This is a genomic window from Rhodoferax sp. WC2427 (assembly GCF_040822085.1).
In the GTDB taxonomy this organism is placed as follows: Bacteria; Pseudomonadota; Gammaproteobacteria; order Burkholderiales; family Burkholderiaceae_C; genus Rhodoferax_B.
The window spans coordinates 2,874,158-2,930,794 of sequence record NZ_CP162006.1; the positions used below are offsets into that span (position 1 = coordinate 2,874,158).

54 protein-coding genes (2 of these 54 only partly in view) are annotated in these 56,637 nt (G+C 65.4%); 29 read left to right on the top strand and 25 right to left on the bottom strand.

The features are described from left to right. Positions 1–263, bottom strand: the start of a protein-coding gene (locus tag AB3G31_RS13605) for a Bug family tripartite tricarboxylate transporter substrate binding protein (protein WP_367846617.1). It extends 697 nt beyond the left edge of the window; the window shows 263 of its 960 coding nt (coding positions 1–263); it begins with the start codon at positions 261–263; its stop codon lies off the left edge, out of view. A gap of 99 nt (positions 264–362) precedes the next feature. On the opposite strand from AB3G31_RS13605, the gene AB3G31_RS13610 reads away from it, so the two are divergent. Genes AB3G31_RS13610 through AB3G31_RS13625 form a run of 4 tightly spaced genes read left to right on the top strand, consistent with a single transcriptional unit; the run spans position 363 to position 3,516 of the window. Continuing rightward, positions 363–1,055, top strand: a complete 693-nt coding sequence (locus AB3G31_RS13610; RefSeq protein WP_367846618.1) for a response regulator — start codon at positions 363–365, stop codon at positions 1,053–1,055. Continuing rightward, the gene (locus AB3G31_RS13615) at positions 1,055–2,470 is read left to right on the top strand and encodes a sensor histidine kinase (protein ID WP_367850350.1); all 1,416 of its coding nucleotides are present in this window, start codon (positions 1,055–1,057) and stop codon (positions 2,468–2,470) included. Before AB3G31_RS13610 ends, AB3G31_RS13615 begins: the two co-directional genes overlap by 1 nt. Before the next feature lie 2 nt (positions 2,471–2,472). Then, on the top strand, positions 2,473–2,886 hold the full coding sequence (locus AB3G31_RS13620; RefSeq protein ID WP_367846619.1) for an RNA-binding S4 domain-containing protein: 414 nt from the start codon (positions 2,473–2,475) through the stop codon (positions 2,884–2,886). Positions 2,887–2,925: 39 nt separating this feature from the next. Further along, positions 2,926–3,516, top strand: coding sequence for a hypothetical protein (locus tag AB3G31_RS13625; RefSeq protein WP_367846620.1), 591 nt, complete (start codon positions 2,926–2,928; stop codon positions 3,514–3,516). Positions 3,517–3,615: 99 nt separating this feature from the next. Here the strand turns inward: AB3G31_RS13625 and AB3G31_RS13630 are convergent, their stop codons facing one another. After that, positions 3,616–4,578 carry a Bug family tripartite tricarboxylate transporter substrate binding protein gene (locus tag AB3G31_RS13630; RefSeq protein WP_367846621.1) on the bottom strand — a complete coding sequence of 321 codons (963 nt, stop codon included), beginning with the start codon at positions 4,576–4,578 and terminating at the stop codon, positions 3,616–3,618. Positions 4,579–4,741: 163 nt separating this feature from the next. Here AB3G31_RS13630 and AB3G31_RS13635 point away from each other — a divergent pair, with 163 nt between their 5' ends. Next, the gene (locus AB3G31_RS13635) at positions 4,742–5,740 is read left to right on the top strand and encodes an LLM class flavin-dependent oxidoreductase (RefSeq protein WP_367846622.1); all 999 of its coding nucleotides are present in this window, start codon (positions 4,742–4,744) and stop codon (positions 5,738–5,740) included. On the opposite strand, the gene AB3G31_RS13640 is transcribed toward AB3G31_RS13635, so the two are convergent. Then, positions 5,730–5,945: a DUF3820 family protein gene (locus AB3G31_RS13640; RefSeq protein WP_367846623.1), complete on the bottom strand. Its 216-nt coding sequence runs from the start codon at positions 5,943–5,945 to the stop codon at positions 5,730–5,732. The genes AB3G31_RS13635 and AB3G31_RS13640 overlap by 11 nt on opposite strands. 23 nt (positions 5,946–5,968) lie before the next feature. On the opposite strand from AB3G31_RS13640, the gene AB3G31_RS13645 reads away from it, so the two are divergent. Further along, the gene (locus AB3G31_RS13645; RefSeq protein ID WP_367846624.1) at positions 5,969–6,955 is read left to right on the top strand and encodes a Gfo/Idh/MocA family protein; all 987 of its coding nucleotides are present in this window, start codon (positions 5,969–5,971) and stop codon (positions 6,953–6,955) included. Here AB3G31_RS13645 and AB3G31_RS13650 read toward each other — a convergent pair. Beyond that, complete coding sequence (locus AB3G31_RS13650; protein WP_367846625.1) at positions 6,936–7,295, bottom strand: translation initiation factor Sui1; 360 nt, start codon at positions 7,293–7,295, stop codon at positions 6,936–6,938. The genes AB3G31_RS13645 and AB3G31_RS13650 overlap by 20 nt on opposite strands. A 128-nt stretch (positions 7,296–7,423) precedes the next feature. After that, the gene (gene ppa / locus AB3G31_RS13655; protein ID WP_348006026.1) at positions 7,424–7,960 is read right to left on the bottom strand and encodes an inorganic diphosphatase; all 537 of its coding nucleotides are present in this window, start codon (positions 7,958–7,960) and stop codon (positions 7,424–7,426) included. Between the two features lie 273 nt (positions 7,961–8,233). Between ppa and AB3G31_RS13660 the strand changes: the two genes are divergently transcribed. The 3 genes from AB3G31_RS13660 (at position 8,234) to AB3G31_RS13670 (ending at position 11,877) form a co-directional block, all read left to right on the top strand. Further along, entirely contained in the window at positions 8,234–10,684 is a 2,451-nt protein-coding gene (locus tag AB3G31_RS13660; RefSeq protein ID WP_367846626.1) for a sodium-translocating pyrophosphatase, read from the top strand. Between the two features lie 153 nt (positions 10,685–10,837). Further along, positions 10,838–11,383, top strand: a complete 546-nt coding sequence (locus AB3G31_RS13665; RefSeq protein ID WP_367846627.1) for a hypothetical protein — start codon at positions 10,838–10,840, stop codon at positions 11,381–11,383. Beyond that, the gene (locus AB3G31_RS13670; protein WP_367846628.1) at positions 11,380–11,877 is read left to right on the top strand and encodes a hypothetical protein; all 498 of its coding nucleotides are present in this window, start codon (positions 11,380–11,382) and stop codon (positions 11,875–11,877) included. Before AB3G31_RS13665 ends, AB3G31_RS13670 begins: the two co-directional genes overlap by 4 nt. An 80-nt stretch (positions 11,878–11,957) precedes the next feature. Here the strand turns inward: AB3G31_RS13670 and AB3G31_RS13675 are convergent, their stop codons facing one another. Next, the gene (locus AB3G31_RS13675) at positions 11,958–12,446 is read right to left on the bottom strand and encodes an OmpA family protein (RefSeq protein WP_367846629.1); all 489 of its coding nucleotides are present in this window, start codon (positions 12,444–12,446) and stop codon (positions 11,958–11,960) included. Positions 12,447–12,728: 282 nt separating this feature from the next. Then, positions 12,729–13,775 carry a tRNA 2-selenouridine(34) synthase MnmH gene (gene mnmH / locus AB3G31_RS13680; protein WP_367846630.1) on the bottom strand — a complete coding sequence of 349 codons (1,047 nt, stop codon included), beginning with the start codon at positions 13,773–13,775 and terminating at the stop codon, positions 12,729–12,731. A 33-nt stretch (positions 13,776–13,808) separates the two neighbouring features. Between mnmH and selD the strand changes: the two genes are divergently transcribed. Genes selD through mobA form a run of 3 tightly spaced genes read left to right on the top strand, consistent with a single transcriptional unit; the run spans position 13,809 to position 16,567 of the window. Next, positions 13,809–14,864, top strand: coding sequence for a selenide, water dikinase SelD (gene selD, locus AB3G31_RS13685; protein ID WP_367846631.1), 1,056 nt, complete (start codon positions 13,809–13,811; stop codon positions 14,862–14,864). Between the two features lie 4 nt (positions 14,865–14,868). After that, complete coding sequence (moaA, locus tag AB3G31_RS13690) at positions 14,869–15,978, top strand: GTP 3',8-cyclase MoaA (RefSeq protein ID WP_367846632.1); 1,110 nt, start codon at positions 14,869–14,871, stop codon at positions 15,976–15,978. Beyond that, entirely contained in the window at positions 15,971–16,567 is a 597-nt protein-coding gene (gene mobA / locus AB3G31_RS13695) for a molybdenum cofactor guanylyltransferase MobA (protein WP_367846633.1), read from the top strand. Before moaA ends, mobA begins: the two co-directional genes overlap by 8 nt. 45 nt (positions 16,568–16,612) lie before the next feature. Here the strand turns inward: mobA and AB3G31_RS13700 are convergent, their stop codons facing one another. Further along, entirely contained in the window at positions 16,613–19,132 is a 2,520-nt protein-coding gene (locus tag AB3G31_RS13700; protein WP_367846634.1) for a hypothetical protein, read from the bottom strand. 146 nt (positions 19,133–19,278) lie between these two features. Between AB3G31_RS13700 and AB3G31_RS13705 the strand changes: the two genes are divergently transcribed. Continuing rightward, entirely contained in the window at positions 19,279–19,953 is a 675-nt protein-coding gene (locus AB3G31_RS13705) for a DUF1345 domain-containing protein (RefSeq protein WP_367846635.1), read from the top strand. An 8-nt stretch (positions 19,954–19,961) separates the two neighbouring features. Then, positions 19,962–21,446, top strand: a complete 1,485-nt coding sequence (locus tag AB3G31_RS13710; RefSeq protein ID WP_367846636.1) for an ArnT family glycosyltransferase — start codon at positions 19,962–19,964, stop codon at positions 21,444–21,446. 65 nt (positions 21,447–21,511) lie between these two features. On the opposite strand, the gene AB3G31_RS13715 is transcribed toward AB3G31_RS13710, so the two are convergent. Together AB3G31_RS13715 and AB3G31_RS13720 are read right to left on the bottom strand one after the other, a co-directional pair. Continuing rightward, the gene (locus tag AB3G31_RS13715) at positions 21,512–22,327 is read right to left on the bottom strand and encodes a ChbG/HpnK family deacetylase (protein WP_367846637.1); all 816 of its coding nucleotides are present in this window, start codon (positions 22,325–22,327) and stop codon (positions 21,512–21,514) included. Beyond that, on the bottom strand, positions 22,324–23,325 hold the full coding sequence (locus tag AB3G31_RS13720) for a glycosyltransferase family 2 protein (RefSeq protein WP_367846638.1): 1,002 nt from the start codon (positions 23,323–23,325) through the stop codon (positions 22,324–22,326). Before AB3G31_RS13720 ends, AB3G31_RS13715 begins: the two co-directional genes overlap by 4 nt. A 145-nt stretch (positions 23,326–23,470) precedes the next feature. Here AB3G31_RS13720 and AB3G31_RS13725 point away from each other — a divergent pair, with 145 nt between their 5' ends. From AB3G31_RS13725 to AB3G31_RS13745, 5 genes are all read left to right on the top strand, one after another. After that, a complete protein-coding gene (locus tag AB3G31_RS13725) occupies positions 23,471–24,598 on the top strand; it encodes an enoyl-CoA hydratase/isomerase family protein (RefSeq protein ID WP_367846639.1) in 1,128 nt (375 codons plus the stop codon). 196 nt (positions 24,599–24,794) lie between these two features. Next, a complete protein-coding gene (locus tag AB3G31_RS13730; RefSeq protein ID WP_367846640.1) occupies positions 24,795–26,192 on the top strand; it encodes a polyhydroxyalkanoate depolymerase in 1,398 nt (465 codons plus the stop codon). A gap of 5 nt (positions 26,193–26,197) precedes the next feature. Next, entirely contained in the window at positions 26,198–26,839 is a 642-nt protein-coding gene (locus AB3G31_RS13735; protein WP_367846641.1) for an RnfABCDGE type electron transport complex subunit B, read from the top strand. Positions 26,840–26,988: 149 nt separating this feature from the next. Next, a complete protein-coding gene (locus AB3G31_RS13740; RefSeq protein WP_367846642.1) occupies positions 26,989–27,459 on the top strand; it encodes a molybdopterin-dependent oxidoreductase in 471 nt (156 codons plus the stop codon). Between the two features lie 40 nt (positions 27,460–27,499). Further along, positions 27,500–28,678 carry a two-component system response regulator gene (locus tag AB3G31_RS13745; protein ID WP_367846643.1) on the top strand — a complete coding sequence of 393 codons (1,179 nt, stop codon included), beginning with the start codon at positions 27,500–27,502 and terminating at the stop codon, positions 28,676–28,678. 66 nt (positions 28,679–28,744) lie between these two features. On the opposite strand, the gene AB3G31_RS13750 is transcribed toward AB3G31_RS13745, so the two are convergent. From AB3G31_RS13750 to scpA, 6 genes are all read right to left on the bottom strand, one after another. Next, a complete protein-coding gene (locus AB3G31_RS13750) occupies positions 28,745–29,218 on the bottom strand; it encodes a VOC family protein (protein ID WP_367846644.1) in 474 nt (157 codons plus the stop codon). Continuing rightward, on the bottom strand, positions 29,215–30,249 hold the full coding sequence (bioB, locus tag AB3G31_RS13755; protein ID WP_367846645.1) for a biotin synthase BioB: 1,035 nt from the start codon (positions 30,247–30,249) through the stop codon (positions 29,215–29,217). The genes AB3G31_RS13750 and bioB overlap by 4 nt, the downstream gene beginning before the upstream one ends. A gap of 10 nt (positions 30,250–30,259) precedes the next feature. Then, positions 30,260–32,320, bottom strand: coding sequence for an acetyl-CoA carboxylase biotin carboxylase subunit (locus tag AB3G31_RS13760; protein ID WP_367846646.1), 2,061 nt, complete (start codon positions 32,318–32,320; stop codon positions 30,260–30,262). Between the two features lie 298 nt (positions 32,321–32,618). Beyond that, positions 32,619–34,151: an acyl-CoA carboxylase subunit beta gene (locus AB3G31_RS13765; protein WP_367846647.1), complete on the bottom strand. Its 1,533-nt coding sequence runs from the start codon at positions 34,149–34,151 to the stop codon at positions 32,619–32,621. Between the two features lie 35 nt (positions 34,152–34,186). Continuing rightward, the gene (meaB, locus tag AB3G31_RS13770) at positions 34,187–35,179 is read right to left on the bottom strand and encodes a methylmalonyl Co-A mutase-associated GTPase MeaB (protein ID WP_367846648.1); all 993 of its coding nucleotides are present in this window, start codon (positions 35,177–35,179) and stop codon (positions 34,187–34,189) included. Beyond that, positions 35,176–37,332 (bottom strand): methylmalonyl-CoA mutase, encoded by a 2,157-nt coding sequence (gene scpA, locus AB3G31_RS13775; protein ID WP_367846649.1) that lies wholly within the window; start codon positions 37,330–37,332, stop codon positions 35,176–35,178. The genes meaB and scpA overlap by 4 nt, the downstream gene beginning before the upstream one ends. A gap of 119 nt (positions 37,333–37,451) precedes the next feature. Here scpA and AB3G31_RS13780 point away from each other — a divergent pair, with 119 nt between their 5' ends. Next, positions 37,452–38,087 (top strand): GntR family transcriptional regulator, encoded by a 636-nt coding sequence (locus AB3G31_RS13780; protein ID WP_367846650.1) that lies wholly within the window; start codon positions 37,452–37,454, stop codon positions 38,085–38,087. 4 nt (positions 38,088–38,091) lie between these two features. Here AB3G31_RS13780 and AB3G31_RS13785 read toward each other — a convergent pair whose 3' ends face one another. The 4 genes from AB3G31_RS13785 to AB3G31_RS13800 form a co-directional block, all read right to left on the bottom strand. Then, positions 38,092–38,430, bottom strand: a complete 339-nt coding sequence (locus tag AB3G31_RS13785; RefSeq protein WP_367846651.1) for a ribbon-helix-helix domain-containing protein — start codon at positions 38,428–38,430, stop codon at positions 38,092–38,094. A gap of 61 nt (positions 38,431–38,491) precedes the next feature. Further along, a complete protein-coding gene (locus AB3G31_RS13790) occupies positions 38,492–40,060 on the bottom strand; it encodes a GMC family oxidoreductase (protein ID WP_367846652.1) in 1,569 nt (522 codons plus the stop codon). Positions 40,061–40,099: 39 nt separating this feature from the next. Continuing rightward, on the bottom strand, positions 40,100–40,720 hold the full coding sequence (locus tag AB3G31_RS13795; RefSeq protein ID WP_367846653.1) for a tat (twin-arginine translocation) pathway signal sequence: 621 nt from the start codon (positions 40,718–40,720) through the stop codon (positions 40,100–40,102). An 81-nt stretch (positions 40,721–40,801) separates the two neighbouring features. Next, entirely contained in the window at positions 40,802–41,200 is a 399-nt protein-coding gene (locus AB3G31_RS13800) for a VOC family protein (RefSeq protein ID WP_367846654.1), read from the bottom strand. Positions 41,201–41,769: 569 nt separating this feature from the next. On the opposite strand from AB3G31_RS13800, the gene AB3G31_RS13805 reads away from it, so the two are divergent. Then, on the top strand, positions 41,770–45,600 hold the full coding sequence (locus AB3G31_RS13805) for a response regulator (protein WP_367846655.1): 3,831 nt from the start codon (positions 41,770–41,772) through the stop codon (positions 45,598–45,600). Between the two features lie 67 nt (positions 45,601–45,667). Here AB3G31_RS13805 and AB3G31_RS13810 read toward each other — a convergent pair whose 3' ends face one another. The 3 genes from AB3G31_RS13810 to AB3G31_RS13820 form a co-directional block, all read right to left on the bottom strand. Beyond that, positions 45,668–46,216: a cytochrome b gene (locus tag AB3G31_RS13810; RefSeq protein ID WP_367846656.1), complete on the bottom strand. Its 549-nt coding sequence runs from the start codon at positions 46,214–46,216 to the stop codon at positions 45,668–45,670. A 75-nt stretch (positions 46,217–46,291) separates the two neighbouring features. Then, positions 46,292–47,374, bottom strand: coding sequence for a PA0069 family radical SAM protein (locus AB3G31_RS13815; protein WP_367850351.1), 1,083 nt, complete (start codon positions 47,372–47,374; stop codon positions 46,292–46,294). Between the two features lie 139 nt (positions 47,375–47,513). Then, positions 47,514–49,412: a propionate--CoA ligase gene (locus tag AB3G31_RS13820; protein WP_367846657.1), complete on the bottom strand. Its 1,899-nt coding sequence runs from the start codon at positions 49,410–49,412 to the stop codon at positions 47,514–47,516. Positions 49,413–49,538: 126 nt separating this feature from the next. Between AB3G31_RS13820 and bktB the strand changes: the two genes are divergently transcribed. The 7 genes from bktB (at position 49,539) to AB3G31_RS13855 (ending at position 54,155) form a co-directional block, all read left to right on the top strand. Continuing rightward, positions 49,539–50,723: a beta-ketothiolase BktB gene (gene bktB, locus AB3G31_RS13825; RefSeq protein WP_367846658.1), complete on the top strand. Its 1,185-nt coding sequence runs from the start codon at positions 49,539–49,541 to the stop codon at positions 50,721–50,723. Positions 50,724–50,737: 14 nt separating this feature from the next. Beyond that, a complete protein-coding gene (locus AB3G31_RS13830) occupies positions 50,738–51,301 on the top strand; it encodes an MOSC domain-containing protein (protein WP_367846659.1) in 564 nt (187 codons plus the stop codon). Between the two features lie 153 nt (positions 51,302–51,454). Beyond that, positions 51,455–52,420: a GGDEF domain-containing protein gene (locus AB3G31_RS13835; protein WP_367846660.1), complete on the top strand. Its 966-nt coding sequence runs from the start codon at positions 51,455–51,457 to the stop codon at positions 52,418–52,420. Further along, positions 52,417–52,842, top strand: a complete 426-nt coding sequence (locus AB3G31_RS13840) for a BLUF domain-containing protein (RefSeq protein ID WP_367846661.1) — start codon at positions 52,417–52,419, stop codon at positions 52,840–52,842. Before AB3G31_RS13835 ends, AB3G31_RS13840 begins: the two co-directional genes overlap by 4 nt. Positions 52,843–52,857: 15 nt before the next feature. Next, positions 52,858–53,556 carry an aspartate/glutamate racemase family protein gene (locus AB3G31_RS13845; RefSeq protein WP_367846662.1) on the top strand — a complete coding sequence of 233 codons (699 nt, stop codon included), beginning with the start codon at positions 52,858–52,860 and terminating at the stop codon, positions 53,554–53,556. 61 nt (positions 53,557–53,617) lie between these two features. Then, the gene (locus tag AB3G31_RS13850; protein ID WP_367846663.1) at positions 53,618–53,848 is read left to right on the top strand and encodes an addiction module antitoxin; all 231 of its coding nucleotides are present in this window, start codon (positions 53,618–53,620) and stop codon (positions 53,846–53,848) included. After that, complete coding sequence (locus AB3G31_RS13855) at positions 53,835–54,155, top strand: type II toxin-antitoxin system PemK/MazF family toxin (RefSeq protein WP_367846664.1); 321 nt, start codon at positions 53,835–53,837, stop codon at positions 54,153–54,155. The genes AB3G31_RS13850 and AB3G31_RS13855 overlap by 14 nt, the downstream gene beginning before the upstream one ends. Positions 54,156–54,230: 75 nt before the next feature. Here the strand turns inward: AB3G31_RS13855 and dut are convergent, their stop codons facing one another. Both dut and coaBC read right to left on the bottom strand, forming a co-directional pair. Beyond that, positions 54,231–54,677: a dUTP diphosphatase gene (dut, locus tag AB3G31_RS13860; RefSeq protein WP_367846665.1), complete on the bottom strand. Its 447-nt coding sequence runs from the start codon at positions 54,675–54,677 to the stop codon at positions 54,231–54,233. Positions 54,678–54,686: 9 nt separating this feature from the next. Then, positions 54,687–55,937, bottom strand: coding sequence for a bifunctional phosphopantothenoylcysteine decarboxylase/phosphopantothenate--cysteine ligase CoaBC (gene coaBC, locus AB3G31_RS13865; RefSeq protein WP_367846666.1), 1,251 nt, complete (start codon positions 55,935–55,937; stop codon positions 54,687–54,689). Between the two features lie 112 nt (positions 55,938–56,049). Between coaBC and AB3G31_RS13870 the strand changes: the two genes are divergently transcribed. Then, positions 56,050–56,637, top strand: the 5' portion of a protein-coding gene (locus AB3G31_RS13870) for a CTP synthase (RefSeq protein WP_367846667.1). Its footprint extends 1,080 nt past the window's final position; 588 of the gene's 1,668 nt are visible here — the first part of the coding sequence; the start codon lies at positions 56,050–56,052; the stop codon falls past the right edge of the window.

Here is a 56,637-nt window from a genome sequence, read left to right on the forward strand (position 1 = left end):
GCGTTCGGGTCGGCCTTGCTGCCGTTGACAAACTGGGCCAGGCCCAGCGCACCGGCAGCACCGCCCTTGTTGTCAAAGCTGACCGAGTCGGCCGCCTGCGAATCCGTCAGCGCCTTGCCCAGGGCGCGGCCTGTGGTGTCCCAGCCGCCACCGGGGTTGGCCGGAATCATCATCTTGATATTGGCCGCCGCGCGGGCCGCAAAAGGCAGGGTTCCGGCAGCCGCCAGCACAGCCAAGGACTTCAAAAAAGCATCACGACGCATCGCAGTCTCCTCATTAAATGGACGAACCTACCGATCATGCATGCCATATCTGTCAGTTGGCCGTCGGAAATGCCTAGGGAAAATGCTAATGTCGGAGGCATGAAGCTGCTCCTAGTTGAAGACGATCCCGCCATGCAAACCACCCTGGTGCGGGCCCTGGGTCGGCGCAACATGCGCATCCAGGCCTGCAGCGATGGCATTGAGGCCCTGGCCCTGTGGCTGGCCGCGCCGCCCGACGTGGTGCTGCTGGACCTGAGCCTGCCCGGCATGGACGGCCTGCAGGTGCTGGCCGCCGCCCGCAAGGCCGGGCTGCGCACGCCCGTGCTGATCCTCACCGCCCGCGGCACGGTGGGCGACCGGGTGCTGGGCCTGAACGCCGGGGCCGACGACTACCTGCCCAAGCCGTTCGACCTGGAAGAGCTGGAAGCCCGCCTGCGCGCCCTGGCCCGGCGCAGTGCCGACACGGCCGGGGACTTTGAAGACAAATCAGCCCCCAGCGCCATCACCGTGGGCACACTGCGCTATGAAAAAGAGAGTGGCGCGGTGTACCACCACGACCAGCCCATGGAACTCAGCCCGCGCGAACTGGCCCTGCTGCGCCCCCTGCTGGCCCAGCCCGGCCATGCGGTCACCAAAGAGCGGCTGTTCGAGCTGGTATTCCCCGGCGCGCAGGAGGTGCAGTTCGAGGCGATTGAAGTGATTGCCTACCGGCTGCGCAAAAAGCTGGCCAGCACCGGCGTGCGGCTGATGACGCTGCGCGGACTGGGCTATTTGCTCAAGGTAGAAGCGTGATGGAGCCTGCAGGCCAGGTCCGTTCGCTGCGCCGCACCCTGCTGATCGGAATCTTGCTGCCGGTCATTGCCGTGGTGGCGCTGAACACCGTCAGCCTGTACCGGCAGGCGCTGGCTGCCATTACCACCGCCTACGACCGCACCCTGCTGGCCTCGGCCAAGTCCATCGGCGAGCTGCTGGATGTGGACGGCTATGACGAAGCCGCCGTGCTGCACGCCACCGTGCCGTATTCAGCCCTGGAAGCCTTCGAGGCCGACAACAAAAGCAACATCTACTACCGCGTCTCCAGCCTGCAAGGCGAAATGGTCTCGGGCTACGCGGTGCTGCCGTTCTGGCGCGGCACCATCCCGGCCAAACCGGCCTACGCCGCACTGGTGGATTTCTACGACGACCATGTCAATGGCGAACCGGTGCGCGTGGCCGTGCTGCTGCAGCCCGTGGCCACCGACGACGGGCGCGGCATGGCGGTGATCCAGGTGGCCGAAACGCTGGAGCTGCGCCACACCCTGGCAAGGCAAATCCTGCTCGATACCCTGTGGCGGCAGGCCGCTCTGGTGGCCTTCATCGCCCTGGTGGTGGTGCTGGTGGTGCAGCGCGCCACCCACCCGGTGCGCCGCCTGAGCCAGACCCTGCAAGCCCGCCTGGAAAACGACCTGACCCCCATCACCGCCCCCGACGCCCCGCGCGAGCTGCGCCCCCTGGTCGATGCCACCAACCACGTGATGACCCGCCTGCAGCACCTGCTGGACCACCAGAAACGTTTTGTGCGCGACACCGCCCACCAGCTGCGCACGCCGCTGGCGGTGCTGAAAACCCAGGTCCAGTCGGCCCTGCGCAACGATATAGAGCCGCGCCAGGCCCTGCTGGAGATCAACGCCACCGTCGACCGCGCCGCCGTACTGGCCAACCAGATGCTGGCCCTGGCCAAGGTGGAGCAGCTGCGCCAGCAGGCCAATGCCGAGGTGCTGGACTGGTCGGCCGTGCTGCGCGCCGTGGCCATCGACCTGTCGCCCCTGCTGGCCGACAAAGACATCGACTTCGCCATCCACACCACCCCCACCCCGGTGCGCGCCCACGACTGGATGCTGCGCGAACTGGCCCGCAACCTGCTGCACAACGCCATCAAGCAAACCCCGGTGGGCAGCGCGTTGCAGGTGGACCTGGTGGCCGACGGCACACAGGCCCACCTGTGCATTGCCGACAGTGGCCCCGGCATCAGCCCCGACCTGGCCCGGCGCCTGTACCAGCCGTTTTCTGCGGGCGACGTGCAGCACGGCTCCGGCCTGGGCCTGGCCATCTGCTTTGAAATCGTGCAGGCCCTGGGTGGCAGCATCGCGCTGGTGAACCGGGTGCAGCAAGGCGTACACCAGGGCCTGGATGCCACCGTGCGGCTACCGTTGGTTCAAAATACCTAGCTATGGACAAACTTCGCATTGATAAGTGGCTGTGGGCCGCGCGCTTCTACAAAACCCGCAGCCTGGCCACCGAAGAGGTCAACAAGGGCCGGGTACAGATCGGCGGGCAGGACGTGAAGCCCGCACGCGAGGTCAAGCCCGGCGACCTGATCACCCTGCGCCAGGGACCGGTGGTGCGCACCATCGAAGTGGTGGGCATCAGCCAGGCCCGGGGTCCGGCCCCGGTAGCCCAGGCCCTGTACGCCGAAACCGCCGACAGCCTGCAGGCCCGCACCGCCGCCGCCGAACAGCGCCGCCTGGCCCCCGAACCCGCCCACAGCCTGGACCATGGCCGCCCCACCAAGCGCCAGCGCAGGGATCTGGACCAGGCAGGCCAGGGCTGGGGTGACCGCTGGAGCGCGTCGGTAGACGATTAATCCACCCGGGGCGGTCCGTCTTACGCCATAATTTTTTAAATGGACGAAGACCCCAAATCCAAAAGCTGGTGGAACACCTTGCCCGGTGTGCTCACCGCAGTGTCGGCGGTGATTGCCGCCGTCACCGCGCTGGTGTCTACCCTGCACCAGACCGGCTGGATCGGTGCCAAGGCCTCCACCAGCCCGCCTTCTTCCACGCAGCCCCCACCATCGTCCCCGTCCCCGTCCCCGGCACCGGCCCCCACGGCAGCCCCTGCGTCCGTCTCGGCACCAGGCGGCATCGGGCTGCCCGCCCAGACCACCTTCAGCTACGGCAAGCTGTCGTACCAGCTGCTGGCCGCCCGCGTGGGCCACCCCACGCCCGACACGCTGTCGCTGCAATTCACCGTACGCATGACCAGCGACGACCAGTACGAGGCCAACTTCTGGGACGCGTCGTTTCGCCTGCGCGTCAACGGCGTGCTGCAGGCCCCGGTGAGCAACCTCAACAAGGTGGTGGCGGGCAACAGCTCGACCGACGGCGTGGTGGAGTTCCTCGTGCCCCGCGGCACCGCCCAGGTGGAGCTGCAGATGGGCGAGGTGGGCAACGGCAAGCCCGCCATGGCCATCCACTTGCCTGCGGGGGCGTGAAAAAGCGGCCCGCCAGCGGCCCATGGGGTTTGCATTAAAAACAGGCCGCCCACGCCCGTCCAATCAGCACAAGCAGCTATCAAAAATAGAGCAAACGGCCTATTCCAGCCGGATCCCCCGCGCCGCAATCAGCCCGCGCATCCGGCCCATTTCTTCCTGCACCCGGCTCTTCAACCCTTCGGGCGCACTGCCCACCGCCTGCCAGCCCTGGTGGAACAGCTTGCTGCGCACTTCGGGGTCGCGGTAGATGCGGGCGATCTCGGTGCCCAGCCGGGCCTGCGCCGCGTGGGACAGGCGGGCCGGGCCGACCAGCGCCGTCCACACCTCCAGGTTCACCCCGCGCACCCCGGCCTCGGCCAGCGCGGGCACGTCGGGCACCAGGGCGCTGCGGCTGCCGGCCAGTCCGATGGCCCGCAGCTTGCCGGATGCCACGTGCGGCATGGCCAGGCCCGGCGGCACCAGCGCCATTTGGATCTGCCCGCCCAGCAGCCCGGTGACCACTTGCGGATTGCCCTGGAACGGGATGTGGACCGGGGCCATGCCGGGCAGTTGGGACACCAGCCACTCCATGCCCAGGTGCGCCAGGGTGCCGGTGCCGGGCGAGCCGTAGTTCCAGCGGTTGCCGCCTTGGCGCGCCGCGTCGAAAAAGGCTTTGCCGCCCGGCAGGTGGGCTGGGGCCAGCAGCACCAGCGGCGCGGTGGTCAGCAGCGACAGGTAGCTGAAATCGTGGGCCGGGTCGAACGGCAGCTGCGGGTACAGCATCTTGGCCGAGGTCAGGTTGCCGTTGATGACGACCCCCAGCGTGTGGTCGTCGGTGGCCTTGGCCACCGCGTCCGCGGCGATGTTGCCCGAGGCCCCGGGTTTGTTGTCCACGATGACCGGCTGGCCCAGGGTTTTGGCCAGGGCATCGGCCAGCGCGCGGGCCGAAATGTCGGGTGAGGAGCCACCCGCAAAGCCCACGACGATGTGCACCGGCTTAGTTGGCCAGGTGGCCTGGGCGAAAACCGGGCTGGCGGTGAGGGCATTGGCCAGGGCCAGCAGGCCCAGGTGGCGTCGTTGCATAGTCGGCATCCTGATCGCAAAAAACAGCGATTGTCGTCGGCCCAAGCGTCCCCATGTAGGAAGCATGCCGCTGGACCTGCACGTTGGTCCATTACTCTCCTTTCCATAGCATGGTTTGCAAGCTGAATCAGCACGAGCCCTGCTTTTTAACCCTAAGATACCCATGATCCCTTTTTCTGTACTCGACCTGGCCCCCATCGTCGAAGGCGGCACCGCTGCCGACTCGTTCCGCAATACCTTGCAGCTGGCGCAGCACGCCGAAGCCCTGGGCTACCAGCGCTACTGGCTGGCCGAGCACCACGGCATGCGTGGCATTGCCAGCGCCGCCACTGCGGTGGTGATGGGCCATGTGGCGGCAGGCACCCGCACCATCCGCGTCGGGGCCGGGGGCGTGATGCTGCCGAATCATTCGCCGCTGGTGATTGCCGAGCAGTTCGGCACGCTGGAGTCGCTGTTTCCCGGCCGGATCGACCTGGGCCTGGGCCGTGCGCCTGGCTCCGACCAGGCGACCGCACGCGCTCTGCGCCGCGACCTGCAGACCGATGCCCAGCAGTTTCCGAACGACGTGGTCGAGCTGCAACACTACTTTGCGCCGGTAGAACCCGGCCAGACCCTGCGCGCCGTGCCGGGTGCGGGTCTGGAGGTGCCGCTGTGGATCCTGGGGTCGAGCACCTTTGGCGCGCAACTGGCCGCCGAACTGGGCCTGCCCTACGCGTTTGCCTCGCACTTTGCGCCCGGCGACCTGATGAACGCGATTGCCATTTACCGCGCCCGTTTCAAGCCGTCCAAGCAGCTCGCCAAACCCTATGTGATGCTGGGCTTCAACGTGTTTGCGGCGGATACCGACGAGGCCGGGCGCTTCCTGTTCAGTTCGCTGCAGCAGGCTTTTGTGAACCTGCGCAGCGGCCGCCCGTCGCTGCTGCAACCGCCAGTGGACGGCTTTGCCGAGCGCCTGCACCCCGGCGACCGGGCCATGATCGACAGCGCCCTGTCCTGCTGTGCCGTGGGCTCGCCCGACACCGTGCGCCGGGCGCTACAGGCCTTCATCGACAAAACCGGCGCCGATGAGCTGATGCTGACCTCGCAAATCTTCGACCACACCGCCCGGATGCGCTCGTACGAGATTGCCGCCGAAGTGCGGGAAGAAGCGGTTAGCGCTTAGGCCTTAACGGCTTCAACAGGTCCGACAGCCCGTTGTGGTCGATCTCGTGCATCAGCGCCAGCAGACGGCCGACATCGGTTTTGGGGAAGCCTTCGCGGGCGAACCAGTTGAGGTAGTTGCCGGGTAGATCGGCAATCACCGTGCCCTGGTGTTTGCCGAGGGGCATGGTCACAGTGACGAGGCGTTGCAGTTGGTCGGAGTCCATGGCGGGCACTTTACACTGGCCCCATGCACCACCCCCCCACCCCGCTCGCCTGGGGCATCATTGGCTGCGGCCAGGTTACCGAGCGCAAAAGCGGCCCGGCCTTCAACAAGGTGGCCGGTTCCCGCCTGGTCGCCGTGATGCGCCGCAACGCCGCGCTGGCCCAGTCGTATGCCGAGCGCCACGGCGTACCCCGCTGGTATAGCGATGCCGACGCGCTGATCAACGACCCCGAGGTCAACGCCGTCTACATCGCCACCCCGCCCGACAGCCACCATTTCTACGCACTCAAGGTCGCCGCCGCGGGCAAGGTCTGCTGCGTGGAAAAGCCCATGGCCCCCAGCCACCGCGCATGCCTGGAAATGACCGCCGCCTTCGAGGCCGCCGGGCTGCCGCTGTTTGTGTCGTACTACCGCCGCTCCCTGCCGCGCTTTGCACAGGTGAAAGACTGGTTGGCGGCTGGCGAGATTGGCGCTGTGCGCCACGTCCACTGGTCGTTTGCCCGCATGCCCAACGCCGCCGACAAGGCCCACGCGCCGAATTGGCGCACCGACCCCGCCTTCGCCCCCGGTGGCTACTTTGAAGACCTGGCCAGCCACGGCCTGGATTTGCTGCTGCACCTGCTGGGCGACATCACCAGCGCCCAGGGCATCGCCAGCAACCAGCAAAGCCTGTACGCCGCCGCCGATGCCGTCACCGGCGTGTGGCAGTTCGCCAGCGGGGCGACGGGCTCGGGCTACTGGAACTTCGGCGCGGCGCAGGCGCTGGACGAGGTGGTCATCCACGGCAGCACGGGCGAGATCCGCTTCTCGGTCTTCGGCGAGCAGCCGGTACAACTGCGCAACGCACAGGGCACGCAAAGCCACGAGATTGCCCACCCCGAAAACATCCAGTTCTTCCACATCGAGAACATGCAAAAGCACATGGACGGGCTAGGCACCCACCCGTCCACGGGGCACACGGCGCAGCGGGCGACGTGGGTGATGGAGCAGATCAGCCTCCGGCGCGCTTGACGGTGTAGCCCTGCTTCTGTAGCAGCCCGATCACGGTGTCAACGTGGTCACCCTGCACTTCGATCACGCCGTCTTTCACCGTGCCGCCGCTACCGCAGGCGGCCTTGAGCTGCTTGCCCAGGGCCGTCAAGGCGGTGGCGTCCAGCGGCACGCCCTTGACCAGGGTCACGCCCTTGCCCGCCCGGCCCTTGGTTTCGCGGGACACGCGGACGATGCCGTCGGTTTTGGGCGCGGGCTTTTGGCCGCAGGTGCACTGGGCAATGGGCTGGCGGCAGACCGGGCACATGCGGCCTGCTTCGGTGGAATAGACCAGGCCGCCGCCGCTGGGTTTGCTTTTCATACAATTACTATCAAAAAAATAGCACCTAGCGCCTATGGAATGGGCGCTAGGTGCATATTTTGCTTAAGGATCACAGTGTTTCAGGTTCAGACTACGCGCAGCGCTGCAGCCTGGGGGTGGGCACTATTTCAAGCGAGGGACTTCTTGTAGTTGGCCATACCGTCGGTGATTTCCTTCTTGGCGGCATCAATGCCTTCCCAGCCGATCACCTTGACCCACTTGCCTTTTTCCAGGTCTTTGTAGTGTTCGAAGAAGTGGCTGATGGCCTTGAGGCGCATCTGGTTCACGTCTTCGATTTTTTGCCAGTGGGTGTAGATGGGCAGGATCTTGTCGGTGGGCACGGCCAGCACCTTGCCGTCCACGCCGGCTTCGTCTTCCATCATCAGGATGCCGATGGGGCGGCAAGTCACCACCACGCCGGGGAACAGGGGGTAGGGGGTGATCACCAGCACGTCCACCGGGTCGCCGTCGCCGCTCAGGGTCTGGGGCACGTAGCCGTAGTTGGTGGGGTAGTGCATGGCCGTGGTCATGAAACGGTCCACAAAAATCGCGCCGGACTCTTTGTCCACCTCGTACTTGATCGGGTCGGCGTTCATCGGGATTTCGATGACGACGTTAAAAGCATCGGGGGCGTTTTTACCGGGAGGGACGAGGTTCAGGGACATGGTTGTCTTCTTCGTTTGGAGTGGATTAATCGGTTTTTTACACAGTGGCTTATTTTGCCTTAGCCCGCTGGCATGACCCTGACACGCCAAGCGCCCACCGAACCTGCCTAGGACATACCCCTAGCCGTGTGACTTTGTGTAGCTTTGCACCGTATATTGCCCACGTTGGCCAATCGTCTCCCAGCTGTGCCGGGGTTACGAGGAAGCAACGCAGCGGGGGCCTCGCTAGCGTTGCGTCCCCACCTCGCGACAACGACTCTGGAGACCCATCCTATGGCTGGTAACACGGCGCTCATACTGGCGCTTATTTGTGGCTTCATCGCGGTGGCTTACGGCTTTTGGGCCCGCAGCTGGATACTTTCCCAAGACGCAGGCAATGCGCGGATGCAAGAAATTGCCGCCGCCATCCAGACCGGCGCAGCGGCCTACCTGGCCCGGCAGTACCGCACAATCACCATCGTCGGCGTGGTGCTGGCGGTGCTGATCGGGCTGTTCCTTGACTCTCTGTCGGCCATCGGCTTCGTGGTGGGCGCGGTGCTGTCGGGGGCCTGCGGCTTCATCGGCATGAACGTGTCGGTGCGGGCCAACGTGCGCACCGCCCAGGCCGCTACCAAAGGCATTGGCCCGGCGCTCACGGTGGCGTTTCGCGGCGGGGCCATCACCGGCATGCTGGTAGTGGGGCTGGGCCTGCTGGGCGTGACCGGCTTTTACTGGTTTCTGGTGCCCGATGGCGCCCCCACCGCAGCGCGGCTGAACCCGCTGATCGGCTTTGCCTTTGGCTCGTCGCTGATCTCCATCTTTGCGCGTCTCGGTGGCGGCATTTTCACCAAGGGCGCCGACGTGGGTGCCGACCTGGTGGGCAAGGTAGAGGCCGGCATCCCCGAGGACGACCCGCGCAACCCGGCGGTGATCGCCGACAACGTGGGCGACAACGTGGGCGACTGCGCCGGTATGGCTGCCGACCTGTTTGAGACCTACGCGGTCACCCTGATCGCCACCATGGTGCTGGGCGCGCTGCTGGCCTCGGGTGGCGGTGCAGCCACGGTGGTGTACCCGCTGGCGCTGGGTGCCGTGTCCATCGTGGCCAGCATCATTGGCTGCTTTTTTGTAGTGGCCTCGCCCGGCATGAAAAACGTGATGCCTGCCCTGTACAAGGGGTTGGCGGTCGCGGGCGTGCTGTCGCTGATCGCCTTCTACTTCGTGACCCAAGCCCTGGTGCCCGACAACGCGCTGGGCGGGACCGGCGCGGCCATGAAGCTCTATGGCGCCTGCGCCGTGGGCCTGGTGCTGACCGCCGCGCTGGTGTGGATCACCGAGTACTACACCGGCACGCAGTACGCCCCGGTGCAGCACATCGCCCAGGCATCGACCACCGGGCACGGTACCAACATCATTGCCGGGTTGGGTGTGTCCATGCGCTCCACCGCCTGGCCGGTGATCTTTGTGTGCATCGCCATTTGGGTGGCCTTCCACCTGGCGGGCCTGTACGGCATTGCGATTGCGGCCACCTCCATGCTCAGCATGGCGGGCATTGTGGTGGCGCTGGACGCCTACGGCCCCATCACCGACAACGCGGGCGGCATCGCCGAAATGGCCGAAATGCCCAAGAGCGTGCGCGACGTGACCGATCCGCTGGATGCCGTGGGCAACACCACCAAGGCCGTCACCAAGGGCTACGCCATCGGCTCGGCGGGCCTGGCCGCGCTGGTGCTGTTTGCCGACTACACCCACAAGCTGGAAGCCTACGGCCACGTGGTGAGCTTTGATTTGAGCAACCCCATGGTCATCATCGGCCTGTTCATCGGCGGCCTGATTCCCTACCTGTTTGGCGCCATGGCCATGGAGGCCGTGGGCCGCGCGGCAGGCAGCGTGGTGGTGGAAGTGCGCCGCCAGTTCCGCGACATCCCCGGCATCATGGAGGGCACGGCCAAGCCCGAGTACGGCAAGGCGGTGGACATGCTGACCACGGCGGCCATCAAGGAAATGATGGTGCCCAGCCTGCTGCCCGTGGTGGTGCCGATTGTGGTGGGCCTGCTGCTGGGCCCGGCGGCGCTGGGCGGGCTGCTGATGGGCACCATCGTCACCGGCCTGTTTGTGGCCATCAGCATGTGCACCGGCGGCGGTGCCTGGGACAACGCCAAAAAGTACATCGAAGACGGCCACCACGGCGGCAAGGGCAGCGAGACGCACAAGGCCGCCGTGACCGGCGACACCGTGGGCGACCCGTACAAGGACACCGCAGGCCCGGCCGTCAACCCGCTGATCAAGATCATCAACATCGTGGCCCTGCTGATCGTGCCGCTGGTGATGCAGATCCACGGCGGCGGCGCACCCGCGACAGCGGCGTTGGCCGCGCCCGCCATGCACGCCGTGGCCCCGGTGGCGGCGATGAGCGACAGCGCGTCCATCGCGGTGGTGGCTGGCGTGGTGAAGTTCTACTTTGCCACCGGCAAGGCCGATGTGGCCGAGGGCGCTGCCGCCGCGCTGGCCGACGTGATCAAGGCGGTGGCCGAGGGCAAGAAAGCCCTGGTCAGCGGCTACCACGACGCCTCGGGCGACCCGGCCAAGAACGCAGAGCTGGCCAAGCAGCGCGCCCTGGCCGTGCGCGATGCCCTGACCGCCCTGGGTGTGGCCGAAGACAAGATCGAACTGCAAAAGCCCGCACAAACCCAGGCCGACGGCCCCCCTGCCGAAGCGCGGCGGGTCGAGGTCACCGTGCAGTAACTGGCCCTTCCCCACCCACCCAGCCCGGCCCCGCCGGGCTTTTTTGTGAGGGGATGTAAGACCGGCAGAAATCCCGCTGAATCGCTATAAACTTAATAGCTGCCTGTGCTTATCCTATAAGCGCAGGCACTTGTTTTTATAGGCAATTCAGGTATGCATACACTTTCCTCCCAAAGGATCCCCACCGCCCTGCTCTGCGCCGCCACCCTGGCGCTCACCGGTTGCGGTTCTTTTCTGCGCGAAGGCACCGGGGTGACGGCCGGTATTGGCGGCGCGGCGCTGGCCAGCACCGTGACGAAAAACGCCGCCGTGGCCACCGGCATCGGCATCGGTGTGCAGGCCGTGGCCCAGGCCGGGCTGCAAATGGCCGAGCGCAATGCCCACCAGGACGAACAAGACCACATTGCCCAGATTGCCGGAGCGCTAAAAGTAGGCGAAGTGGCGCGCTGGAAGATGGTGCACAAAATTCCGCTGGAGGTGGATGAACAGGGTGAAGTCACCGTCAGCCGTGTCATCGGAGGTGCAGGGGGTGCAGGAAGCAAGGGCCTGGACTGCCGCGAAATCGTCTTCTCGGTGGAGATGACCGACATCTCCGAATTCCCCCGCTCGTTTTACGTGGCCACCATTTGCCGCAACGGCCAGACCTGGCAATGGGCCTCGGCCGAGCCCGCCACCGGGCGCTGGGGGGCCTTGCAGTGAGGGCCGTGCGCTGGGTGTGCCTGGTGGCCTCGCTGGCCGTGGCCGGGTGCAGTTCGGTGGGCGGGCTGGCGGGTGCGGTGGCGGGCATCACCTCGGGGGCGGCCACGTCCAACCCGGCGGTGGGCATTGCTGTCAGCGTGAGCGTCAAGGCCGCCACCGATGCGGGTATCAAGCACGCCACGCGCACGTTGCACGCCGAAGAGCAGGACCTGATCGCCGCCATCGCAGGCAATCTGCCGGTAGGCGCGCGGCGCGACTGGCGCATGCAGCGCAGCATTCCCTACGGCAACGAACACGGTGAGCTGCAGGTCACCCGCATCCTCGACACGCCGCTGGCCCAATGCCGTGACGTGGCGTTCTCGGTGGCCGTGGACGATGCCCCGCCCGACCAGCCCTCCGCCCAGTGGTACACCACCAGCATCTGCCTGCAGCTCAACGGCTGGAAGTGGGCCGCCGCCGAACCGGCCGTACCGCGCTGGGGGGCCTTGCAGTAACCGCTGCCCTTGGCACACGCCCATAAAAAAACCGCATCGCCCTCGCAGGCGCTGCGGTTTTTTTATCAACGCGGTGCGGTTTATTGCACGATCACGACTTCGACGCGGCGGGCTTCGGCGTTGCTGCCAGAGCCGGTCATGGCTTCGGGCTTGACCAGTTCGATCTTGTCGGCAGCCACGCCCAGGGCGGTCAGGGTGTCGCGCACGGCGATGGCACGCTGCTTGGCCAGTTCCTGGTTCTTGGCCATGTCGCCGGTGGCATCGTGGAATCCGCTGACGCGCACCGACTTGCCATCGGCGGCCAGCTTGACCACTTCGGCCAGGGCCTCGTTGGCACCGGCGGCGATGTCGGCCTTGGCGGTGGCGAAGTAGAACTTGACGACACCGTCTACCACCTTGACGCTGGCACCGTCGGCTTCGACCATTTCCACCGCCGCAGGGGCAACCGCTTTGGGCATGCGGGTCTTGTAGATGCCCAGCCCGATCACCAGGCCGAGGATGGCCGCCAACACGCCAAACAAAATAGCCAGCACTACGCCGTGGCTGGTGTCGTCGTCAGAAGAAAACATTTGGGGGTACTCCAGAAAATAGAAGGGGGACAGGGCGCAGGACCCAGGCGGGGGCGATGCGGACAAGATGTCGGGGCCGATTGTAGAGGGCTGGTCAGCCGGGTTTACCAGGGGTCGGCACAATGGGCACCGCCCAAAAATAGTAACAAAAAGTGCACTCGGTGCTTATTCCATCGGCATGAGCAGCTATTCTTTTTGAGAATACGCCATGGATGGGGAGGTGAATCCATCCCCACCACCAGGCCGTGGCCGGTTTGTGGGGTGGGGATGCGATGCGGTCTGTCAAAAATCCAGTGCGGCCACCCTGTGCGCCAGCGCGTCCACCCCGACCTGCGTCAAGTCGTCCGTCTCCAGGGTTTGGCGGGTTGCCCAGGCGCTGAAATTATTGCTCTGCGAACGCGAGTAATGCGGGTCGTAGTGCAGGGCCATCAGCTCGGCAAACAGTGCCTGCAGGTTCCCCGCCAGCGCCCAGGCCTGCCAGCGCTCGATCACCTGCCGACCGTGCAGATCCTTGAGCAAACCCAGCTTGTCGGCCAGGGCCTGGGGCGCATCGCCCAGATAGGCGTAGTCGCGCAGCAGGTAGTCCAGCCGGGCCTGGGGCGTGGCGCTGATTTCGATGCAGGGGCTGGCGCGCAGGCGCAGCACCAGCGGCGTGGGCAGGGTCAGGCGGCCAATCTTGCGGCTTTCGCCCTCGACAAACAGCGGGCGGTTCGGGTCGAGCTTTTCCAGCACATGGGCCAGGCCGGTTTCAAACGCGGTTTGCGAGGGCTGGGCCTGGCCCGGCACCGCACCCAGGATGGAGCCCTTGTGCACCGCCAGCCCTTCCAGGTCCAGCACCTGGTGGCCCTGGGCGGCCAGGGAGTGCAGCACGCTGGTCTTGGCGCTGCCGGTGGCACCCACCAGCACCCGCAAAGGCAGCGTGGGGCACTGGGCTTCCAGCGCGTCGATCACGAAGCGCCGCCAGGACTTGTAGCCGCCTTGCAGTTGCTGGGCGTCCCAGCCCACCATGCGCATCCAGGTCACCATGGAGCCACTGCGCATGCCGCCACGCCAGCAGTACACCAGCGGGGTCCACTTGGCGGGCTTGTCGGCAAATTGCTCGCGCAGGTGCTTGGCCAGGTTTTCCGCCACCATGGCGCCGCCCACCCGGCGGGCCTCGAAAGCGCCCTGCTGCTTGTACAGCGTGCCCACGATCACGCGCTGCGCGTCGTCCAGCACCGGGCAGTTGATGGCCCCGGGGATGTGGTCGATGGCGTACTCGGCGGGCGAGCGCGCGTCGATCAGCGTGTGGAAGGCGTGCCGGTCCTTGACCGTAGTAGGGGCTCTCACGGAAAAACCTCGGCTGGCACAATCGAACCACTTATGACCCAGACTTCAGAACCCATTGCATTGACCCAGTTTTCGCACGGTGGCGGCTGCGGGTGCAAGATTGCGCCCGGCTTGTTGGCCGAGATTTTGGCACGTGCACCCCAGGGCCTGGTGCCGCCCGAGCTGCTGGTGGGCACCGAGACCAGCGACGACGCCGCCGTGTACCGCCTCAACGCCACCCAGGCGCTGGTGGCCACCACCGACTTTTTCACCCCCATCGTCGACGATGCCTATGACTTTGGCCGCATCGCCGCCACCAATGCGCTCAGCGACATCTACGCCATGGGCGGCACACCCATCCTGGCGCTGGCGCTGGTGGGCATGCCGATTGCCAAGCTGCCGCCCGAAGTGATTGGCCAGGTGCTGGCCGGGGGCGCGGCCGTGTGCCGCGAGGCGGGCATCCCCATCGCAGGCGGCCATTCCATCGACGTGCTGGAACCCATTTACGGCCTGGTCGGCCTGGGCCTGGTGCACCCCGACAAGGTGCGCCGCAACGCCGACGCCCGGGCGGGCGACGTGCTGGTGCTGGGCAAACCGCTGGGCGTGGGTATTTTGTCGGCGGCCCTGAAAAAAGGCATGCTGGGTGCCGACGGCTACGCCGAGATGCTGCACCACACCACCCAGCTCAACAAGGTCGGCATCGCATTGGCGCAGATCGATGGCCTGCACGCCATGACCGATGTGACCGGCTTCGGCCTGGCCGGGCACCTGCTGGAGATGTGCCGGGGCTCCGGCCTGTCGGCCCAGGTGGATGCCAACACCCTCCCCCTGATTGCCAGCGCCGTGGCCTTCGCCCAGCAAGGCATTGCCACCGGCGCCTCGGCCCGCAACTGGGACGGCTACGGCGGCCAGGTGCAGTGGCGCGGCGACGACTGGCTCAAGGCCCTGGTCACCGACCCGCAAACCAGCGGCGGCCTGCTGGTGAGCTGCAGCCCCGACGCAGCCCCCGCTGTGCTGGCGGCCTTTGCCGAGGCCGGGTTTGCCCAGGCCGCGCAGATCGGCCGCATGCACACCCCGGCCCCCGGCCAGCCCGTGGCACTGTCGTTCTAAAGCCATGGTCCACCGCGTCATCCCCTTGCTGGACCAGCGCAATCACGCCACGCAGGCGCTGCGCTCCGCCACGCCGGTGGATGGCCCGCTGTTGGACACCCTGCACCGCCCGCTGCACGACTTGCGCATCAGCGTCACCGACCGCTGCAACTTCCGCTGCAGCTACTGCATGCCCAAGGCGGTGTTCGACAAAGACTACCCCTACCTGCCGCACAGCGCGCTGCTCAGCTTCGAAGAAATCACCCGCGTGGCCCGCGTCGCCGTAGCCCAGGGCGTGCGCAAGATCCGCCTCACCGGGGGCGAGCCGCTGCTGCGCAAGAACATCGAGGTGCTGGTGGCCCAACTGGCCGCCCTGCGCACCCCCGACGGCCAGCCGCTGGACCTCACGCTCACCACCAACGGTGCCCTGCTGGCCCGCAAGGCCCAGGCCCTGAAAGACGCTGGCCTGCAGCGCCTGACCGTCAGCCTGGACGGGCTGGACGACCGCATCTTTCGCCAGATGAACGATGTGGACTTTCCGGTGCGCGACGTGCTCGACGGGCTGGACGCCGCCCACCGCGCCGGGCTGGCCCACATCAAGGTCAACATGGTGGTGCAGCGCGGCACCAACGACCATGAAATCCTGCCCATGGCCCGGCACTTCAAGGGCAGCGGCAACACCCTGCGCTTCATCGAATACATGGACGTGGGCGCCACCAACGGCTGGCGCATGGACCAGGTCGTCCCCTCCCGCGAGGTACTGCAGACCCTGCAAACCGAATGGGCGCTGCGCCCTCTCGCCCCCGCCGCACCGGGTGAAACCGCCCAGCGCTGGGCCTACGCCGATGGCAGCGGCGAGATCGGCCTGATCAGCAGCGTGACCCAGGCCTTCTGCGCCGACTGCAGCCGTGCCCGGTTGTCCACCGACGGCAAGCTCTACCTGTGCCTGTTCGCCACCCAGGGCCACGACCTGCGCAGCCTGCTGCGTGGCGACGCAAGCGAAGACCAACTGGCCGGCGCCCTCCAGCACATCTGGCAAGGCCGCAGCGACCGCTATTCCGCCCTGCGCGCCGCCTTGCCCTTTGAGACCGGCACCGGTGCCAAGCGGGTGGAGATGAGCTACATCGGTGGTTGACATCCACGCCATCACCGGCCTGGTTTTGGCCGGAGGCCGGGGCACCCGCATGGGCGGCGTGGACAAGGGCTTGCAGGATTTCCACGGCCAGCCGCTGGCCCTGCACGCGCTGAACCGGCTACGGCCCCAGGTGGGCCCGCTGATGCTCAACGCCAACCGCCACCTGGCCGATTACACCGCCTTCGGCGTGCCCATCTGGCCGGATGCCGACGCCGAATTCGCCGGGCCGCTGGCCGGCATGCTGGCCGGACTGACCCACTGCACGACTCCGTACCTGGCCACCGTACCCTGCGACGCGCCGCTGTTTCCACTGGACCTGGTGGAGCGCCTGGCCGCAGTGAAGGCCGACATCGTGGTCGCCACCGCACCCGACGCCACCGGCGTGCAGCGCCTGCAGCCCGTGTTCTGCCTGCTGCGCACCGGTCTGCAAGGCAGCCTGGCACAGTTCCTGGCCACGGGTGGCCGCAAGGTCGGCCAGTGGATGACGCAGCACCAGTGCGTGCGCGTGGCGTTTGGCGAGGCGGCTGCATTTGCCAATGCGAACACCTTGGACGAATTGGCAGATATTCAGCATCAAATAGGTTTCTAACGCTTATGGAATGGGCGTAAGTAGCTATTTAAAATATAGCAACCCCTAGCGCCGCCCAGACGACCCCACCCGCGCAGCCGTCGCCTGCCGCAGCGTCAACCCCAGCAGCAGTACCACGTAAAACACAAACGCCAGCCGTGGCACATCCACCAGGCTGTCGAACAGGCCGACCAGCACAAAGCCCACCAGGCCACCGCCGATGCCGGGGGCCAGCGGGTGGTCTTTGGCGGTGCCCACCGTCACCCGCCACAGGGCGGCCAGCAGCATGGCCGAGAACAGCAGCAGACCCACGCTGCCCTGGTCAAACAGCACGTTCATGAAGACGTTCTTGATGTGCCAGGGCAAGTGGTTGCGGTCGCTGGAGAAGAACCAGCGGCGCAGGTCCTCGGAGAAGTCGCCGTTGTCCAGCAGCTGGCGGCCATCCGGGCCGAGCAGCTGGATGTCGTCCACGTCGAACAGCGCCAGCGGGGTGTCGGTGGCAATCGAGAAAGCCACCATACGCGGCGCGTACCAGTCGCCGCCGGCCAGCTGGTTGCCGGCCAGCGGGATGCGCAGGTCTTGCCACACGCCCGGCATGGGTTTGACACCGGTGCCCGCCAGAAAGCAGTCGCCGTTGTAGAGCAGCTGCTTCTCGCAGACCTCCAGGTGCAGGCCCAGCTCTTTGGCGGTGCGCACCCGCAGGGCCACCGCCACCGGGCCCTGCGGGGCGCGGATGCGCTGCGACACGCGCAGCATTTCGCCCCAGCCCATGTAGGCCTGCTTGCCGCCGCCCAGCACCAGGTAGGTATTGCCGTCCTGGCTTTTGAGACGGTAATCGCCAGGGTGCTCCGAGGAGGTGCCCGTCAGGTAGTAGCTGGCGGGGTAGCGGCCCATGCCCTTGCCCAGCACCGGGTCCCAGGGGGCGGTGAGCATGTTCCAGCCTTGCGTCCAGTGGGCTACGCGGGTGTCCATGTCGCTGCTGCTGGTGGAAAAACGTTCGCTCATGTAGGCGCCGCCGCCAAAGATGCTGAGGATGCCGCCCACCATGGCCATGCCCGCCCAGGTGGTGGCATGCCAGCGCAAGCTGGTGGGCCACACGGCTTTGGGCGAGGCACCGGCGGCCAGGGTCAGCAGCAAGAAGCCGCCCAGCACCGGCAGGATGGCGTCACCGGCGCGTGCATAGCCCCAGTGCTCGGCCACCAGGCCGGCACCCACCAGCACGGCCATGAAACCGGCCAGGGCCAGCTGCGCCGCAAGGCCCACGCGGACCCGCTTGCCCGTTGCGGGCACGGCGGTGGTGCGGCTGGCAAACAACAGGCCCAGGCTCAACAGCAGACAGGCCCCGTAGCCGAGGTAGGAGCCTTTGGAGCCCTGCATCGCCCCGGCCCACAACGCCACGCTGAGCAGCACCCCGGCCACCAGGCCGACCATCCAGTCCGCCAGCTGGAAGCGCCGCAGCACGCCCGCCAGCGGCAGGGCCACGGCCGCGGCCCCGAGCAAGGCCAGCAGGCCGCGGTAGCCGCTGGAGGGAAACGTCCACAGAATCGCCGCACCGAACAGCAGGACCAGCACCGCGCCCGGCCCCAGGTGGAGCTGGGGCGCAGCCACTGCCGAGGCCATGGGGCCGCCCCGGCGCAGCTGGCGGCGCGCACTCAGCAGGCACAGCGCCACCGTCACCGCCAGGCCAACCGGCACCGCCAGGTACACCCCGCGGGAAAACGTGGTCAGGCAGGCGTAGCCCCCTAAACCCAGGCAGGCCACCACGGCGGCCCAGCGCCGGTGCGAGTGGGCCACAAACAGCTCGCGCAGCACAAACGGCATCAGCAGGGCCAAAAACCCGTCCAGTGCCGCACCGCCCACGTGCATTTCCCAGAACAGGCCGGTGGTGCGGTAGTCGGTAGAAAAATTGAACAGGCCCACAAAGGCCATGCGCTCCCACACCGTGGCCATACACGCGCCCGCCAGCCCCAGCATCAGGCCCGTGGCCAACCAGGTCGGGGCCTGCGCGCCGCGGCGCACCACGGCTGCCCGCCACAAGGGCATCACCAGCAGGGCCAGAAAAAAGCTTTTGGCCAGGCGCAGGCTGTTCATGGGCTCGTGGTAGCCCTGGAACCAGCCAAAACTGAACCCGCCCGCATCGGCAAAGCCGCGCGCCATCGCCACCAGCGTGGAGACCGCAAACAGCAGCAGCATCAGCCACGCGCCTGCCGAACTGCGGGGCTGGCGGGCCACCGCCGGGGTGTTGGCCGAGGGCCAGGCCAGCCGTGCATAGCCGCCCGCCGCCGCGGCCAGCACCAGCAGGTCCAGTTCTTCAAAGGTGATCCAGCCGGTCCAGGGCGCAAAGCCGATCAGCGGCAGCGCCAGCGGCACGGCCACCAGCCAGCTGTCGGGCCAGACAAAAAAGGCCACGCAGCAGGCCACAAACAGCAGGCTGGCCGCCCAGGGCGCCACCGGGTAGTGCAGCACCAGAAACACCCCCGCGGCAGCTAACGCCAGGGCCCATAGCCCAACCGACCAGCGGATGCCCACGGCACGCGGCCGGGCATCCGCGCGGCGCGATGGCGGAGCCCTGTCGGAGGATTTCACGGGGTTGAGACTGTCCATCCTGGGGTGCCGCCTGGTTAAAGTGAAAAGAGGTGCCAGGATGGTAGCGCAGCCATCGGCATGCCCGGCCCTGCAAGGGCCCCGAAAAGCCCCGCTGGTGCCAGATGCGCCTCGCTAGAATCGCGCCGATGCAACGCCCGCCCCGCTTTTTCCTGTTTCGCCATATCCACCTGCGGCCCCGCCTGTTTGCCGCGGGGCTGGTGGGCCTGCTGGCCGTGCTGCTGTTGTCGGGCATGCCCGGGCTGCTGACCGTCACCCGGCTGGTGATCGGCTGGAATGTATTTGCCTGCCTGTACCTGGCCCTGGCAGTGCACATGATGGTGCTGGCCGACCACGACCAGATGCGCATGCGCGCCCAGGACCAGGACGAAGGGCGGCGCACCGTGCTGGCCATGGTGGTGGTGGCCGCACTGGCCACGCTGGGCGCCATCCTGGCCGAGCTGGCGGTGGTGAAAGACATGCAGGGCACGCCGCGCTACGCCCACATTGCATTGGCCGTGCTGACCATCGCTACCTCCTGGGGCTTCACCCATGTGATGTTTGCGCTGCACTACGCCCACGACTTTTACTCCAACCGGGCGAAAAAACAGCCCGATGGCCTGCTGTTTCCCGGCACCGAGCAGCCCGACTACGGCGACTTCGTTTATTTCGCCTTCATCATCGGCACCTCAGGCCAGACGGCCGATGTCAGCCTAACCACGTCGGCCATGCGCCGCACCGGGGTGCTGCACTGCGTGCTGGCCTTCTTTTTCAACACCACCCTGGTGGCGCTGACCATCAATATCGCTTCCGGACTTTTGTGACCTTCTCCATGTTTCTGACCTCGCCCCGCCGGGTGCTGGCGCTGCTGGCGGTATGGCTGCTGGCCACCCTGGGCGCGCGCCCGCTGCTGCTGCCCGACGAGGGCCGCTACGGCAACGTCGCCCGTGAAATGCTGCAGGGCAATGGCTTTGGCTTCGGCCTGGTGCCCACGCTCAACGGCCTGCCCTTCTTCCACAAGCCGCCGCTGATGTACTGGCTGGACATGGCCGCCATGCAGCTGCTGGGCGTGAACGCCTTTGCCGCCCGGTTTGGTGCGTTTGTGGGGGCCTGGCTGATGGGCGCGGCGCTGTTTCTGGCGCTGCGCCGCTGGGTCGGGCCACGGCCCGCCACCATCACGCTGGGGGTGCTGGCCACCTGCCCGTTTTTCTTTGTAGGCAGCCAGTACGCCAACCTGGACATGCTGGTGGCCGGGGTCCTGACAGCCACGGTGCTGTGCTTTGTGCGTGCGGTGGAGTCGCCCCGCCGGGTAGACCTGCGCTGGCTGCTGGCCGCCTGGCTGGCCTGCGCGCTGGCGGTGCTGGCCAAGGGCTTGATCGGCATTGTGCTGCCCATGCTGGTCCTGGGCCCCTGGCTGCTGGCACAGGGGCGCTGGCGGCAGATTCTGCAGATGCTGCACCCGCTGGGGCTGCTGGTGTTTGTGGTGGTGGCCGGGCCGTGGTTTGTGCTGATGCAGCGCGAGTTTGCCGAGTTCAACGACTACTTTTTTATCGAGCAGCATTTCCGCCGCTTTGCCCAGACCGGCTTCAACAATGTGCACCCTTTCTGGTTCTACATTGCCGTGCTGCCCGCGCTGACCCTGCCCTGGGCGCTGTGGCTGCGCCGCCCGGTGGCCACCGTACCCGAAGCCGGTGCCAGCACCCTGCCCGGCCTGACGGGCCTGTGGGTCTGGTGGGGTGTTGCGGTGCTGGGCTTCTTCAGCCTGCCCAGCAGCAAGCTGGTGGGTTACATCCTGCCAGCCCTGGCGCCCTGGTGTGCGCTGCTGGGCATGGCGGTGGCGCGGGGCCGGGCCTGGCGCTGGGTGCTGCCTGCCAGCGCGCTGGCCTGTCTGGCGATCGTGGCAGGCCTGGCCTGGAAAGCCCCCGGCTCGCACCGCGACGTGGCCGAACGCCTAGCCGCGCTGCAGCAGCCGGGTGACCGGGTGGTGTTCATCGATAGCGCGTTCTATGACGTACCCTTTTATGCCCAGCTGAAAACCCCCGCCATCGTGCTCAGCGACTGGAATGACCCCACCATTCCGCAGCGCGACAACTGGCGCAAGGAGTTTGCCGACGCGGCCCGCTTCGACCCGGTGGCCGCAGCCAAAATACTGTGGACGCCCGACCGCGCCAAAGACCTGCGCTGCGGCCCCGGCCGCACCTGGCTGGTGGCCGACAAGGACTACCAGCCGCCCGCCGCCATGGGCACGGTCAGCCCGGTGTTCGTAGGCGCCAATGCACAACTGCTGCAAGTGGCCGCCGGAACCGACTGCCCGTAAATTTATAGAAAATCAGGCTCCAGCGCTTATGGAATAAGCGTGAGAAGCTACTGAATAAATAGCAATCACCACACACTGCCCAGCACCACGTCGGCGGCCTGCAGGTCGTGCAGGAAGGCGTCGCTGGCCAGGTAGGCCCGCTCCCGCACCCGCGCCGGGGCAATCGGGTCGACCACGGTAGGCACCTGCTCGGCGTAGCCGGGGTGGCAAAACAGCAGGCCGCCCGCCGCAGGCAGGGCCGCCAGCCAGCCGCGCATCTGGCCGCCGTAGTCGGGATCGATGAAGTCGTAGGCCCCGGTCAAACTGGGGTTGTGGCGGATGCCGCGCTGGCGCAGCGCCCGCTGCAGGGCCCAGCCGCCCGTGCCCTCGATCAGCCAGCGCTTCAGGCCAAAGCCGGGTCCGGTGAGGCGCCCCGTATTGCGCACCGCCGGAACGCTTGGCAAGGTGCTGATGGCCTCCAACACCTCGTCCCGCACGCCGGGCAGGTGGTGCACATGCTGGTGGCCGTCCACAAACTGGGGCGCGGCCCCGCTGGCGTCGGCAAACGCCTGCCACTGCGCGGCCCACTCGGCGGCCAGCGCGGCCCGGGGCAACTGCCCCAGGTGCGCGGCCAGGATCAGGCGCGGCAAAGCCAAAAACTGCGGCCAGATGCGGCGCAACTCGGCGCTCAGCGGTGCGCCTTCGGTCAAATTGAAATGCAGCCCGCGCTGTACCAGGGCGGGCAACCCGGCCAGCAGCGGTAGCGAGGCGCGCCAGGCCGGGGCCTGGGGCATGCACGAGACGGCGGTGATGCGCCCGGCCTGGGCCAGTTCGCCTATGGCCTGCGAGATGCCCAGGGTGAGGCCGAAGTCGTCGGTGCAGACGGCCAGGGTCCGCGTCACTCGGCCTCCGTGGCTGCGAACGCGCTGCGCCCCCGCTGGTCGGCCACGATGTAGATGGGCCGCTGTTTGACCTCGTCAAAGATGCGCCCCACGTATTCGCCCAGAATGCCGATGGACAGCAACTGCACGCCGCTGAAAAACAGCATGCTGGTGGCCAGCGTGGCCCAACCGGGCACGGGCTGGGCTTCAAAGAAATGCTCGAACACGATCCACAGCCCGAACAGCATGGCCCCGAAGGCGATCAAGGTGCCCAGCGCGCTCCACAGCCGCAGCGGAAAGTTGGTGAACGAGGTCACCCCGGTAAACGCCAGCCGCGCCAATCCGCGGATCGAGAAGCTGCTCTTGCCCGAAGCCCGCTCGTGCGGTGTGTAGGGCAGGATTTCGGTACGAAAGCCCACCCAGGCAAACAGGCCTTTCATGAAGCGGTTGCGCTCGGGCAAGGATTTGAGGGCGTCCACCACGCGACGGTCCATCAGCCGGAAATCGCCCGCGTCCACCGGGATCTGCACCATGCGGTTGGTGTTGACCAGCCGGTAAAACAGCCAGGTTCCCAGGCGTTTGGCCAGGGTTTCATCCACCCGGGTGGCGCGCGTGGCGCACACCATGTCCACCCCATCGCGCCAGCGCGCCAGCATGGGGGCGATCATCTCCACCGGATGCTGCAGGTCGGCATCCATGCACACCACGACATCGCCCTGGGCATGTTCGATGCCCGCCGTGAGCGCGCATTCTTTGCCGAAGTTGCGGCTCAGCCGCAGGTAGCGCACACCGGGCTCCACCAGCCAGGACAACATGGCCACCGGGGTGGCATCGCGGCTGCCGTCGTCCACCACCAGAACCTCCCATTGGTCGGTCAGATCCCGCAAGACCGGTGTCAGCACCGCCATCAGGGCAGGTAAATTGGAGGCTTCGTTGTAAGCAGGGACCACCACGCTGAGGCGGGGACGCGCGGGGCGCCGGGGTGCGGTGGCCGGTGCTAGGGCAGAAGGGTTATTCATACACACTATTATCCAAAGAGTCGGTTCTACCGCCCCAAGTGTAGGGGCTCCACACGCACCATTGCGCCGGTATTCTTCATATAAATAAAATGCCCCCAGCGCTCTCCCTATCTGCGCTGGCAGCTATTAAATAAGTAGTAACCCTTTGAACGCATTGACCCCCGCTCCGGCCGTACTTCTCGACACCTTGCCCACCCACAGCGGCCTGCACTGGGGTGTCGCCACCCTGAACGCCCCGGCGGCGCTGAACGCCCTGTCCCCGGCCATGGTGGAGACGCTGGCCACGCAGCTGGCGCGCTGGGCGGTCGACCCCGGGGTAGCCGGGGTACTGCTGCAGGCCAGTGGCGACAAGGCCTTTTGCGCGGGCGGCGACATACGCCAGATCTACCAGGAAATTGGCGGCGACAACCACCGCCAGCCCAATGCCGCCGTGCAAAGCTTTTTCAGCAGCCAGTACGCGCTGGACTACGCCATCCATACCTACCCCAAGCCCCTGCTGTGCTGGGGCCACGGCATCGTGATGGGCGGCGGCCTGGGCCTGATGGCGGGTGCGTCGCACCGCGTGGTCACGCCCGGCAGCCGCCTGGCCATGCCCGAGATCGGTATCGGCCTGTACCCCGACGTGGGCGGTAGCTGGTTTCTGCGGCGCATGCCGGGGCGGGTTGGCCTGTTTCTGGCTTTGACGGGCGCGCCGCTGAACGCCGCCGACGCCTTGTTTTGCGGGCTGGCAGACCACGCACTGCCACACGCCGACAAAGCCGCCGTGCTGCAGGCCATGGCCGGGGGGCCGTGGACGCGGGATGCGCCGCACAACCGCGCCAGCCTGTCCCGGCTGCTGGGGCAGCAAGCCGCAGCCGCTGTGCCGACATCACCCGTGCGTGCGCATTTCGACCAGATCCAGCAGTTGATGGCCGGCGAAGATCTGCAAGACATCGACACCCGGCTGCGTGCCCTGCAGACCGACGACTCCTGGTTGGCCAACGCGGCGGCCACCTACGCCCAGGGCTGCCCTACCAGTGCGGCGTTGGCGCATGCTCTGTGGCAACGCTGCCTGCACCTGTCGCTGGCAGACGTGTTTCGGCTGGAGTACACGGTGTCGCTAGGCTGCTGCGCCCATCCCAACTTTGGTGAGGGTGTGCGCGCCTTGCTGGTGGACAAAGACCGCAAGCCACGCTGGTCGCCCGCCCGGCTGGCCGAAGTGACACCCGCCTGGCTGCAAGCGCATTTCGAGCCCCGACATGCCGGAGCGCATCCGCTTGCCAGTTTGGTGTAAGCACTGTGACGCACCGTGCAAACAGTTGCTGCAGTTACAAAGGGGGCACAAAGCTCCTGATTTCGTGCAATTTCCTCCCCATTACGGGTAATCTTGCGCTCCACATTGGTGTTATCACTCCAATTTATTACACCAATCCACTGCTATATTGCACTGCAACATTCGTTCTCTCGTTCATCCCACGTTTTAGGCCGCCATGCTCTACCAAATCTACGAAACCCAACGCTCATTGATGGAGCCGTTTGCTGATTTTGCGCAAGCCGCCTCCAAGCTCTACAGCAATCCGCTCTCGCCACTGGGCAAAAACGCCATGTCGCAACGCGTGTCCGCTGGTTACGACCTGCTGTACCGCCTGGGCAAAGACTACGAGAAGCCCACCTTTGGCCTGCAAACCATCGAAGTGGACGGCACCCAGGTCGCCGTCCATGAGCGTGTCGAAATCGACAAGCCGTTTTGCGAGTTGCGCCGTTTCAAGCGCTTCACCGACGACCTCCACACCCTGACCCAGCTCAAGGGCCAGCCCGCGGTGTTGATCGTGGCCCCGCTGTCCGGCCACTACGCCACGCTGCTGCGCGACACCGTCAAAACCATGCTCAAGGACCACAAGGTCTACATCACCGACTGGAAAAACGCCCGTCTGGTGCCCTTGAGCGAAGGTGAATTCCACCTGGACGACTACGTCAACTACGTGCAGGAGTTCATCCGTCACCTGCAGGGCATCTACGGCAACTGCCACGTGATGAGCGTCTGCCAGCCCACGGTGCCGGTGCTGGCCGCCGTGTCGCTGATGGCTTCGCGCGGCGACCTGACCCCGCTGACCATGACCATGATGGGTGGCCCCATCGACGCGCGCAAGTCGCCCACCGCGGTCAACAACCTGGCCATGAACAAGGGCTACGAGTGGTTTGAAAACAATGTCATCTACAAGGTGCCCGCCAGCTTCCCCGGCGCGGGCCGCAAGGTCTACCCTGGCTTCCTGCAGCACACCGGCTTTGTGGCCATGAACCCGCAGCACCATGCCAAGAGCCATTTCGACTACTTCAAGGACCTGGTCAAGGGCGACGACGTGAGCGTGGAAGTGCACCGCAAGTTCTACGACGAATACAACGCCGTGCTGGACATGGACGCGCACTACTACCTGGAAACCATCGCCACCGTCTTCCAGGACTTCAAGCTGGTCAACGGCACCTGGAACGTGCGCGGTGTGGACGGTACGGTCGAGTTGGTCAAGCCGCAAGACATCACCAACACCGCCTTGCTGACGGTCGAAGGCGAACTGGACGACATTTCCGGCTCGGGCCAGACCAAAGCCGCACACGACCTGTGCAGCGGCATCCCGACGCAGCAGCAACGGCACATCGAAGCCGAAGGCGCAGGCCACTACGGCATCTTCAGCGGCCGCCGCTGGCGCGATGTGGTGTACCCCGAGGTCAAGGCCTTCATCAAGGCGCACAACACCGGCACCGTGACAGTGGCCGCCCCCGCAGCCCCTGCCGCCCCCGTACCCGTGGTGGCGATGGCCGAAGCAGCGGCAAGCACGCCGCACGCCTCGGCCAAACTGCCGGTCAAAAAATCCGCCAAGCACAAGGCCTGATCCTGTTGCCGGTTTCAACCGCATCCGGGCTGGCGGCACGCATCAATGCCGCCTTGCCGCAGACGCAGTGCACGCGCTGCGGCTTCCCGGATTGCGCGGCCTACGCCCAGGCAATTGCCGAGGGCACGGCCCCTATCAACCAGTGCCCGCCCGGCGGTGCCGAGGGCATTGCAAAGCTGGCGGCCCTGACCGGCCAACCCGCCCTCCCCCTGAACCCCGACTTTGGCATCGAAGCCGGACGGTCCGTGGCCGTCATCGACGAAGCTTGGTGCATAGGCTGCACCCTGTGCATCGCCGCCTGCCCGACCGATGCCATCTTTGGCAGCAACAAGCGCATGCACAGCGTGATCCCCTTGCACTGCACCGGTTGCGAACTGTGTCTGCCGGTGTGCCCCGTAGACTGCATCCAGATGGTCAATGCCAGCGACAGCCGCACCGGCTGGAGTGCGTGGTCCCCGCCGCAGGCCGAGCACGCCCGCCAGCGCTATGCCCAGCACCGCGAACGCCTGAGCCTGGCTGCGCGCCCGCTGCCTGCACATCCGCCAGCCAGCCAGTTGCCAGCGACCGCCCCCACCGACCCCAAAAAAGCCACCATAGCCGCCGCTTTGGCACGCGCCCGGGCCCAGCGCGCCCCGCCTTCGGCCTGAGCAGGCTGTGGTGCCGCAGGAAATCTACAGGTATCCGACACTTGAGGACCATCCCTTGCTATAGTTGCCCGTAACAAAATGCGACGTTTCGTCGTACAACACGGGGAACTAGGATGCCAATTTCAATGCGCACCGCACGGATTGGGCTTATGGCCGTAGCGTTTTGCAGCGCCGCAGCGTTTGCGCTGGACAAGCCTGCTGGCAAAGTCGTGCTGACCATCAGCGGCGCAGTGTCCCAGGCCAACAACGGCGCCACGGCCGTTTTTGACATGGCGATGCTGGAAAAACTGCCGCAAAAGACATTCACCACCCAAACCCCCTGGTACCCCAAGCCCGTGACCTTTACCGGCCCCTTGTTGCGCGACGTGCTGGCCGCTGCCGGGGCCAAGGGCAGCAAAATTGTGGCGGTGGCGCTGAACGACTACAAAACCGACATTCCGTTCGACGATGCCACCAGGTTCAATCCCATCGTGGCCCATCTGCTGGACAACAAACCCATGTCGATCCGCGAAAAGGGTCCGCTGTTCATCGTCTACCCGTTTGACACGGCAGCCGAGTTGCGTACCGAGATGTACTACAACCGGTCGGCGTGGCAACTCAGCAGCTTGAAAGTGCAGTAGTCCGGCTTCCACTGGCCTCTTAGATTCAGGACACCACACCATGAGCAACCCATTGGACCCGGGCGAAAAGCGCACGGTGTTGGTGGTAGACGACACGCCGGACAACCTCTCGCTGATGAGCAGCCTGCTGCGCACCGACTACCGCGTCAAACTGGCCCCCAGCGGTGAACGGGCCCTGAAAATCGCCAGTGCCGACGGCAAGCCCGACCTGATCCTGCTCGACATCATGATGCCCGACATGGACGGCTACGAGGTGCTGCGCCGCCTGCGTGCCGACCCGGGCACGGCCGATATCCCGGTGATTTTTCTCACCGCCATGAGCGCCACCGAAGACGAAAAAATTGGCCTCGACATGGGCGCGGTGGACTACATCACCAAGCCCATCAGCCCGGCCACGGTGATGGCCCGGGTGCGTAACCACATCGAGCTGAAGCTGGCACGCGACTTTCTGCAAAACCAGAGCCGTTACCTGGAGCAGGAGGTGCAAAAGCGCACCCGCGAGATCGTTGCCATCCAGGACATCACGGTACGTGCCATCGCGCTGCTGGCGGAAACCCGAGACAACGAAACCGGCAACCACCTGCGCCGCACGCAAAAGTACGTCAAGGCCCTGGCCATCCAGCTGAAATACCACCCGCGCTTTGCGTCGGAATTGACCAACGAGGCGATCGAGTCGCTGTACAAGTCGGCACCGCTGCACGACATCGGCAAGGTGGGCATTCCCGACCGCATCTTGCTCAAGCCCGGCAAGCTCGACGATGACGAGTACGAAATCATGAAGACCCACACCACGCTGGGCCATGCCGCGCTGGTGCACGCCGAGGAGGAAGAAGGCCACGAGATGCCGTTCCTGCGCTATGCCAAGGAAATCACCCTGTGCCACCAGGAGAAGTGGGATGGCACGGGTTACCCCATGGGCCTGCACGGCGACGCGATCCCGATATCGGCCCGGCTGATGGCCCTGGCCGACGTGTACGACGCGCTGATCAGCAAGCGGGTGTACAAGCGCGCCTTCAGCCACGACGAGGCCAGCGCCATCATTTTGAAAGGTCGCGGTTCGCACTTCGATCCGGACATCGTGGACGCGTTCGAGGCCATCGAAGCGCAGTTCCGCACCATCGCCATCGACTTTGCCGACGACGACGGCGAAGCCGCCTCGGAGGTGTTCCGCATGGCGGTGGACCTGACCAACCGGCACCCGGTAGGAACCGTCGGCTGATTTTGAATGTTTTAGGGCGCTTACGCTTATAGATAAAGCGTAAGCAGCTACTAAATCAATAGCTAATCAGCCCGCCAGCTTGGCGAAGGCCGCCACCACTTCGGGCGGTGCCTGCACCATTTCCACCAGCACACCCTCCCCGGCAATCGGAAATTCCGGGCTGGCTTTGGGGTGCAAAAAGCAGATGTCGAACCCCGCCGCGCCCTTGCGGATGCCGCCGGGGGCAAAGCGCACGCCTTGCGCGGTGAGCCACTCCACCGCCACCGGCAGGTTGTCGATCCACAGGCCCACGTGGTTCAGTGGGGTGGTGTGCACGGCGGGCTTTTTCTCCGGGTCCAGCGGCTGCATCAGATCGACCTCGACCTTGAACGGGCCGCTGCCGATGGCGCAGATGTCTTCATCCACGTTCTCGCGCTCGCTGACGAAGTTGCCGGTAACCTCCAGGCCCAGCATGTCCACCCACAGGGTGCGCAGGCGCTGTTTGTCGGGGCCGCCGATGGCGATTTGCTGGATGCCCAGCACCTTGAACGGGCGGGTCATTGCGGTGTGCAGCCCTGGGCCAGCATGCCGCTGGTGGGCAGGCCGAGCTTGGTGAGCAGGCTGCGGTCGGCTTCCACATCGGGGTTGCCGGTAACCAGCAGCTTGTCGCCGTAAAAGATGGAATTGGCACCGGCCATGAAGCACATGGCCTGCACGGCTTCGCCCATCTGCTGGCGGCCTGCGGACAGGCGCACGCGGGTGGTGGGCATGGTGATGCGGGCCACGGCGATCACGCGCACAAATTCCAGCGGGTCCAGCGGCGGTGTGTCGGCCAGCGGCGTGCCCTCCACGCGCACCAGGTTGTTGACGGGCACGGATTCGGGGTAGCTAGGCTGCAGATTGGCCAGCTGGGCGATCAGTCCGGCGCGCTGGGCCCGGGTTTCGCCCAGGCCGACGATGCCGCCGCTGCAGACCTTCACGCCCGCGCCGCGCACGCGGTCCAGGGTGTCCAGCCGGTCCTGGTAGACGCGGGTGTCGATGATGTCGCCGTAGAAGTCGGGGGCGGTGTCGAGGTTGTGGTTGTAGTAATCCAGGCCGGCGTCGCGCAGCTGGGCGGCATGGCCGTCTTCCAGCATGCCTAAAGTGGCGCAGGTTTCCATGCCCAAGGCTTTGACGGCCTTGACCAGCTCGGCCACGTTGTCCACGTCACGGTCTTTGGGGCTGCGCCAGGCCGCACCCATGCAGAAGCGGGTGGCACCGGCTTCTTTGGCGGCTTTGGCCGCCGCCACCACCACGTCCACGCCCAACATCTTGGTGGCGGTGACGCCGGTGTCGTAGTGCACCGACTGCGGGCAGTAGCCGCAGTCTTCCGGGCAGCCGCCGGTCTTGATGGACAGCAGGGTGGACAGCTGCACGTCGCCCGCGGGGAAGTTTTCGCGGTGCACGGTTTGCGCGCGGTGCATCAGGTCCAGAAACGGCAGCTCAAACAGCGCCTCCACAGCAGCCAGCGGCCAGCGCTCTTCGGCGTTGGCGACAGGCTTGGGCGCTGGGCGGTGCAGGGTGACGGGCTTTTCAAGGGTCGAAGTATTCATACGGTTTTTGTTATGTGAATCGAATGATGGGTTGGTCTACAGAGAGCGATTCTCCCTTAGTGGCCAACACGGCATCTACGACGCCATCGTTGATGGCAAACAGCACATTTTCCATCTTCATAGCCTCGATCACCGCAACCCGCTCACCGGCCTGCACTTTTTGGCCTGCCACCACCGCCACATCGACCAGCAAACCGGGCATCGGCGACAGCACAAAGCGGCTCATGTCAGGGGCCGCCTTGAACGGCATCAGGGTGTAGAGCTCGGCGGCGCGGGGGGTCAGCACCAGGGCATCGAGCTGGCGGCCATTGTGGGCAATGCGCAGCGCCAACGGGTTCTTGCTGGCCCCGCCGGTGCCGCCGCGCTCCACCTGGGCGGCGAACGCCGTACCGTTGCAGGTGCCGTGGATGCGCACCGCACCCAAACGCGCATTGCTGCAAAACTGATAGCTGCTTGTGCCGATGGATACAGCGCTGGAGCCTGTTTTTTCTTGAAAATCGACCACGGTCACCGGGGTTTGTACGGTCTTGCCGCCCGCGCCCAAAGACACCACGGTAAAGGCCTCGCCCACTTCAAACTCGTGCCCGGCCACCTGGCCGCTGATGCCGCTGGCGCGCTGCAGGTAGCGGCGGTGCACAAAGGCGGCCAGGGCCACCAGAAAGTCGGGGTCGTCGTGCGGCACGTCTTCGGCGTGGAAACCCGCCGCATAGTTTTCGGCGATGAAGCCGGTGTTGAAGTCACCCGCCACAAACTTGGGGTGCGCCAGCAGCGCCGACTGGAACGGGATATTGCTGCCCACACCGCGGATCACAAAGCCGTTCAGCGCTTCGCGCATCTTGGCAATCGCGTCCAGCCGGTCGGTGCCGTGCACGATCAGCTTGGCAATCATCGAGTCGTAGAACATCGGGATTTCGCCGCCGTCCTGCACACCGGTGTCCACCCGCACGCCGTGCCAGTGGTCGGTGTCAGAGGCAAACATGGTTTCTTTGGGCGGCTGAAAGCGCACCAGGCGGCCGGTGGAGGGCAGAAAGTTGCGGAACGGGTCTTCGGCGTTGATGCGGCACTCGATGGCCCAGCCATTGCGCTGCACCTGCTCCTGGGTCAGCGGCAGCTTTTCGCCCGCCGCCACGCGGATCATCAGCTCCACCAGGTCCAGCCCGGTGATGCATTCGGTGACCGGGTGCTCCACCTGCAGGCGGGTGTTCATTTCCAAGAAGTAAAAGCTCTGGTCTTTGCCCACCACAAACTCCACCGTGCCCGCGCTCTGGTACTTGACGGCCTTGGCCAACTGCACCGCCTGCTCGCCCATGGCTTTGCGGGTGGCGTCGGTGATGAAGGGCGACGGCGCTTCTTCGATCACTTTCTGGTGGCGGCGCTGGATGGAGCACTCGCGCTCGTTGAGGTAAATCACATTGCCATGGCTGTCGCCCATGAGCTGGATTTCGATGTGGCGCGGCTCTTCGACAAACTTTTCGATGAACACCCGGTCGTCGCCGAAGCTGTTGCGGGCCTCGTTGCGGCAGCTGGTGAAGCCTTCAAAGGCCTCTTTGTCGTTAAAGGCCACCCGCAGCCCCTTGCCGCCGCCGCCCGCGCTGGCCTTGATCATCACCGGGTAGCCGATGCCCTTGGCGATTTCGACCGCCTTTTCGGGGGTTTCAATTGCGTCGTTCACGCCCGGGATGCAGTTCACACCGGCGGCACCGGCCAGCTTTTTCGACTCGATCTTGTCGCCCATGGCGGCGATGGAGTAGTGCTTGGGGCCGATGAAGACGATGCCCTCTTCTTCCACCCGCTTGGCAAACCCGGCGTTTTCGCTCAGGAAGCCGTAGCCGGGGTGTACCGCCTGCGCGCCGGTGGCCTTGCAGGCGGCAATGATCTTGTCGGCCTGCAGGTAGCTTTCGCGGCTGGGCGCGGGGCCGATGTGCACGGCCTCGTCGGCCAGCGCCACGTGGCGGGCTTCCTTGTCGGCATCCGAGTACACGGCCACGGTTTTAATGCCCATTTTGCGGGCGGTGAGGATGACGCGGCAGGCGATCTCGCCACGGTTGGCAATCAGGATTTTGGTAAACATGGTCTTGTCCTATTTTTTGAATTCATGGGGGCTAAATCCGCAACGGCCGCGGTGTGCCAGCCTCCGCTCGTGTCCCCCGCCCTGCGGGCTCCTCCTTTACCTCGCTGCGACAGGCACACCGCGCCCGTCGCTACGAGGGTGCTGGCTGTTCGACCCGCTAACAGCACCCCGCACGCCCGTTTCGGAGAGGGCTGTCTGGACGTTTTGCGAAGGTAAAGGAGGAGGCCGCAGGCCGGGGGACACGTAGCAAAGCGTCCAGACAGCCCGCTCCGGTCACCCCCACAACGCACTGCACAGATCACAGCGGAATATTCCCATGCTTGCGCCAAGGGTTCTCCACCTTCTTGCTCGCCAGCATCACCAGCGACCGGCAAATCCGCTTGCGCGTCTCGTGCGGCAAGATCACGTCGTCGATAAACCCCCGGGCACCGGCCACAAACGGATTCGCAAAGCGGGCTTTGTATTCCGCCTCTTTGGCCGCCAGCTTGGCCGGGTCCCCCTTGTCTTCGCGGAAGATGATTTCCACCGCGCCCTTGGCACCCATCACCGCGATTTCGGCGTTGGGCCAGGCAAAGTTCACGTCGCCGCGCAGGTGCTTGGAGGCCATCACGTCGTAGGCACCGCCGTAGGCCTTGCGGGTAATGACGGTGACCTTGGGCACCGTGCACTCGGCGTAGGCGTAGAGCAGCTTGGCACCGTGCTTGATGATGCCGCCAAACTCCTGGCTGGTGCCGGGCATGAAACCGGGCACGTCAACGAAGGTGATGACGGGGATGTTGAAGGCATCGCAGAAGCGGATAAAGCGCGCCGCCTTGATGGAGCTCTTGATGTCCAGGCAACCGGCCAGCACCAGCGGCTGGTTCGCCACGATGCCCACGGTCTGGCCTTCCATGCGGGCGAAGCAGATGACGATGTTTTTGGCGTACTCGGGCTGGATCTCGAAGAAGTCGCCGTCGTCCACGGTCTTGGCGATCAGCTCCTTCATGTCGTAGGGCTTGTTGGGGTTGTCGGGCACCAGGGTGTCCAGGCTGAAGTCCATGCGGTCGGCGCGGTCGCCGCTCTTGCGCACCGGAGCTTTTTCGCGGTTGTTCAGCGGCAGGTAGTTGTACAGGCGGCGCAGCATCAGCAGCGCTTCCACATCGTTTTCAAACGCCAGGTCGGCCACGCCGCTCTGCGTGGTGTGGGTGATGGCGCCGCCCAGTTGCTCGGCGGTCACTTCCTCGTGGGTCACGGTCTTGACCACCTCGGGGCCGGTGACAAACATGTAGCTGCTGTCCTTGACCATGAAGATGAAGTCGGTCATGGCCGGGCTGTACACCGCGCCACCGGCGCAGGGGCCCATCACCATGCTGATCTGCGGGATCACGCCGCTGGCCATCACGTTCTTCTGGAACACGTCGGCATAGCCGCCCAGGCTGGCCACGCCCTCCTGGATGCGCGCGCCGCCCGAGTCGTTCAGGCCAATGACGGGTGCGCCCACCTTCATCGCCTGGTCCATGATCTTGCAGATTTTCTCGGCATGGGCTTCGCTGAGGGCGCCGCCAAACACGGTGAAATCCTGGCTGAAGACAAACACCAGGCGGCCATTGATCATGCCGTAGCCGGTGACCACGCCGTCGCCGGGGATTTTGTTGTCGGCCATGCCAAAGTCGGTGCAGCGGTGCTCGACAAACATGTCCCACTCTTCAAACGTGCCCTCGTCCAGCAGCAGCTCGATGCGTTCGCGGGCCGTGAGCTTGCCCTTGCCGTGCTGCGCGTCAATGCGCTTTTGGCCACCGCCCATGCGGGCTTGCTGGCGTTTGGCTTCTAGCTGTTCGAGGATGTCTTGCATGGGTTTTTTACTCCGTTATTGATAGCTGCTTGTGCTTATGTATATTGGGCTTGCAGTAAATTTCGTGCTGCGGTGGATGCGGCGAGACGCCCTGCCACCACCTCTTGCAGCATCTGCGGCAACAGGGCTTGCACCTGCGGGTGCTGGCGAAACGCGAGCTTCAGGCCCGCGTCCACGCGTTCCCACATCCAGGCCAGCGACTGCTGCTGGCGGCGGTTGCTCCACAGGCCGTTAGTGGTCTGCAGGTGTTGGAATTGCAGGGCGGCGGCCCAGAAGCTGTCGATGCCCTTGCCCGCCAGCGCGCTGAGCTGCAGGGCCTGGGGCCGCCAATGCGTATCGTCGTGGGCGGTGAACAGGCCCAGCAACTGCATGGCGGCTGTTATTTGCAGCTGGGCGCGCTGGGCGGCCAGGGGGTCGATGTCGGCCTTGTTGATGACCACCAGGTCGGCCAGCTCCATCACGCCTTTCTTGATGGCCTGCAGGTCGTCGCCCGCATTCGGCAGCTGCATCAGCACAAACATGTCGGTCATGCCCGCTACCGCGGTTTCGCTCTGGCCCACGCCCACGGTTTCCACGATCACCACGCCGTAGCCCGCCGCCTCGCAGACCAGCATGGCCTCGCGGGTCTTCTCGGCCACGCCGCCCAGCGTGCCGCTGCTGGGGCTGGGGCGGATGTAGGCCTGGGGGTGCACCGACAGCATTTCCATGCGCGTCTTGTCGCCCAGGATGGAGCCGCCCGACACCGTGCTGGACGGGTCGATGGTCAGTACCGCCACGCGGTGGCCCAGGCCGATCAAATACAGGCCCAGCACCTCGATAAACGTGGATTTGCCTACGCCCGGCACGCCGCTGATCCCTAAGCGAAATGATTGCCCGGTGTGCGGCAACAAGGCCGTCAGCAGCTCATCCGCCTGCGCGCGGTGGTCGGCGCGGGTGGATTCGAGCAGGGTGATGGACTTGGCGATGGCGCGGCGCTGCACGGCGGCATCGCCGGTACGCACCGCCTGCACCAGCTGGGCTGGGTTCACCGGCACGCCTTCTTGATTTGCTCCAGCACATCTTTCGCGCTCGCTGGAATCGGCGTGCCGGGACCGTAGATGCCTTTTACCCCGGCCTCATACAGCATCTCGTAATCCTGCCGGGGGATCACGCCGCCGACGAAAACGATGATGTCGTCCGCGCCCTGCTTCTTGAGCTCGGCAATGATGGCGGGCACCAGGGTTTTGTGGCCGGCGGCCAGGGTGCTCACACCCACAGCGTGCACGTCGTTCTCAATCGCCTGGCGGGCGCATTCCTCGGGGGTTTGGAACAGCGGGCCCATATCCACGTCGAAGCCCAGGTCGGCGTAGGCGGTGGCAATGACCTTGGCACCCCGGTCGTGGCCGTCCTGGCCGAGTTTGCTGACCATTACGCGGGGGCGACGGCCTTCTTGCTCGGCAAACGCCGCTATCTCGCCCTTCAGGGCTTCCCAGCCTTCGGCGCTGTCGTAGGCGGCGGCGTAGACACCGGTGACCATTTGGGTGTCGGCACGGTGGCGGCCATAGACTTTTTCCAGCGCATCGCTGACTTCGCCCACAGTGGCGCGGGCGCGGATGGCGTTGATGCTCAGGGCCAGCAGGTTGCCTTCACCGCTGTTTGCTGCAGAAGTGATAGCTGCCAGCGCTTGTTCCACCAGCGCAGAGTCGCGTTTTTGCTTGATAGTTTGCAGGCGGGCGATCTGGCCGTCGCGCACCGCTACGTTGTCGATGTCGCGGGTTTCGATCGCGTCCTCGGTCTTGAGCTTGTACTTGTTGACCCCGACGATCACGTCCTTGCCACTGTCGATGCGCGCCTGCTTGTCGGCGGCGGCGGCTTCGATTTTCAGCTTGGCCCAGCCGCTGTCCACGGCCTTGACCATGCCGCCCATGGCATCGACTTCTTCGATGATCTTCCAGGCGGCGTCGGCCATGTCTTGGGTGAGCTTTTCCATCATGTAGCTACCGGCCCAGGGGTCGATCACGCTGGTGATGTGGGTTTCTTCCTGGATGATGAGCTGGGTGTTGCGGGCGATGCGCGCGCTGAACTCGGTGGGCAGGGCGATGGCTTCGTCAAAGCTGTTGGTGTGCAGGCTTTGGGTGCCACCAAACACTGCCGCCATGGCCTCGATGGTGGTGCGCACCACGTTGTTGTACGGGTCTTGCTCGGTCAGGCTCCAGCCGCTGGTCTGGCAGTGGGTGCGCAGCATCAGGCTCTTGGGGCTTTTCGCGTCAAAGCCTTTCATGATGCGGCACCACAGCAGGCGGGCGGCGCGCATCTTGGCCACTTCGAGGTAGAAGTTCATGCCCACGGCCCAGAAGAAGCTCAGGCGGCCCGCAAACGCGTCCACGTCCAGGCCCTTGCCCAGCGCGGTTTTGACGTATTCCTTGCCGTCGGCCAGGGTGAAGGCCAGCTCCAGCGCCTGGTTGGCCCCGGCTTCCTGCATGTGGTAACCCGAAATCGAGATCGAGTTGAACTTGGGCATGTGCTGCGCCGTGTACTCGATGATGTCGCCAATGATGCGCATGCTGGGCGCGGGCGGGTAGATGTAGGTGTTGCGCACCATGAACTCTTTGAGCACATCGTTCTGGATGGTGCCGCTGAGTTGGTCTTGCGAAACGCCCTGCTCTTCGGCGGCCACCACGTAGCCCGCCAGCACCGGCAGCACCGCGCCGTTCATGGTCATGGATACGCTGACCTTGTCCAGCGGGATCTGGTCGAACAGGATCTTCATGTCCTCCACGCTGTCGATGGCCACGCCCGCCTTGCCCACGTCGCCGGTCACCCGCGGGTGGTCGCTGTCGTAGCCGCGGTGGGTGGCCAGGTCAAACGCCACGCTCACGCCCTGCCCGCCTGCGGCCAGGGCCTTGCGGTAAAAGGCGTTGGATTCTTCGGCGGTGGAAAAGCCCGCGTACTGGCGGATGGTCCAGGGGCGCACCGCGTACATGGTGGCCTGCGGGCCGCGGATATAGGGCTCGAAACCGGGCAAGGTGTTGGTGTGCGGCAGGCCTGCGGTGTCTTCGGCGGTGTACAGCGGCTTGACGGTGATGCCGTCCGGCGTGTGCCAGTCCAGCGCCGATACGTCGCCACCAGGGGCCGATTTGGCGGCAGATTTGGCCCATTGCGCCAGGCTGGCGGGGCTGAATTCAGGGTCTGTGTGGCTCATATCAGGTACTTTGCGGGTGCTTTGAGGCGCTTTGGACGGGGCTTTGCTGCGGTGCAACAGAGTTTAATGCATCCATAATTATAAATTCAGAATTATTTGGGTCGCGTAGAATTTAGAATATGGCCGTGACAACACTAACCCCCCGCGCACTCTACGAAGAAGTAGCCGAGCTGCTGCGCCAGCGCATTTTTGACCGCACGCTGGAGCCCGGCAGCTGGATCGACGAACTCAAGCTGGCCGAGGAATACGGCATCAGCCGCACACCCCTGCGCGAGGCCCTGAAGGTGCTGTCCACCGAAGGCCTGGTCACCATGAAGGTGCGGCGCGGCGCCTACGTGACCGAGGTGTCCGAGACCGACCTGGCCGACGTGTACCACCTGCTGGGCCTGCTCGAATCCGACGCCGCCGGGGTGGTGGCCGCACGCGCCACGCCCGAGCAACTGGCCGATTTGCAGGCCATCCATGCCGAACTGGAAGCCGCCGTGGATGACCGCGAGCTGTTTTTTGCCATCAACGAGCGCTTCCACATGCGCCTGCTGGCCGTGGCCAACAACCGCTGGCGCGACCAGATGGTGGCCGATCTGCGCAAGGTGATGAAGCTCAACCGCCACAACTCCCTGCTCAAGTCGGGCCGCATCCAGGAATCTCTGCGCGAGCACCGCGCGCTGATGCAGGCCCTGGAGGCCAAAGACGCGCCGGTGGCCACCCAGCGCATGCTGGAACACTTCCAGAACGGACTGGCGGCCGCCGCTTAAAAACCTAGTGGCGCAACAGGCTGGGCGCTGCGGGCAGCACCGTCGGCATCAATGCCGGGTGCTCGGACACCGCAAACTCGCGCCCGGGTTGCGACAGGTAGCGCAGGCAGCACACCCGCAGGAACGAGGTGAAGTTGCCGTTGTCCTCGCGCAGGGCGGTCAGTTCCTCGTGCAGGGTGGTGATCATCTGGTTGGTGGTTTTGCCCTCGCGCCCGGCAATCTCGGCCAGCACATCCCAGAACAGGTTTTCCAGCCGGATGGTGGTCAGCACGTTGTGGATGCGCAGCGAGCGGGTGCGGGCCTCGTACTGGATGGGGTCGGCACTGACGTAGACGGAACACATGGGGCAGTCTCCTTTTATTTTTAGTGGGGCCAGCTTGCGAAGCCAGCCCCACAGCATGGCACTAAATGGCCTTTTGCGCCATTTGCTGGGTGATGTAGCCCGCCTGCCGGATGGCCAGCGACACGATGGTCAGCGTGGGGTTTTCTGCCCCGCCGGTGGTGAACTGGCTGCCGTCGGAAATGAACAGGTTAGGGATGTCGTGCGTCTGGCCCCATTTGTTGCACACGCCGTCGCGGGCGTTGGCGCTCATGCGGCAGGTGCCCAGGTTGTGGGTAGACGGGTACGGCGGCGTGCGGAAGGTGCGGATAGCCCCGGCCGCCTGGTAGACCCGCTCACCCTGGGTGAAGGCGTGGCTGCGCATGGCGAGGTCGTTGTCGTGGTCGTCAAAATGCACGTTGGGTACGGGGTTGCCCCACTGGTCCTTGACATCCATGTTGAGCGTCACGCGGTTGGTTTCGCGCGGCATGTCTTCGCCCACGATCCACATGCCCGCCATGTGGGTGTAGCGGTCCATCCACCAGCTGAAGTCGGCGCCCCAGCCGCCGGGGTTCAAGAACGCCGCCATGAAGGGCACACCCAGCGACAAAGTTTCCATCTCGTAGCCGCCGACAAAGCCGCGCTTCGTGTTGTGCACCACCTCGTCGCGCACGATGCCGGCCATGGTGGTGCCGCGGTACATGTGCACCGGGTTCTTGAAGGCGCCGTAGACCGTGCCGGTCAGGTGGCGCATGTAGTTGCGCCCCACCTGGCCGGAAGAATTGGCCAAGCCGTTGGGGAACAGGGTAGAGGCCGACAGCAGCAGCAAACGCGGCGTTTCGATCGAGTTGCCCGCCACGCAGACGATGCGGGCTTTTTGCCGCTGCTCCTTGCCGTCCTTGTCGAAGTAGACGACCCCGCTGGCCTTGCCTTCGGCGTTGTGCTCGATGCGCGAGACGTGCGACTGGGGCCGCAGGTCCAGGTTGCCGGTGGCCTCGGCCTTGGGAATTTCCACGTACAAGGTAGACCACTTGGCCCCCGATTTGCAGCCCTGGAAGCAAAAGCCCAGCTGCATGCAGCGCCCCCGGCCGTCGCGCGGCTGGCTGTTGATGGCCATGTTGCCGGTGTGCACCTCTTTGTAGCCCAGCTTGGTGGCCCCGGCGTGGAGCACCTTGAAGTTGTTGTTGCCCGGCAGGCCGGGGATGCCGTTGGTGCGGGTCACGCCCATCTTGTCCTCGGCCCGGGCGTAGAACGGCTCCAGCTCCTGCAGGGTGATGGGCCAGTCCATCAAATTGGCCCCTGCCAGCTCGCCGTAGTGGGTTTTGGCGCGGAACTCGTGGTCTTGCAGGCGCAGCGAGGCACCCGCCCAGTGGGTGGTGGTGCCGCCCACGGTTTTGCAGATCCAGCTGGGCAGGCCCGCAAAGTCCTTGGCGATGCGCCAACTGCCCGAGGTGGTGCGCTTGTCCAGCCAGGCGAGCTGGCCAAACGACTTCCACTCGTCGTTGATGTAGCTGGACTGCGACTGCATCGCGCCCGCCTCCAGCACCACCACTTTCACGCCCTGGATGCATAACTCGTGCGCCAGCGTACCGCCGCCCGCGCCCGATCCGATGATGACGACGGCACTGTCGTCATTGAAGTCAATGTTGGTCATTTTGGTTTCCTCTGAGGTAGGGGTTGCACGCGCGACAGATCAGCCGAACCACGGAGGCGGGCTGGCCTCTTGGCTGGGCGCTGGCAACCATTTCAGATCCTGGAACCCGCGGGTGATGTAGCCACCCTTTTCCCACGACGAGCCGGGGTAGCCCAGCACGGCAAAGGCCATGTCGTTGTCGTACAGCGAGGTCACGCACTGGCCGCGTACGGTGGCGAAAAACGGCGTGCCCTCCAACCCTTTCACGATCTCCAGCTGCTTGGCGGCGCTGGCCTTGGCAAACTGGCCGCCCGCGGCCGTGTCCAGGCTGGCAATGCCGCTGCGCAGCAACTCCAGCTTGGCCGGGTCTTTGGCGGCACCGGCATCCAGGTCTTTGGACAGCAGCGCGTACACCGCGTCGGGCAGCTTGGCGTGCGGGTACAGCACGCGGCCCATCTTCATCAGGGTGGCGCCCTCGGCGCTGGTCAGGGTGGTGAGCTCGACCGCCCAGGCGCGGGACGGCGCCAGCAGCGACAGCGTGCTGCCCGCCACCAGCGTGCCCAGCAGCAGGCCGCTGCCGCGCAACAGGCTGCGCCGGGTCAGGGGGATGTTTTGGCGCGGCACTTCGCCGCTGTCTTCGCCGCAGCTGTCGACCAGGGGCGTGATGGGGATGACTTTCATCGTTGTCTCCTTATGGGGTAATTTTTTTTGGCTGACTCACTGACTCTTTTTTGGGGGGGGAAATCGGTTGCGCGCTACTGGTTACTGGTAATGGCCGTGGCGTTCAAGCACCTCCACCTTGTAGCCATCCGGGTCCTGGATGAAGAAATAGCGGGCGATCAGCGTGCCATCGTCGGCCTTGAACTCCTTGATGTCCAGCGGGCTGTAGCCCAGCGCCAGCAGCCGCTGCCGGTCGGCCACGGCATCGGCCACGCACACGCCCACATGGCCATAGCCGTCGCCGTGGGTGTAGGGCTCGGTGCGGTCGCGGTTCCAGGTGAGCTCAATCTCGGCATCGTTCTCGGCATTGCGCAGGTACACCAGGGAAAAGCCGGGGAAGTCCAGCCGGTGCGCGGGCTGCAGACCAAAGCAGTCGGCATAGAACTTCAGGGATGCCTCCAGGTGCAGTACGCGCACCATGCTGTGGATGATTTTGGCCATACGTGCCTCGTGGATGGAACAGGCTTTAACTCTAGGCCTGCGGCCACCGGGGCAGGTAATAAACGGCTAAATCCCCGGCGCCCAGGGCCCAGAAATAGCCCCCTCGGAAACCCTAGTGTGGTGCGGCCGCAATAAGCCTAAGCGGCGGCTGATTGAGCCTGGGTGCCCGACGTTCGGCATACCGTTTGCTAGGTTTTTTGTAACACCTTATGCTTTATAAATAAGCACAATCGGCATATTTCTTATAAGAATTCCGCGCACGCCAAGTGGGCGCAGCGGGGCTCGCCAGTACATAGAAATGGTTACTGAATGTCTTTTCAGCTAAGCTCTGTCCTCGTCCGTTTAACCTCGACCCACCGCACCGCTGTGCCATGCCATCGGACCAGGTCCCGGCCTGCGGCGGGCGGGTGGCCGCGACGCAGCACACCGTCAACAACCTGGCTTTCAGCGCACCCTGGCATTTAAAGAATATGGCAGTCTTGAGCAAACCCCATCGGCACAACCAGCTATAGAATAAATAGCATGCTGCCCTTGGCCATGTCCCTCCCTCCCCGCACCCGCCCCACACCATGCGCACCTGGTTGAACCGCTGGCAGTTGTGGCACAAGTTCGCCCTGCTGGGCGTGCTGGGCCTGTTGATGCTGGCCCCGCCGGTGTGGCTGTACTTGCGCGAGTCCCGCAGCACCATCCAGTCGCTGGAACGCGAGCACCGGGGGCTGGAGCCGATGCGTACCGTGCTGGAATCCATCACCTTGCTGCAAAGGCACCGCACCCTGGCGGCGCGCCTGCACACGGGCGACACCGAAATACCGCTCTCGATGCTGATGGCCCGCTCGCAGATCGACCGTTCCATGGACCAGATCAAGGCCTTGTTGCCCAGCATCGCGACCAGCCAGGTCGAGCTGCTCTGGAACAACACGGTGGCCCAATGGAACTACCTGCAGCTGATTCTGAACACCCCGGATGCCGAGCCCGGGCTGATTTTTGACACCCACAGCAATGCCATCCTGCTGCTGCTGAAAATGCGCTACCAATTGGTCGACGACTTTGGCTTCAGCCTCGACCCCCAGGGATCCACCTACCTGCTCGGGCGGGCGGCCCTGGTCGAGTCGCTGGACCTGCTGGAATCCCTGTCCAAGGTGCGCGACAAAATCCTGCTGCTGCAGGCGCAGAGCCAGGTCACCCCCGAAGAAAACACCCAGCTGGTCACCCTGCTCAGTGGCATCAACGAAGACTTCGACCGCCTGCAAAACACCCTGGACAAGGCCACCCGCGACGACCCCATGCTGTATGCCGAGCTCAGCCAGCCGCTGCTGAACCGCGTGCACTGGCAGCAGATCCAACCCCGGCTCTACCCGGAAATAGCCCGTGGCACCCAGAAGGAACGCGTCAGCGCCTCCGACCTGGCGGTGCTCAACGACATCTTGTCCTCGCAGGCCGCCTTCAGCGATGCCGCGCTGCGCGCGCTGCAGCGCAAGCTCGACACCCGGCTGCAGGTACTGACCCAAACCCAGCACGCCCTGGCCGCCGGAATATTGGCGCTGGCGCTGTTTCTGGTCGGGCTGGCGGCGCTGGTCGCGCGCTCCATCACCCGGCCTTTGCTGCAGGCCGTGGACATCGCCCGCCAGGTGGCCGAAGGCACCCTGGCCACCGACCTGGAAAAGCAGGCGGGTGCTGTCGTCCACCCTGGCAACGAAACCGGCCACCTGCTGCAGTCGCTGTACGCCATGCACCGCAGCCTGCAAAACACGCGCGCCGAGCAGTTGGTGGGCGAGCAGCAGGTGGCCCAGGCGCTGCGCGAACAGCAGGTGATCTTTGAAGCCGTGAGCTTGGGCATCATATTTGCCGTGAACCACACCATCCAGCGCTGCAACTCGGCCATGGAGCGCATGTTTGGCTACCCGGCGGGCGACCTGGTGGGGCGCGGCACCAAAGAGCTGTTCCTGAGCGCCGAAGACCTGGCCGCCGTGGGCCGCCGGGTCAATGCGGCCATGCGGTCAAGTGGCCTGTTCTCCAGCGACGTGGAACTGCGGCGCAAGGACGGCAGCGCCCTGTGGGTCCACACCTACGGCCAGGCCATTGACGTGAACGACCTGCACCAGGGCGTGGTGTGGGTCTATGAAGACATCTCCGAGCAGCGCATCGCCGCCGAAGAGCTGCGCCAGGCCAAGGATGCCGCCGAACAGGCCAGCAAGGCCAAGAGCGACTTCCTGGCCAATATGAGCCACGAAATCCGCACGCCCATGAACGCCATCATCGGCATGAGCCACCTGGCCCTGAAGACCGACCTGGACACCCGCCAGCGCGACTACGTGGGCAAGATCCGCCAGTCGGGCCAGCACCTGCTGGGCATCCTGAACGACATTCTGGACTTCTCCAAGGTCGAAGCTGGCAAGCTGGAAATCGAGCGCACCGCCTTCGACCTGGAAGAGGTGCTGGCCAACGTGGTCAACGTGGTGGCCGACAAGGCCCAGGCCAAAGGCCTGGAACTGGTCTGCGACCTGCCCGCCAGCGTGCCGCTGCAACTGGTGGGCGACCCGCTGCGGCTGGGCCAGATCCTCATCAACTACACCACCAACGCCATCAAGTTCACCGAGCACGGCGAAATCCACCTCACCGTGCGGCTGCAGGCGCAAACCGATGGCGGGGTGCTGCTGCGCTTTGCCGTGCGCGACACCGGCATCGGCCTCACGGCCGAGCAGATCGGCCGCCTGTTCCAGAGCTTCAGCCAGGCCGACACCTCCACCACCCGCCAGTACGGCGGCACCGGCCTGGGCCTGGCCATCAGCAAGAACCTGGCCGCGTTGATGGGCGGCGAAGTGGGCGTGGAGAGCACGCTGGGTGCGGGCTCCACCTTCTGGTTTACCGCGCAACTCGGCCTGGGCGAGCGCCGCGCCCGCCCGCAGCTGCCCGGCAGCGGTACCCTGCGCGGGCGGCGCGTGCTGGTGGTGGACGACAACGACTCCGCCGCCACCGTGCTGGTCCACATGCTGGAGAACATGGGCTTTGCGGTAGATGCCGTGTCCAGCGGGGCCCAGGCGATTGCCGCGGTGCAATCCCAGGCCGCCAACGCCACACCGTTCGAGGTGGTGATGATGGACTGGCAAATGCCCGGCATGGACGGGCTGGAAGCCATCCACCGGTTGCGCGCGCTCGAACTGCAGCCCACGCCGCACACCGTGCTGGTCACCGCCTACGGGCGCGAAGAAGTCATCCAGAACGCCCACGCCGCCCAGGTGACCGACGTGCTGCTCAAACCCGTGGGCGCGTCGCTGCTGTTCGACACCATGGTCAACGCCCTGGGCCACGCCCGCACGCTGGACCGCCGCGCGCGCCCCCCCGGCGTCAGCACCGCCATGGCCGCGCTGGCGCCGGTGCTCGGTGCCCACATCCTGCTGGTGGAAGACAACGACCTGAACCAGCAGGTCGCCTCCGAGCTGCTGCAGGACGCGGGCTTTACCGTGGACATTGCCGACAACGGCCTGATCGGCGTGGCCATGGTCGGCCAGACCGCCTACGATCTGGTGCTGATGGACATGCAGATGCCGGTGATGGACGGCGTGGCAGCCACCCGGGAAATCCGGGCCACGGGCCACTACCCCGACCTGCCCATCGTCGCCATGACCGCCAACGCCATGCAAAGCGACCGCGACCGCTGCCTGGCCGCGGGCATGAACAGCTTTGTGGCCAAACCCATCGAGCCCGACGACCTATGGCGCGCGCTGGCCCAGTGGATACGCCCCCGGGACGGGCTGGGCCAGGTGCTGGGCCAGCCCCGACCCGCGGCCCCGTCCGCCATGCCGGCAGCCAGCGCCGAAGCCACCGGCATCCCGCAAGGCATTGCGGGGCTGGACACCGCGCTGGGCCTCAAGCGGGTGATGGGCAAGCATTCGCTGTACCTGAGCATGCTGCGCAAATTCACCACCGGCCAGGCGCAGGCCCCCCAGTGGATCGCCGAGGCGCTGCAGGCCGCAGACAGCGCCACCGCCGAGCGCCTGGCCCACACCCTCAAGGGCGTGGCGGGCAACATCGGTGCCAGCGCCTTGCAAGACGCCGCCGGGCAGCTGGAAGCCGCCATCCACGCAGGGCAGCCCTGCACCGCCCTGCTGGAGCCCGTGCAGAGCCAACTGGCCGCGCTGGTCGCCGCACTGCAGGCCGCCCTGCCCGCTCCCGCCGCACTGACCGAATTGGACCAGGCCCAGCTGGCGCCGGTGCTGCTCCAATTGCGCAGCCTGCTGGCCGAAGACGACTCCGATGCCTCCGAGCTGTTCCAGCAGCACAGCAGCTTGCTACAGGCCGCACTGGGCGATGCCCACGCCACGGTCGCCAGTGCCATGGGCGAATACGACTTCGAGGCGGCACTCAAAGCCCTGAATGCCGCCCAGCCAGACGTCGTTTGAATTTAGATAAAAAACAGTGCCAGCGCTTATTCCATAAGCGCAAGAAGCTATATAATAAATAGCAATATCAATCCCGCTTGGGTAGCATGCGCAGCAGGGTGTTGTCGCGCACCACATAGTGGTGGAACAAGGCCGCCGCCGCATGGCCGCCGATCAGAAAATAGCCCGCGTTGGCCAGGGTGACGTGGATCCCCTTGATCCACCCGGCGGTCTCTTTGCTCTGGCCGATCAGCGCGGGCAGGTGCAGGCCAAAGAAGGGAATCGCAGTGCCCCGGGCGCTCAAAATCAGCCAACCCAGCACCGGCATGGCCAGCATGAAGGCATACAGCGCCAGCTTCATCAGCGTGGCCAACAGGCTTTGGGCTTTGGGCAGCGGCGGCACGATCCGGGGCATGGCGCCAGTGGCCACCACCAGCAGCCGCACCCACACCAACACCCCCACCGACAGCCCCAGCATGTAATGCGCGCTCTGCATCGCCGCCCGGCCGGCACTGCCCCGGGGGAAGATACCCTTGAGCTCCATAAAGGCGTACACGGCTGCCAAGAGCAACAGCATCAGCCAGTGCAGCCCGATGGTCAGGGCCCCGTAGCGGTGGGTGTCATTGCGCCATTGCATAAAAGAATCCCTGTAAAGCGTTGCGACGGGCCAAAGGCAGCATAGTACGCGGGGCACCGACCTGCAGACCCCCCGTTAAAACAAACTCTCCTGCCCCGACAGCAGCCCGGGCCGGAACTGCCCCACGTCCAGCACCACGCGCTCGCGGTTCAGGCCCAGCCTGGCGCAAGTTTTGTGGAAGCGCTGGCGCAGCAGGTCGGCCCACAGGCCGCTGCCCTTCATGCGGGTGGCGAAGTCGGCGTTGTAGTCCTTGCCGCCGCGCATGTCTTGTATGCGGGCCATCACCCGCTCGGCGCGCTGCGGGTAGTGCAGCTCCAGCCACTGGCGAAACAGCGGGGCCACCTCCCAGGGCAGGCGCAGCACGGTGTAGAAGGCGGTGCGGGCCCCGGCCTCATAGGCAGCGGCCAGCACCTGCTCCATGTCGTCGTTGATGAACGGAATCTGCGGCCCCACGCTCACGCCCACCGGCACGCCCGCGTCCGCCAGGGCGCGGATGCTGCGCAGGCGGCGGTGCGGTGCGGCGGCACGCGGCTCCAGCGTGCGGGCCAGGGCGGCATCCAGCGTGGTGAGGGTGACGTACACCGCCGCCAGATTGCGCGCCGCCATGGGGGCCAGCAGGTCCAGGTCGCGCTCCACCCCGCTGCCCTTGGTCACCAGCGCCAGCGGGTGGTGGCAGCGCTGCGCCACCGCAATGGCGCTGCGGGTCAGGCGCAGCTCGCGCTCGATGGGTTGGTAGCCGTCGGTCACTGTGCCCAGGGCCAGCATCTGCGGCACATAGCGGGGCGCGGCCAATTCGCGCGCCAGCACCTCGGCCAGGTTGCGCTTGGCGATGATCTTGGTTTCAAAGTCCAGCCCCGGCGACAGGTTCAGGTAGCTGTGCGTGGGCCGGGCATAGCAATAAATGCAGCCGTGCTCACAACCCCGGTAGGGGTTCAGGCCGTAGTCGAAATAAATGTCCGGCGAGTCGTTGCGGGTGATGGCGCTGTGCGCGTCTTCAAAAATGACCTGCGTGGCCAAGGGTTCGCGCGGCTCGGTGCCTTCCAGCGTGCCCCAGCCGTCGTCAAACGCGGCGCGGTCTTCGCTGCTGAAGCGGTGCGCCAGGTGGGTGGCCGTGCCCCGGCCTTTGATGGCGTTGATGGGAATGACCGTTTCGGGGATGGGGACGACCTCGTCGGTCATGCCCCGCCCCTTGGGTAAATTATGAACAAAATAGGCCTCCAGCGCTTATTCCATCAGCGCAACAAGCTATTTATTCAATAGCAATATACTGGTTAAGTATCCAGTATATTGCAAGCCCCTATTTTTTACCAACCAGCTCCTTGATCTGCTGCAGCGCCGACGGGTCGTCCATGGTGGTCAGGTCGCCCGGATCGCGGCCTTCGCATACGGCCTGCACGGCGCGGCGCAGCAGTTTGCCGCTGCGGGTCTTGGGCAGCACGCTGACGAAGGTGACGCGTGCCGGGCGGGCCACGGCACCCAGATCTTTGTCAACGATGCGCATCACCTCGGCTTCGAGCTGGGCGCGGGCGGCATCGTCGTTCAGCAAGCTGGCGTCCTTGACCACGGCAAACGCCATGGCCACCTGGCCCTTGAGCGCGTCGGCCACACCGACCACCGCCACTTCGGAGATATTCGGATGGGCGGCGATGCTTTCTTCGATCTCGCGGGTGCCCAGGCGGTGCCCGGCCACGTTGATCACGTCGTCGGTACGGCCCAGGATGAAGAAGTAGCCGTCCGCATCGCGCACACCCCAGTCGAAGGTGCTGTAGACCATCTTGCCGGGCACGCTGGACCAGTAGGTTTGCACAAAGCGGGCATCGTCGCGCCACACGGTTTGCAGGCAGCCGGGGGGCAGCGGGCCTTCGATGGCGACCACACCCTTCTGGTTGGGGCCGGTGAGCTCTTCGCCGGTGGAGTCGTCCAGCAGCTTGACGTTGTAGCCGTACACCGCCTTGCCCGGCGAGCCAAACTTGGTGGGGGCCGACTCCACGCCGTTGCACAGCGCCAGGATGGGCCAGCCGGTTTCGGTCTGCCAGTAGTTGTCGATGATGGGCTTGCCCAGGGCCTGGCTGATCCAGGTGGCGGTGGGTTCGTCCAGCGGCTCGCCAGCCAAAAACAGCGCGCGCAGGCTGGACAGGTCGTATTTCGCCATCAGCGCCGGGTCTTGCTTCTTGAGCACCCGCACGGCGGTGGGCGCGCTGAACATCACCGTGGCCTGGTACTTCTCAACCAGGCTCCACCAGATGCCGCCGTCGGGCCGGGTGGGCAGGCCCTCGTACAGGATGGTGGCCATGCCGCCAATCAGCGGGCCGTAGATGATGTAGCTGTGGCCCACCACCCAGCCGATGTCGCTGGTGCAGAAGAAGGTTTCGCCGGGCTTGCCGCCGTAGATGTGCTGGAGGCTGGCGGCCAGCGCCACCGCGTAGCCACCGGTGTCGCGCTGCACGCCCTTGGGCTTGCCGGTGGTGCCGCTGGTGTACAGGGTGTAGCTGGTGTGGGTGGCATCGACCCAGGCGCAGGGGACTACCGTTTCCAGGTGTTTTTGCCGCTCTGCGCCCCACAGACGGTCACGGCCAGCTACCAGATCCATAGCAACCAGGCCGCGATCCACCAGCAGCACAGCGCTAGGTTTGTGCTTGGACAGGCGGATGGCCTCGTCCAGCAGCGGCTTGTAGGCCACGGCTTTGCCGCCGCGCGAACCGGCATCGGCACTGACCACCACCACCGGTTCGGCGTCTTCGATGCGCGAGGCCAGCGCGCCCGAGGCAAAGCCGCCAAACACCACCGAATGGATGGCGCCAATGCGGGCGCAGGCCAGCATGGTGAACGCAGCCTCGGCCACCATTGGCATGTAGACCAGCACGCGGTCGCCCTTGGCCACACCCAGGCCCAGCAGCACGGCGGCCATGCGCTGCACTTCGGCGTGCAGCTGGCGGAAGGTGTAGACGGTTTCCTCGCCGGTCTCAGACGAGACAAAGATCAGCGCCCGCTGGTCGGCCCGGTCTGCAAGGTGCCGGTCGACCGCGTTGTGGCATAGGTTGGTGGTGCCGCCGACAAACCATTTCGCAAACGGCGGGTTGCTGTAATCGCACACCTGCTGGGGCGGGGTCTGCCAGTCGATCAACCGGGCCTGCTCGCCCCAGAATGCATCGCGCTCGCTGAGGGAGCGTTGGTAAAAGTCTGCATACGCCTGCATATTTGTCTCCGGTTTGTGTGAATTTGCATTCATAATTATGAATGCAGAACTGGCTGGAAACTGACTTTGACAGCCTTCCCTGGCATCCCTCCCCTCCCATCTGTCTTACTTTTACAAGGAATTTCCATGGCCCGCGAAGTTGTTGTTGTTAGCGCCGTACGTACCGCGATCGGAACCTTCGGCGGCAGCCTGAAGGACATCCCGCCCATCGACCTGGCCGCCCAGGTGGTGCGCGAGTCGCTGCTGCGCGCCCAGACCGAGGGGGCCGACGTGGGCCATGTGGTGTTTGGCCACGTGGTCAACACCGAGCCGCGCGACATGTATTTGTCGCGTGCGGCCGCCGTGCTGGGTGGCTGTGGTGAAGGCACACCCGCCTACAACGTGAACCGCCTGTGCGGCTCGGGCCTGCAGGCCATCGTGAATGCGGCGCAAAGCATTTTGCTGGGCGACACCGACATCGCCATCGGTGGCGGCGCTGAAAACATGACCCGTGCCCCCTACGCCGCCCTCAGCGCCCGCTGGGGCCAGCGCATGGGCGACGCCAAGCTGACCGACATGATGATCGGCGCGCTGCACGACCCCTTCCACAACATCCACATGGGGGTCACCGCCGAAAACATCGCCAAAAAATGGGGCATCAGCCGCGAAGACCAGGACGCGCTAGCGGTCGAAAGCCACCACCGGGCCGAGCGCGCCACCGCCGCCGGGTACTTCACCAGCCAGATCACGCCGGTGGTGCTGAAGAGCAAAAAGGGCGACACCCAGTTTGCCAGCGACGAGCACTTCCGCAGTGGCGTGACGATGGCCGACATGGCCAAGCTCAAGCCCGCGTTTGCCAAGGAAAACGGCACCGTCACCGCCGGTAACGCCTCGGGCATCAACGATGCCGCTGCCGCCGTGGTGCTGATGGACGCGGCCACCGCCAAAGCCCGGGGCCTGCAGCCGCTGGCCCGCCTGGTGGCCTACGCCCATGCCGGGGTGGACCCGCAGTACATGGGCATCGGCCCGGTGCCCGCCACCCGCCTGGCGCTGCAAAAAGCCGGGCTGACGGTGCAAGACCTGGATGTGATCGAAGCCAACGAAGCCTTTGCCGCCCAGGCCTGCGCGGTGAGCCGCGACCTGGGCCTGGACCCGGCCAAGGTCAACCCCAACGGCTCGGGCATTTCGCTGGGCCACCCCATCGGGGCTACTGGCGCGCTGATCACCGTCAAGGCGCTGTACGAGCTGCAACGCATCCAGGGCCGCTACGCGCTGGTGACCATGTGCATCGGCGGCGGCCAGGGCATTGCGGCAATTTTCGAACGTTGCTGATCGGTGCAGGCAGGGTGCAGGTAACCCACGTCAACATCGGCACCGCCCGCCCGCTGATGGCCGGTGGGCGGCGCGTGCTGTCGGGCATTGGCAAGCACGCAGTGGCGGGCCCGGTGGCCGTGGGCCGCATGGGGCTGGCAGGCGACGAGCAGGCCGACCTCAGCGTGCACGGCGGGCTGGACAAGGCCGTCTATGCCTATCCTGGCGAGCACTACGCCTTCTGGCAAGCCCGGCGGCAGGCCCAGGGTGTCAGCCTGTTTGACGAGGACCTGCCGCCCGGTTTTGTGGGTGAAAACCTGACGCTGCACGGCCTGCTGGAGCCGCAGGTGTGGGTGGGCGACAGGCTGCATTTCCCCGACTGCAGCCTGCGTGTCACCGAGCCGCGCCAGCCCTGCTTCAAATTCAATGCCGTGATGGGCTATGCCGGTGCCGCACGCGACATGGTGCGCAGCGGCGCCTGCGGGTTTTACCTGGCCGTGGTGCAGCCCGGCAGCATCGCGCCAGGCCAGGCCTTCACGCTGGAGCCGGGCCGCCGAAGCCTGGCGATTGCGGTGGCATTTGCGAGCGCACGGCGATGACCAGGCGCAGCGCTGGAAGCGCCCTGGTTTTGTTTCAAAAAATAACAGGCTCACCACGCCCACCCAAAAGGACCATGGGGTAGCATCGTGCAGGTCCACAGGCACTGTGCGGGTGATGTGGCGGCTTCCATTGCACACACCACTTCTAGGCCTATGCGACTAGCCGAACCAATGCAGCACCCTGACCAGGCGCTCCAAACCCTGTGCCACGGCATGGATTTCATGCCGGTCCCCCTGCTGATCTCCCGGGTTGGCAATTCTGCCGGTAGATCGGCTGCCGGGCCGCGCGAACAGTTCTACCTCAACAAAGCCTTTACCGCCCAGATCGGCTACAGCCTGGGCGACATCCCCGACAGCCATAGCTGGTTTGAAAAAGCCTACCCCGACCCCGATTACCGAGCCAGTGTCATCGCCAGTTGGCAAGCCAAGATCGCCGAGAGCAGGGAAAAAGGGCTGCCCACGGCCGAAGTGCAGGCGCTGGTGCAGTGCCATAACGGCCACAAGCGCTGGTTCATCATCACGGTCGAACTCCACTCACCGGTCTGGCCCGACTACTACATGGTCGCCTTTCGCGACGTGCACGACCTGTGCCACGCGCTGGAAGAAAACAACCGCCTGTCGCGTACCGACACCCTCACCGGCCTGCCCAACCGGCGCGAAGCCCAGGAGCGGCTGGAGCAGGAATGGCGGCGCTACCAGCGGGTGGACTCGGAGTTTTCGGTGCTGCTGTGCGACATCGACCACTTCAAAAGCGTCAACGACGAGCTCGGCCATCCGGCAGGCGACATGGCCTTGCGCGCCGTGGCCCAGCAACTCGCCCAAACCTGCCGCACGGTGGACTGCGTGAGCCGCTGGGGCGGTGAAGAATTCCTCATCATCCTGCCCGCCACCCCGATCCACCACGCCGCCGACCTGGCCGAACGCCTGCGCCTTGGCATCGCCACGCGCACCATCGACGCGGGCCGCAGCCAGCTCTCTCTGCGCCTGAGCATTGGCTGCGCCAGCATGCTGCCGCGCCAAAGCATCGACCTGCTCATCGACCGCGCCGACACCGCCCTCTACCGCGCCAAGGCCACGGGACGCAACCGTGTCTGCACCGCACTGATCCACGCCGTATGAACACACTTCTCAGCCTGGTGTATGTCAGCTCCGCCCGCCTGCCCTTGGGCGAACCCGCATTGGAGCAGCTGCTGTGCAAAGCCCGCGACCGCAACCAGCAGAACGCGCTGACCGGCGTGCTGCTCTACAACGGTGGCAACTTCATGCAGTACCTCGAAGGCCCGGCCCCGGCCCTGCAAGAAACCTACCGGCGCATTGCCCGCGACCCCCTGCACGAGAACGTGATTGAACTGCTTCTGGAGCCGATCGCCGAGCGCAGCTACTCCCGCTGGGACATGGGTTTCGCGCGGCCCACCGGCTCTGAGATGCTGGCCTTGTCTACCGCCCGCTGGAAGCAGACCGCTAGCGGCACCATTCCCACCAAGGACACCCCGGTGGGGATCTTGCTGCTGCACAGCTTCTGGCAAACGGCCCAACGCTAATCCACCGGCTTGTTTATGAAAACCATCGGCCTCATCGGCGGCATGAGCTGGGAATCGACCATTCCCTACTACCGCCAGATCAACGAAACCGTCAAACAGCAGCTCGGCGGCCTGCACTCGGCCAAGATCATCCTGTTCAGCGTCGATTTCTTCGAGATCGAGCGCCTGCAGCACGCAGGCGACTGGGACGCCGCCGGGGCCGTGTTGGCCGATGCCGCCCGCGCCCTGGCCCGTGCCGGGGCCGAAGGCCTGGTGCTGTGCACCAACACCATGCACAAGGTGGCGGCGGCCATCGAGTCTGCCGTCAGCATCCCGCTGCTGCACATCGCCGACCCTACCGCCACGGCCATCCAGGCTGCAGGTTTCAACACCGTCGGCCTGCTGGGCACGCGCTTCACCATGGAGCAGGATTTCTACCGCGCCCGCCTGCAAACCCGCCATGGCCTGCGTGTGCTGGTGCCCGACGCGCCGGGCCGCGACACCGTGCACCGCATCATCTACGAAGAACTCTGCCTGGGCCAGACCCTGCCCGCCTCGCGCGAGGCCTACCGGGCCACCATGGCCGGGTTGGTCGCCCAGGGCGCACAGGCCATCATCCTGGGCTGCACCGAGATCGGGCTGCTGGTGGATGCCAGCGACAGCAGCGTGCCACTGTTCGACACCACCGCCATCCACGCCGTCAGTGCGGCGCAGTGGGCCTTGCAGGTGGGCTGATTGCCCGCACACGGGGCTTCATACGTACAATACGTATCAAGCCAGCGCAGAAGGATCCAACATGCAAAAAAAAATGACCATCACCATGGACGAAGATGTCTATGAAGGGCTTTTTCGGGTCATCGGACGGGGCAAGGTAAGCCAATTTTTGCAAGAATTGGCGCGCCCCCACGTCATGGGCGATTCGCTAGACGATGGCTACCGTGCCATGGCCGCAGACCCCGAATACGAAGCCGAAGCCAATGCCTGGGTGGAGGGGCTGATCTCGGGCGTGGCGCATGAAACGCGGTGAGGTGTGGTGGGTCGAGTTTGACCCTGCCGTCGGCAGCGAGGTCACCAAAACCCGGCCCGGCATCATCGTCAGCAACGATGCCGCCAACCGCAACCTGGGCCGCGTGATCGTGGTAGCACTCACCAGCAACACCGAGCGGATGTACCCCGGCAACGCGCTGGTGACGGTGGCGGGCGCGCGCAGCAAAGCAATGGCCGACCAGATCATGACGGCCGATAAGTCGCGCCTGAAATCCCTGCTCGGCACTCTGTCAAAGCCCGACATGAAGGCCGTCGAAGAAGCCATGCGCCTGCAAATGGGCCTGTAGCGACAGGCTTATGCTTTTTAAGCCGCTCTCGCTTATTCCATCAGCGTAAGCAGCTACCAAAATAGTAGCAAACCTTCACCCCTTGCCGGTCGACCCGTAGCCGCCCTCACCGCGCTCCGAGGCGGGGAATTCGGTGACCACGTTGAACTGGGCCTGCACCACCGGCACGATGACCAGCTGGGCCAGGCGCTCCATCGGGGCGATGGTGAAGGCCACGGTGCTGCGGTTCCAGGCGCTGACCATCAGCTGGCCCTGGTAGTCGCTGTCGATCAGCCCCACCAGGTTGCCCAGCACGATGCCGTGCTTGTGGCCCAGGCCGGAGCGCGGCAGGATCATGGCGGCAAAGCCGGGGTCGGCCAGGTGGATGGCGATGCCGGTGGGCACCAGTTGCCAGGCGTTGGGGGCCAGCACCAGGGGCTCGTCCAGGCAGGCGCGCAGGTCCAGGCCGGCGCTGCCGGGGGTGGCGTAGGCCGGCAACTGGTCTGCCATGCGCGGGTCGATGATTTTCAGGTCGATGATCATGGGGGAAAACTAGGAAATACGGTGGGCGATCTCGGCGACCAGTTGGCGCGCGAGGATGCGTTTGGAGGCGTGCGGCAGTTCGGTGGCGCGGTGCGCATCGACCAGCAGCAGCGCGTTGTGGTCTTGGCCAAAAGTGGCCGGGCCGATGTTACCCACCAGCAGCGGCACGCCTTTGCGGGCGCGCTTGGCCTGGGCATTGGCCAGCAGGTTCTGGCTCTCCGCCGCAAAGCCAACACAAAACAAGGCGCCGCTCAAAGCACGGGCAGACTGGGCCACGGTGGCCAGGATGTCGGTGTTCTCGACAAACTGCAACTGGGGCGTGGCGCCCGAGCCGTCCTTCTTGATCTTGTGGTCTGCCGCCTGCGCGGGCCGCCAGTCGGCCACCGCTGCAGTTGCTATAAAAATAGTAGCTTGTTGCGCCGATGGAATCACGGCTTCCAGCATATTTTGTGCAGATTTCACGTCGATGCGGGTGACCCCACGCGGGGTCGCCAAGGCCACGGGCCCGGCCACAAGCGTGACTTCAGCCCCGGCCTCGCGGGCGGCGCGGGCGATGGCAAAGCCCATCTTGCCGCTACTCAGGTTGGTGATGCCACGCACCGGGTCGATGGCTTCAAAGGTAGGCCCGGCGGTGACCAGCACGCGCTGCCCGGCCAGGGTTTTGGGCTGGAAGAAGGCCACCACGTCCTCCAGCAGCTCGGCAGGCTCCAGCATGCGGCCGTCGCCCGTTTCGCCGCAGGCCTGCGCGCCCGTGCCCACGCCCAGCATCACCGCGCCGTCGGCCTGCAGCTGGGCCATGTTGCGCTGGGTGGCGGGGTGCACCCACATTTCGCGGTTCATGGCCGGGGCCACCAGCAGCGGCACGGTGGCCATGGGCCGGGCCAGGCACAGCAGGCTCAGCAGTTCGTCGGTGCGGCCCTGCACCAGCCGGGCGATGAAGTCGGCGCTGCACGGGGCAATCAAGATCAGATCGGCCTCGCGGCTCAAATTGATGTGCGGCATGTTGTTGGGCTCGCGTGCATCCCATTGCGAGCCAAACACAGGTCGGTTGCTCAGCGCCTGCATCGTCACCGGGGTGATGAACTGCGTGGCCGCCTCCGTCATCACCACCTGCACCGTAGCCCCGGCCTTGACCAGCAAGCGGCACAGCTCGGCCGATTTGTAGCAGGCAATGCCGCCGGTGAGGCCCAGCACGATGTGCTTGCCAGCCAGGTCGCCGTCTGCCGTCGAAGGGGCCAAGAGAGGTGTATTGGGGTTCATGGCGGGCAATGTAGCAGAGCCAGAGCGCCCGCAGAGTGCGCAGAGAGCACCTATTTGGCGCCCTTATAATCTTGTTTTACCACCTCCCCCGGGATCAGCTCCCGACTTTGAGATGACCAAATTTGTCTTCGTCACCGGCGGTGTCGTGTCTTCCCTGGGCAAGGGAATCGCTTCAGCCTCTCTTGCAGCACTCCTCGAATCGCGGGGGCTCAAAGTCACCCTGATCAAACTGGACCCCTATCTCAACGTAGACCCCGGCACCATGTCGCCGCTGCAGCACGGTGAAGTCTTTGTGACCGACGACGGCGCAGAAACCGACCTCGACCTGGGCCACTACGAACGCTTTGTTGAGACGCGCATGCGCAAGTCCAACAACTTCACCACCGGCCAGATCTACAAGAGCGTGCTCGACAAAGAGCGCCGTGGCGACTACCTGGGCAAAACCGTGCAGGTGATTCCGCACGTGACCAACGAAATCCAGGAATTCATCAAGCGCGGTGCGCGTTTTGGCGAGCCCGACGCAGTAGACGTGGCGCTGGTCGAAGTGGGCGGCACCGTGGGCGACATCGAATCGCTGCCCTTCCTGGAAGCCGTGCGCCAGATGAGCCTGAAAATGGGCCCGAACAACACCGCCTTCGTGCACCTGAGCTACGTGCCCTGGATCGCCGCCGCGGGCGAGCTCAAGACCAAGCCCACCCAG

Coding starts and splice junctions, on each gene's coding strand:
- AB3G31_RS13645 (WP_367846624.1), top strand. CDS start 5,969: ATGCACCACCCCCCCACCCCGCTCGCCTGGGGCATCATTGGCTGCGGC.
- AB3G31_RS13710 (WP_367846636.1), top strand. CDS start 19,962: ATGTTTCTGACCTCGCCCCGCCGGGTGCTGGCGCTGCTGGCGGTATGG.
- AB3G31_RS13835 (WP_367846660.1), top strand. CDS start 51,455: ATGCGACTAGCCGAACCAATGCAGCACCCTGACCAGGCGCTCCAAACC.
- AB3G31_RS13730 (WP_367846640.1), top strand. CDS start 24,795: ATGCTCTACCAAATCTACGAAACCCAACGCTCATTGATGGAGCCGTTT.
- AB3G31_RS13790 (WP_367846652.1), bottom strand. CDS start 40,060: ATGACCAACATTGACTTCAATGACGACAGTGCCGTCGTCATCATCGGA.
- AB3G31_RS13765 (WP_367846647.1), bottom strand. CDS start 34,151: ATGCAAGACATCCTCGAACAGCTAGAAGCCAAACGCCAGCAAGCCCGC.
- AB3G31_RS13665 (WP_367846627.1), top strand. CDS start 10,838: ATGCATACACTTTCCTCCCAAAGGATCCCCACCGCCCTGCTCTGCGCC.
- AB3G31_RS13840 (WP_367846661.1), top strand. CDS start 52,417: ATGAACACACTTCTCAGCCTGGTGTATGTCAGCTCCGCCCGCCTGCCC.
- AB3G31_RS13675 (WP_367846629.1), bottom strand. CDS start 12,446: ATGTTTTCTTCTGACGACGACACCAGCCACGGCGTAGTGCTGGCTATT.
- AB3G31_RS13800 (WP_367846654.1), bottom strand. CDS start 41,200: ATGGCCAAAATCATCCACAGCATGGTGCGCGTACTGCACCTGGAGGCA.
- AB3G31_RS13795 (WP_367846653.1), bottom strand. CDS start 40,720: ATGAAAGTCATCCCCATCACGCCCCTGGTCGACAGCTGCGGCGAAGAC.
- AB3G31_RS13615 (WP_367850350.1), top strand. CDS start 1,055: ATGGAGCCTGCAGGCCAGGTCCGTTCGCTGCGCCGCACCCTGCTGATC.
- scpA (WP_367846649.1), bottom strand. CDS start 37,332: ATGAGCCACACAGACCCTGAATTCAGCCCCGCCAGCCTGGCGCAATGG.
- AB3G31_RS13630 (WP_367846621.1), bottom strand. CDS start 4,578: ATGCAACGACGCCACCTGGGCCTGCTGGCCCTGGCCAATGCCCTCACC.
- coaBC (WP_367846666.1), bottom strand. CDS start 55,937: ATGAACCCCAATACACCTCTCTTGGCCCCTTCGACGGCAGACGGCGAC.
- AB3G31_RS13805 (WP_367846655.1), top strand. CDS start 41,770: ATGCGCACCTGGTTGAACCGCTGGCAGTTGTGGCACAAGTTCGCCCTG.
- AB3G31_RS13620 (WP_367846619.1), top strand. CDS start 2,473: ATGGACAAACTTCGCATTGATAAGTGGCTGTGGGCCGCGCGCTTCTAC.
- AB3G31_RS13640 (WP_367846623.1), bottom strand. CDS start 5,945: ATGGACTCCGACCAACTGCAACGCCTCGTCACTGTGACCATGCCCCTC.
- moaA (WP_367846632.1), top strand. CDS start 14,869: ATGGTCCACCGCGTCATCCCCTTGCTGGACCAGCGCAATCACGCCACG.
- AB3G31_RS13610 (WP_367846618.1), top strand. CDS start 363: ATGAAGCTGCTCCTAGTTGAAGACGATCCCGCCATGCAAACCACCCTG.
- AB3G31_RS13810 (WP_367846656.1), bottom strand. CDS start 46,216: ATGCAATGGCGCAATGACACCCACCGCTACGGGGCCCTGACCATCGGG.
- AB3G31_RS13705 (WP_367846635.1), top strand. CDS start 19,279: ATGCAACGCCCGCCCCGCTTTTTCCTGTTTCGCCATATCCACCTGCGG.
- AB3G31_RS13845 (WP_367846662.1), top strand. CDS start 52,858: ATGAAAACCATCGGCCTCATCGGCGGCATGAGCTGGGAATCGACCATT.
- AB3G31_RS13855 (WP_367846664.1), top strand. CDS start 53,835: ATGAAACGCGGTGAGGTGTGGTGGGTCGAGTTTGACCCTGCCGTCGGC.
- AB3G31_RS13635 (WP_367846622.1), top strand. CDS start 4,742: ATGATCCCTTTTTCTGTACTCGACCTGGCCCCCATCGTCGAAGGCGGC.
- AB3G31_RS13750 (WP_367846644.1), bottom strand. CDS start 29,218: ATGACCCGCCCGTTCAAGGTGCTGGGCATCCAGCAAATCGCCATCGGC.
- AB3G31_RS13820 (WP_367846657.1), bottom strand. CDS start 49,412: ATGCAGGCGTATGCAGACTTTTACCAACGCTCCCTCAGCGAGCGCGAT.
- AB3G31_RS13760 (WP_367846646.1), bottom strand. CDS start 32,320: ATGTTTACCAAAATCCTGATTGCCAACCGTGGCGAGATCGCCTGCCGC.
- AB3G31_RS13650 (WP_367846625.1), bottom strand. CDS start 7,295: ATGAAAAGCAAACCCAGCGGCGGCGGCCTGGTCTATTCCACCGAAGCA.
- AB3G31_RS13785 (WP_367846651.1), bottom strand. CDS start 38,430: ATGTGTTCCGTCTACGTCAGTGCCGACCCCATCCAGTACGAGGCCCGC.
- AB3G31_RS13720 (WP_367846638.1), bottom strand. CDS start 23,325: ATGAATAACCCTTCTGCCCTAGCACCGGCCACCGCACCCCGGCGCCCC.
- ppa (WP_348006026.1), bottom strand. CDS start 7,960: ATGTCCCTGAACCTCGTCCCTCCCGGTAAAAACGCCCCCGATGCTTTT.
- bioB (WP_367846645.1), bottom strand. CDS start 30,249: ATGAATACTTCGACCCTTGAAAAGCCCGTCACCCTGCACCGCCCAGCG.
- selD (WP_367846631.1), top strand. CDS start 13,809: ATGACCCAGACTTCAGAACCCATTGCATTGACCCAGTTTTCGCACGGT.
- AB3G31_RS13780 (WP_367846650.1), top strand. CDS start 37,452: ATGGCCGTGACAACACTAACCCCCCGCGCACTCTACGAAGAAGTAGCC.
- bktB (WP_367846658.1), top strand. CDS start 49,539: ATGGCCCGCGAAGTTGTTGTTGTTAGCGCCGTACGTACCGCGATCGGA.
- AB3G31_RS13745 (WP_367846643.1), top strand. CDS start 27,500: ATGAGCAACCCATTGGACCCGGGCGAAAAGCGCACGGTGTTGGTGGTA.
- AB3G31_RS13740 (WP_367846642.1), top strand. CDS start 26,989: ATGGCCGTAGCGTTTTGCAGCGCCGCAGCGTTTGCGCTGGACAAGCCT.
- dut (WP_367846665.1), bottom strand. CDS start 54,677: ATGATCATCGACCTGAAAATCATCGACCCGCGCATGGCAGACCAGTTG.
- AB3G31_RS13660 (WP_367846626.1), top strand. CDS start 8,234: ATGGCTGGTAACACGGCGCTCATACTGGCGCTTATTTGTGGCTTCATC.
- AB3G31_RS13625 (WP_367846620.1), top strand. CDS start 2,926: ATGGACGAAGACCCCAAATCCAAAAGCTGGTGGAACACCTTGCCCGGT.
- AB3G31_RS13850 (WP_367846663.1), top strand. CDS start 53,618: ATGCAAAAAAAAATGACCATCACCATGGACGAAGATGTCTATGAAGGG.